This is a genomic window from Synechococcus sp. RedBA-s (assembly GCF_024345495.1).
Classification (GTDB): Bacteria; Cyanobacteriota; Cyanobacteriia; order PCC-6307; family Cyanobiaceae; genus Regnicoccus_A.
The window spans coordinates 53,076-106,630 of record NZ_JAGQBF010000004.1; the positions used below are offsets into that span (position 1 = coordinate 53,076).

General features: G+C 66.5%; 62 protein-coding genes, 1 tRNA gene and 3 pseudogenes (1 of these 66 only partly in view). 33 read left to right on the forward strand and 33 right to left on the reverse strand.

From position 1 onward, the window contains the following. The first annotated feature begins 60 nt into the window (after positions 1-60). Positions 61-822, forward strand: coding sequence for a calcium-binding protein (locus KBY67_RS02425; RefSeq protein WP_255108340.1), 762 nt, complete (start codon positions 61-63; stop codon positions 820-822). Between the two features lie 173 nt (positions 823-995). Here KBY67_RS02425 and KBY67_RS02430 read toward each other — a convergent pair whose 3' ends face one another. The 7 genes from KBY67_RS02430 to KBY67_RS02460 all read right to left on the reverse strand — a co-directional run bounded on the left by KBY67_RS02430 (position 996) and on the right by KBY67_RS02460 (position 7,790). Then, positions 996-3,125, reverse strand: a complete 2,130-nt coding sequence (locus KBY67_RS02430) for a polyribonucleotide nucleotidyltransferase (protein WP_255108341.1) — start codon at positions 3,123-3,125, stop codon at positions 996-998. Positions 3,126-3,271: 146 nt separating this feature from the next. Further along, positions 3,272-3,574, reverse strand: a complete 303-nt coding sequence (rpsN, locus tag KBY67_RS02435) for a 30S ribosomal protein S14 (RefSeq protein ID WP_255108342.1) — start codon at positions 3,572-3,574, stop codon at positions 3,272-3,274. Between the two features lie 34 nt (positions 3,575-3,608). After that, entirely contained in the window at positions 3,609-4,295 is a 687-nt protein-coding gene (gene nth, locus KBY67_RS02440; protein ID WP_255108345.1) for an endonuclease III, read from the reverse strand. Between the two features lies 1 nt (position 4,296). Further along, positions 4,297-5,385: an RIP metalloprotease RseP gene (gene rseP, locus KBY67_RS02445; RefSeq protein WP_255108348.1), complete on the reverse strand. Its 1,089-nt coding sequence runs from the start codon at positions 5,383-5,385 to the stop codon at positions 4,297-4,299. A gap of 57 nt (positions 5,386-5,442) precedes the next feature. Continuing rightward, a complete protein-coding gene (gene serS, locus KBY67_RS02450; RefSeq protein ID WP_255108350.1) occupies positions 5,443-6,735 on the reverse strand; it encodes a serine--tRNA ligase in 1,293 nt (430 codons plus the stop codon). Between the two features lie 65 nt (positions 6,736-6,800). Continuing rightward, positions 6,801-7,094 carry a NifU family protein gene (locus KBY67_RS02455; protein ID WP_255108352.1) on the reverse strand — a complete coding sequence of 98 codons (294 nt, stop codon included), beginning with the start codon at positions 7,092-7,094 and terminating at the stop codon, positions 6,801-6,803. A gap of 51 nt (positions 7,095-7,145) precedes the next feature. After that, entirely contained in the window at positions 7,146-7,790 is a 645-nt protein-coding gene (locus KBY67_RS02460) for a hypothetical protein (protein WP_255108355.1), read from the reverse strand. Between the two features lie 240 nt (positions 7,791-8,030). Here KBY67_RS02460 and lepA point away from each other — a divergent pair, with 240 nt between their 5' ends. After that, the gene (lepA, locus tag KBY67_RS02465) at positions 8,031-9,839 is read left to right on the forward strand and encodes a translation elongation factor 4 (RefSeq protein ID WP_255108363.1); all 1,809 of its coding nucleotides are present in this window, start codon (positions 8,031-8,033) and stop codon (positions 9,837-9,839) included. Here lepA and KBY67_RS02470 read toward each other — a convergent pair. Beyond that, positions 9,833-10,042, reverse strand: a complete 210-nt coding sequence (locus KBY67_RS02470; RefSeq protein ID WP_255108366.1) for a type II toxin-antitoxin system VapB family antitoxin — start codon at positions 10,040-10,042, stop codon at positions 9,833-9,835. The genes lepA and KBY67_RS02470 overlap by 7 nt on opposite strands. A gap of 171 nt (positions 10,043-10,213) precedes the next feature. Between KBY67_RS02470 and KBY67_RS02475 the strand changes: the two genes are divergently transcribed. Genes KBY67_RS02475 through KBY67_RS02490 form a run of 4 tightly spaced genes read left to right on the forward strand, consistent with a single transcriptional unit; the run spans position 10,214 to position 12,354 of the window. Next, positions 10,214-10,717, forward strand: a complete 504-nt coding sequence (locus KBY67_RS02475) for a hypothetical protein (RefSeq protein WP_255108369.1) — start codon at positions 10,214-10,216, stop codon at positions 10,715-10,717. A gap of 14 nt (positions 10,718-10,731) precedes the next feature. After that, the gene (locus KBY67_RS02480) at positions 10,732-11,139 is read left to right on the forward strand and encodes a hypothetical protein (protein WP_255108371.1); all 408 of its coding nucleotides are present in this window, start codon (positions 10,732-10,734) and stop codon (positions 11,137-11,139) included. Beyond that, positions 11,136-11,672, forward strand: a complete 537-nt coding sequence (locus KBY67_RS02485) for a Tfp pilus assembly protein FimT/FimU (RefSeq protein ID WP_255108374.1) — start codon at positions 11,136-11,138, stop codon at positions 11,670-11,672. Before KBY67_RS02480 ends, KBY67_RS02485 begins: the two co-directional genes overlap by 4 nt. Positions 11,673-11,694: 22 nt before the next feature. Then, the gene (locus KBY67_RS02490; protein ID WP_255108376.1) at positions 11,695-12,354 is read left to right on the forward strand and encodes a type II secretion system protein J; all 660 of its coding nucleotides are present in this window, start codon (positions 11,695-11,697) and stop codon (positions 12,352-12,354) included. Between the two features lie 276 nt (positions 12,355-12,630). Here KBY67_RS02490 and tnpC read toward each other — a convergent pair whose 3' ends face one another. Both tnpC and KBY67_RS14810 read right to left on the reverse strand, forming a co-directional pair. After that, complete coding sequence (gene tnpC / locus KBY67_RS02495) at positions 12,631-13,815, reverse strand: IS66 family transposase (RefSeq protein WP_255108378.1); 1,185 nt, start codon at positions 13,813-13,815, stop codon at positions 12,631-12,633. Positions 13,816-13,818: 3 nt separating this feature from the next. Further along, positions 13,819-14,046, reverse strand: coding sequence for a DUF6444 domain-containing protein (locus KBY67_RS14810; RefSeq protein ID WP_399213759.1), 228 nt, complete (start codon positions 14,044-14,046; stop codon positions 13,819-13,821). A 505-nt stretch (positions 14,047-14,551) separates the two neighbouring features. Here KBY67_RS14810 and KBY67_RS02500 point away from each other — a divergent pair. Both KBY67_RS02500 and KBY67_RS14815 read left to right on the forward strand, forming a co-directional pair. Further along, entirely contained in the window at positions 14,552-14,947 is a 396-nt protein-coding gene (locus tag KBY67_RS02500) for a sensor histidine kinase KdpD (RefSeq protein WP_255108380.1), read from the forward strand. A 97-nt stretch (positions 14,948-15,044) separates the two neighbouring features. Beyond that, entirely contained in the window at positions 15,045-15,236 is a 192-nt protein-coding gene (locus tag KBY67_RS14815; protein ID WP_399213782.1) for an ATP-binding protein, read from the forward strand. On the opposite strand, the gene KBY67_RS02505 is transcribed toward KBY67_RS14815, so the two are convergent. Continuing rightward, the gene (locus tag KBY67_RS02505; RefSeq protein ID WP_255108382.1) at positions 15,211-15,912 is read right to left on the reverse strand and encodes a response regulator transcription factor; all 702 of its coding nucleotides are present in this window, start codon (positions 15,910-15,912) and stop codon (positions 15,211-15,213) included. The two genes, KBY67_RS14815 and KBY67_RS02505, sit on opposite strands and share 26 nt — an antisense overlap. A gap of 364 nt (positions 15,913-16,276) precedes the next feature. Here KBY67_RS02505 and KBY67_RS02510 point away from each other — a divergent pair, with 364 nt between their 5' ends. After that, positions 16,277-17,095, forward strand: a complete 819-nt coding sequence (locus tag KBY67_RS02510; protein WP_399213784.1) for an ABC transporter permease — start codon at positions 16,277-16,279, stop codon at positions 17,093-17,095. A gap of 69 nt (positions 17,096-17,164) precedes the next feature. On the opposite strand, the gene KBY67_RS14730 is transcribed toward KBY67_RS02510, so the two are convergent. Beyond that, entirely contained in the window at positions 17,165-17,608 is a 444-nt protein-coding gene (locus tag KBY67_RS14730; protein WP_315855541.1) for a prepilin-type N-terminal cleavage/methylation domain-containing protein, read from the reverse strand. Between the two features lie 437 nt (positions 17,609-18,045). Between KBY67_RS14730 and KBY67_RS02520 the strand changes: the two genes are divergently transcribed. Next, positions 18,046-18,306 carry a hypothetical protein gene (locus KBY67_RS02520; RefSeq protein WP_255108386.1) on the forward strand — a complete coding sequence of 87 codons (261 nt, stop codon included), beginning with the start codon at positions 18,046-18,048 and terminating at the stop codon, positions 18,304-18,306. A 42-nt stretch (positions 18,307-18,348) separates the two neighbouring features. Here KBY67_RS02520 and trmH read toward each other — a convergent pair whose 3' ends face one another. Next, the gene (gene trmH / locus KBY67_RS02525) at positions 18,349-19,038 is read right to left on the reverse strand and encodes a tRNA (guanosine(18)-2'-O)-methyltransferase TrmH (RefSeq protein WP_255108388.1); all 690 of its coding nucleotides are present in this window, start codon (positions 19,036-19,038) and stop codon (positions 18,349-18,351) included. Between the two features lie 43 nt (positions 19,039-19,081). After that, a complete protein-coding gene (locus KBY67_RS02530) occupies positions 19,082-20,188 on the reverse strand; it encodes a S1C family serine protease (RefSeq protein WP_255108390.1) in 1,107 nt (368 codons plus the stop codon). 129 nt (positions 20,189-20,317) lie between these two features. Here KBY67_RS02530 and KBY67_RS02535 point away from each other — a divergent pair, with 129 nt between their 5' ends. Further along, entirely contained in the window at positions 20,318-20,656 is a 339-nt protein-coding gene (locus KBY67_RS02535) for an MGMT family protein (RefSeq protein ID WP_255108392.1), read from the forward strand. Continuing rightward, entirely contained in the window at positions 20,653-22,035 is a 1,383-nt protein-coding gene (locus KBY67_RS02540) for a 16S rRNA (cytosine(967)-C(5))-methyltransferase (RefSeq protein ID WP_255108394.1), read from the forward strand. Before KBY67_RS02535 ends, KBY67_RS02540 begins: the two co-directional genes overlap by 4 nt. A 19-nt stretch (positions 22,036-22,054) precedes the next feature. Here KBY67_RS02540 and KBY67_RS02545 read toward each other — a convergent pair whose 3' ends face one another. From KBY67_RS02545 to KBY67_RS02555, 3 genes are read right to left on the reverse strand one after another with little or no spacing between them, the layout of a single operon-like run. After that, a complete protein-coding gene (locus KBY67_RS02545) occupies positions 22,055-24,190 on the reverse strand; it encodes a transglycosylase domain-containing protein (RefSeq protein WP_399213763.1) in 2,136 nt (711 codons plus the stop codon). A 7-nt stretch (positions 24,191-24,197) separates the two neighbouring features. Beyond that, positions 24,198-25,184, reverse strand: a complete 987-nt coding sequence (chlG, locus tag KBY67_RS02550) for a chlorophyll synthase ChlG (RefSeq protein ID WP_255108396.1) — start codon at positions 25,182-25,184, stop codon at positions 24,198-24,200. Positions 25,185-25,186: 2 nt separating this feature from the next. Further along, positions 25,187-25,420 (reverse strand): DUF2862 domain-containing protein, encoded by a 234-nt coding sequence (locus KBY67_RS02555; protein WP_255108398.1) that lies wholly within the window; start codon positions 25,418-25,420, stop codon positions 25,187-25,189. A gap of 45 nt (positions 25,421-25,465) precedes the next feature. Between KBY67_RS02555 and hisF the strand changes: the two genes are divergently transcribed. From hisF to KBY67_RS02590, 7 genes are all read left to right on the forward strand, one after another. Then, complete coding sequence (hisF, locus tag KBY67_RS02560) at positions 25,466-26,254, forward strand: imidazole glycerol phosphate synthase subunit HisF (RefSeq protein WP_255108400.1); 789 nt, start codon at positions 25,466-25,468, stop codon at positions 26,252-26,254. 98 nt (positions 26,255-26,352) lie between these two features. Then, complete coding sequence (locus KBY67_RS02565) at positions 26,353-26,697, forward strand: hypothetical protein (protein WP_255108402.1); 345 nt, start codon at positions 26,353-26,355, stop codon at positions 26,695-26,697. A 24-nt stretch (positions 26,698-26,721) separates the two neighbouring features. Then, complete coding sequence (gene ubiE / locus KBY67_RS02570; protein ID WP_255108404.1) at positions 26,722-27,435, forward strand: bifunctional demethylmenaquinone methyltransferase/2-methoxy-6-polyprenyl-1,4-benzoquinol methylase UbiE; 714 nt, start codon at positions 26,722-26,724, stop codon at positions 27,433-27,435. A gap of 79 nt (positions 27,436-27,514) precedes the next feature. Further along, positions 27,515-28,393 (forward strand): glycine--tRNA ligase subunit alpha, encoded by an 879-nt coding sequence (gene glyQ / locus KBY67_RS02575; protein ID WP_255108406.1) that lies wholly within the window; start codon positions 27,515-27,517, stop codon positions 28,391-28,393. After that, positions 28,390-28,569: a hypothetical protein gene (locus tag KBY67_RS02580; RefSeq protein WP_255108408.1), complete on the forward strand. Its 180-nt coding sequence runs from the start codon at positions 28,390-28,392 to the stop codon at positions 28,567-28,569. Before glyQ ends, KBY67_RS02580 begins: the two co-directional genes overlap by 4 nt. A 50-nt stretch (positions 28,570-28,619) precedes the next feature. Next, positions 28,620-30,689, forward strand: coding sequence for a ComEC/Rec2 family competence protein (locus KBY67_RS02585; protein WP_255108411.1), 2,070 nt, complete (start codon positions 28,620-28,622; stop codon positions 30,687-30,689). Positions 30,690-30,765: 76 nt separating this feature from the next. After that, positions 30,766-30,850, forward strand: a tRNA-Ser gene (locus KBY67_RS02590). A gap of 420 nt (positions 30,851-31,270) precedes the next feature. On the opposite strand, the gene KBY67_RS02595 is transcribed toward KBY67_RS02590, so the two are convergent. The 3 genes from KBY67_RS02595 to KBY67_RS02605 all read right to left on the reverse strand — a co-directional run bounded on the left by KBY67_RS02595 (position 31,271) and on the right by KBY67_RS02605 (position 32,919). Further along, positions 31,271-31,735, reverse strand: a complete 465-nt coding sequence (locus tag KBY67_RS02595; RefSeq protein WP_255108413.1) for a nuclear transport factor 2 family protein — start codon at positions 31,733-31,735, stop codon at positions 31,271-31,273. 282 nt (positions 31,736-32,017) lie between these two features. Then, a complete protein-coding gene (locus KBY67_RS02600; protein ID WP_255108415.1) occupies positions 32,018-32,539 on the reverse strand; it encodes a hypothetical protein in 522 nt (173 codons plus the stop codon). 107 nt (positions 32,540-32,646) lie between these two features. Beyond that, positions 32,647-32,919 (reverse strand): hypothetical protein, encoded by a 273-nt coding sequence (locus KBY67_RS02605; RefSeq protein WP_255108417.1) that lies wholly within the window; start codon positions 32,917-32,919, stop codon positions 32,647-32,649. Between KBY67_RS02605 and KBY67_RS02610 the strand changes: the two genes are divergently transcribed. From KBY67_RS02610 to KBY67_RS02625, 4 genes are all read left to right on the forward strand, one after another. Beyond that, entirely contained in the window at positions 32,918-33,133 is a 216-nt protein-coding gene (locus KBY67_RS02610; RefSeq protein ID WP_255108419.1) for a Nif11-like leader peptide family natural product precursor, read from the forward strand. The two genes, KBY67_RS02605 and KBY67_RS02610, sit on opposite strands and share 2 nt — an antisense overlap. Positions 33,134-33,160: 27 nt before the next feature. Beyond that, positions 33,161-33,451: a hypothetical protein gene (locus KBY67_RS02615; RefSeq protein WP_255108421.1), complete on the forward strand. Its 291-nt coding sequence runs from the start codon at positions 33,161-33,163 to the stop codon at positions 33,449-33,451. Positions 33,452-33,593: 142 nt separating this feature from the next. Further along, positions 33,594-33,938, forward strand: coding sequence for a metalloregulator ArsR/SmtB family transcription factor (locus KBY67_RS02620; protein ID WP_255108423.1), 345 nt, complete (start codon positions 33,594-33,596; stop codon positions 33,936-33,938). Positions 33,939-33,996: 58 nt separating this feature from the next. After that, positions 33,997-34,560: an isoprenylcysteine carboxylmethyltransferase family protein gene (locus tag KBY67_RS02625; protein WP_255108426.1), complete on the forward strand. Its 564-nt coding sequence runs from the start codon at positions 33,997-33,999 to the stop codon at positions 34,558-34,560. Here the strand turns inward: KBY67_RS02625 and KBY67_RS02630 are convergent. From KBY67_RS02630 to KBY67_RS02655, 6 genes are all read right to left on the reverse strand, one after another. Next, a complete protein-coding gene (locus KBY67_RS02630) occupies positions 34,506-35,369 on the reverse strand; it encodes a sulfite exporter TauE/SafE family protein (protein WP_255108483.1) in 864 nt (287 codons plus the stop codon). The two genes, KBY67_RS02625 and KBY67_RS02630, sit on opposite strands and share 55 nt — an antisense overlap. A gap of 23 nt (positions 35,370-35,392) precedes the next feature. Beyond that, a complete protein-coding gene (locus tag KBY67_RS02635) occupies positions 35,393-35,935 on the reverse strand; it encodes a rhodanese-like domain-containing protein (protein WP_255108428.1) in 543 nt (180 codons plus the stop codon). Positions 35,936-35,944: 9 nt separating this feature from the next. Beyond that, positions 35,945-37,075: an MBL fold metallo-hydrolase gene (locus tag KBY67_RS02640; RefSeq protein ID WP_255108430.1), complete on the reverse strand. Its 1,131-nt coding sequence runs from the start codon at positions 37,073-37,075 to the stop codon at positions 35,945-35,947. A gap of 241 nt (positions 37,076-37,316) precedes the next feature. Beyond that, complete coding sequence (locus KBY67_RS02645; protein WP_255108432.1) at positions 37,317-37,535, reverse strand: hypothetical protein; 219 nt, start codon at positions 37,533-37,535, stop codon at positions 37,317-37,319. A 114-nt stretch (positions 37,536-37,649) separates the two neighbouring features. Next, positions 37,650-38,315: a pyridoxamine 5'-phosphate oxidase gene (gene pdxH / locus KBY67_RS02650; RefSeq protein ID WP_255108434.1), complete on the reverse strand. Its 666-nt coding sequence runs from the start codon at positions 38,313-38,315 to the stop codon at positions 37,650-37,652. A gap of 29 nt (positions 38,316-38,344) precedes the next feature. Beyond that, complete coding sequence (locus KBY67_RS02655; RefSeq protein WP_255108435.1) at positions 38,345-39,199, reverse strand: DUF6629 family protein; 855 nt, start codon at positions 39,197-39,199, stop codon at positions 38,345-38,347. Between KBY67_RS02655 and KBY67_RS14820 the strand changes: the two genes are divergently transcribed. Then, a complete protein-coding gene (locus KBY67_RS14820; protein WP_399213772.1) occupies positions 39,198-39,299 on the forward strand; it encodes a FitA-like ribbon-helix-helix domain-containing protein in 102 nt (33 codons plus the stop codon). The two genes, KBY67_RS02655 and KBY67_RS14820, sit on opposite strands and share 2 nt — an antisense overlap. A gap of 52 nt (positions 39,300-39,351) precedes the next feature. On the opposite strand, the pseudogene KBY67_RS14825 reads toward KBY67_RS14820, so the two are convergent. Beyond that, positions 39,352-39,936: pseudogene (locus tag KBY67_RS14825) on the reverse strand (DUF3365 domain-containing protein); the annotation flags it as partial. Next, positions 39,933-40,640 (reverse strand): annotated as a pseudogene (locus KBY67_RS02670) (Photosystem Q(B) protein 1); the annotation flags it as partial. The pseudogenes KBY67_RS14825 and KBY67_RS02670, both read right to left, overlap by 4 nt. Positions 40,641-40,942: 302 nt before the next feature. Here KBY67_RS02670 and KBY67_RS02675 point away from each other — a divergent pair. From KBY67_RS02675 to KBY67_RS02700, 6 genes are all read left to right on the forward strand, one after another. Then, positions 40,943-41,869 carry an SHOCT domain-containing protein gene (locus tag KBY67_RS02675; protein ID WP_255108442.1) on the forward strand — a complete coding sequence of 309 codons (927 nt, stop codon included), beginning with the start codon at positions 40,943-40,945 and terminating at the stop codon, positions 41,867-41,869. 626 nt (positions 41,870-42,495) lie between these two features. Then, positions 42,496-42,918 carry a YciI family protein gene (locus KBY67_RS02680; RefSeq protein WP_255108444.1) on the forward strand — a complete coding sequence of 141 codons (423 nt, stop codon included), beginning with the start codon at positions 42,496-42,498 and terminating at the stop codon, positions 42,916-42,918. After that, positions 42,912-44,021 carry a CARDB domain-containing protein gene (locus tag KBY67_RS02685; RefSeq protein WP_255108446.1) on the forward strand — a complete coding sequence of 370 codons (1,110 nt, stop codon included), beginning with the start codon at positions 42,912-42,914 and terminating at the stop codon, positions 44,019-44,021. The genes KBY67_RS02680 and KBY67_RS02685 overlap by 7 nt, the downstream gene beginning before the upstream one ends. Before the next feature lie 46 nt (positions 44,022-44,067). Beyond that, positions 44,068-45,321: an APC family permease gene (locus tag KBY67_RS02690; protein ID WP_255108448.1), complete on the forward strand. Its 1,254-nt coding sequence runs from the start codon at positions 44,068-44,070 to the stop codon at positions 45,319-45,321. A 9-nt stretch (positions 45,322-45,330) separates the two neighbouring features. Then, positions 45,331-45,960 carry a hypothetical protein gene (locus KBY67_RS02695; RefSeq protein WP_255108449.1) on the forward strand — a complete coding sequence of 210 codons (630 nt, stop codon included), beginning with the start codon at positions 45,331-45,333 and terminating at the stop codon, positions 45,958-45,960. A 60-nt stretch (positions 45,961-46,020) separates the two neighbouring features. Next, positions 46,021-46,233 (forward strand): hypothetical protein, encoded by a 213-nt coding sequence (locus KBY67_RS02700; protein ID WP_255108451.1) that lies wholly within the window; start codon positions 46,021-46,023, stop codon positions 46,231-46,233. A gap of 6 nt (positions 46,234-46,239) precedes the next feature. Here the strand turns inward: KBY67_RS02700 and KBY67_RS02705 are convergent, their stop codons facing one another. Together KBY67_RS02705 and glgX are read right to left on the reverse strand one after the other, a co-directional pair. Further along, on the reverse strand, positions 46,240-46,539 hold the full coding sequence (locus KBY67_RS02705; RefSeq protein WP_255108453.1) for a hypothetical protein: 300 nt from the start codon (positions 46,537-46,539) through the stop codon (positions 46,240-46,242). A gap of 333 nt (positions 46,540-46,872) precedes the next feature. Further along, a complete protein-coding gene (glgX, locus tag KBY67_RS02710; protein WP_255108455.1) occupies positions 46,873-48,954 on the reverse strand; it encodes a glycogen debranching protein GlgX in 2,082 nt (693 codons plus the stop codon). Positions 48,955-49,115: 161 nt separating this feature from the next. On the opposite strand from glgX, the gene KBY67_RS02715 reads away from it, so the two are divergent. After that, on the forward strand, positions 49,116-51,032 hold the full coding sequence (locus tag KBY67_RS02715) for a transketolase C-terminal domain-containing protein (protein WP_255108457.1): 1,917 nt from the start codon (positions 49,116-49,118) through the stop codon (positions 51,030-51,032). Here the strand turns inward: KBY67_RS02715 and KBY67_RS02720 are convergent. The 3 genes and pseudogenes from KBY67_RS02720 to KBY67_RS02730 form a co-directional block, all read right to left on the reverse strand. Next, positions 51,004-51,423 carry a hypothetical protein gene (locus tag KBY67_RS02720; protein ID WP_255108459.1) on the reverse strand — a complete coding sequence of 140 codons (420 nt, stop codon included), beginning with the start codon at positions 51,421-51,423 and terminating at the stop codon, positions 51,004-51,006. The genes KBY67_RS02715 and KBY67_RS02720 overlap by 29 nt on opposite strands. 50 nt (positions 51,424-51,473) lie before the next feature. Continuing rightward, positions 51,474-52,361 carry a fatty acid desaturase gene (locus tag KBY67_RS02725; RefSeq protein WP_255108461.1) on the reverse strand — a complete coding sequence of 296 codons (888 nt, stop codon included), beginning with the start codon at positions 52,359-52,361 and terminating at the stop codon, positions 51,474-51,476. Positions 52,362-52,387: 26 nt separating this feature from the next. Continuing rightward, positions 52,388-52,894 (reverse strand): annotated as a pseudogene (locus tag KBY67_RS02730) (ferritin family protein); the annotation flags it as partial. 132 nt (positions 52,895-53,026) lie between these two features. Here KBY67_RS02730 and KBY67_RS02735 point away from each other — a divergent pair. Together KBY67_RS02735 and KBY67_RS02740 are read left to right on the forward strand one after the other, a co-directional pair. Then, positions 53,027-53,332, forward strand: a complete 306-nt coding sequence (locus tag KBY67_RS02735; RefSeq protein WP_185466874.1) for a helix-turn-helix transcriptional regulator — start codon at positions 53,027-53,029, stop codon at positions 53,330-53,332. Next, positions 53,332-53,555: the 5' portion of an ABC transporter permease gene (locus tag KBY67_RS02740; RefSeq protein WP_255108465.1), read on the forward strand. Its footprint extends 841 nt past the window's final position; the window shows 224 of its 1,065 coding nt (coding positions 1-224); it begins with the start codon at positions 53,332-53,334; the stop codon falls past the right edge of the window. The genes KBY67_RS02735 and KBY67_RS02740 overlap by 1 nt, the downstream gene beginning before the upstream one ends.

Below are 53,555 nucleotides of genomic sequence, written 5' to 3' on the forward strand. Positions count from 1 at the left end.
GCGGCCCGGCTTGAACCCTGCCTGGCCGCTCGCTAGCTTTGGGTTTGTGTCACCAAGCCGATGGTCGACCCTGCCCTCGAGGTTCTCCAGGCCCAGCAGATCCTCAATCAGTTTCTGGCTGAGCAGGGGCAGCCGGCCTTTGTGGATCCGGCCCTGTCCGAGAATTTCCTGGTGGGTCAGGAGATCACCGGCACTGAGGGCAACGACACCCTCACCGGCACCGAGGGCATGGACACGATCCGTGGCCTGGGCGGCGACGACCTGCTGCTGGGCCGTCAGCTCGATGACGTGCTGCGGGGCAACCTTGGCAACGACACCCTGCGCGGGGGTGGCGGTTTCGATTCCCTCTCCGGAGGCCAGGGCAACGACTGGCTCTACGGCGGCGAAGGTGATGATTTCCTCAATGGCAACCGCGGCGATGATCGGCTCTTCGGTGACATTGGAGCTGATCGCTTCGCCCTCTCGCGCGGCAACGATCGCATCGAGGATTTCAACGCCGCCGAAGGCGACAAGGTTCTGATCTTCGGCTTCGGCAGCTTTCTCGATTACGGCAATCTGATCGAGTACGACGAAGTGGCTGATGGGGTGGCGATCACCCGCTATGAGCCTTCCATTGACAGCAATGGACGCTTCATCAGGGACATTGACGGACTGATCGTGCAGGGCGACGTCCTTGGTGTGACCACCGTGGTCGGTGCTGATATCTACTTATGGGATCCTTTCATCGAGCGCACCCTGCAGGATCCACGCTTTGACCCCAGCTTGCAGATCTTCAGCGCCTCGGCCGACCTCGCCAGCGTTGGCGGTGGCTTACTGATCTGAACAGCTGATGCCGTTGAGATGCCGCTGAGCTGCCGTTGCGCTGATTGCAGTTCGAGCGGCGGTTCTGCCCATAAAAAAACCGCCTTCATCTGAGCTGAAAGCGGTTGAAGGGCTTTGAATTGATCCGATGGGCAGGAGCACGGCTTCTGCCTGACTCCCACCACCAGTTCTGATCAGTCCACCGGCACCGGCACCTGCTCCTGAGCTACGCCCCGCAGAGTGAGGTTGATGCGGCCACGGTTGTCGATTTCGCGCACCCGCACGGTGACGGCATCGCCCACCTTGATCACATCTTCCACTTTCTCCACCCGTGCTTCGGAGAGTTGGGAGATGTGGATCATGCCCTCCTTGCCGGGGAGGATCTCCACGAAGGCGCCGATCGGGATGATCCTGGTGACGGAGCCGTTGAACATCTCCCCTTCGCTGATGCGGCGGGTGAGACCTTCGATGATCCGCTGGGCTTCCTCAGCGGCGGCGCCGTCGTGGCTGGCGATCGTGACGATGCCACCGTCTTCGATGTCGATCTTGGTGTTGGTGCGCTCGGTGATGCCCTTGATCGTGCGGCCACCGGGGCCAATCACGGTGCCGATCAGTTCCGGGTCGATGCGGAAGCTGAGCAGTCGCGGGGCATGGGGGGAGAGCACATCGCGGGGCTTGGCGATCGCTTCGAGCATCTTCTCGAGGATGTGCAGCCGGGCCGGGCGGGCCTGGTTGACGGCTTCAGCGATGGTGCTCACCGCCAGACCGCTGATCTTCATGTCCATCTGCAGGGCGGTGATGCCCTTCTCGGTGCCGGCCACCTTGAAGTCCATGTCGCCGAGGAAATCCTCGATGCCCTGGATGTCGGTGAGGATGCGCACCTCATCGCCCTCCTTGATCAGGCCCATGGCGGCGCCGCTCACGGGCGCCTTGAGGGGCACGCCGGCATCCATCAGGGCGAGGGTGCTGCCGCAGACCGAGCCCATGGAGGTGGAGCCGTTGGAGCTGAGGCACTCCGAGACCACCCGCAGCACGTAGGGGAAGCTCTCCTTGGGGGGAAGCACGGGAATGATTGCCCGCTCGGCCAGGGCGCCATGGCCCACCTCGCGGCGGCCGGGGGAGCGCATCGGCCGGGTTTCGCCCACCGAATAGGGGGGGAAGTTGTAGTGGTGCAGGTAGGTCTTCTCACCCATGGGGTTGAGGTCGTCCATCTCCTGGGCATCACTGGGGGTGCCCAGGGTGGCGGTGGAGAGCACCTGGGTGAGCCCGCGCTGGAACAGGCCCGAGCCGTGAACCCGCTTGGGCAGCACGCCCACGGCGGCGCTGATCGGGCGCACCTCATCGAGGTTGCGGCCATCGACCCGCTTGCCCTCGCTGAGGATCTGGGCGCGCATCAGCTTCTTGGTGATGCCCTTGTAGGTGTTGCCGAGGGCCTTGCCCGCAGCGGCCACACGGATCGGATCGTCGTCGGAGAGGCCGGCGATCTTCTGGGCCACGCCCGCCTTGATGCCATCAAGCTGGGCGTCGCGCTCGGCCTTGGTGAGGCTGAACTGCTTGAGCACTTCACCGATGCCGGCGCCGCATTCCTGCTCCAGGAAAGCCGGCAGGGCGGGGTCCTGAACCTGGGGTTCGGGGAACACCTGCTCGATGCCGAGTTCGCTGAGCAGGGTCTGCTGGGCCTTGATCAGTTCGCCCACGGCTTCGTAGCCGAAGTCGATCGCCTCGATCACGTCTTGTTCGGGCAGCTGGTTGGCGCCCGCTTCCACCATCACCACACCGGAGGGGGTGCCGGCCACGATCAGATCCAGCTCGCTGCGCTCAATCTCGCGGTAGCTGGGGTTGAGCACGAAGTCGTCGCCCAGCAGGCCGACGCGCACGGCCGCCATCGGGCCGCTGAAGGGGATTTTCGCCAGCAGGGTGGCGATCGAGGCGCCGGTGACCGCCAGCACATCGGGCGGCACCCGCTCATCCAGTGACAGGCAGGTGGCCACCACCTGCAGGTCGTCGCGCAGCCAGGAGGGGAACAGGGGCCGCAGGGGCCGATCGATCAGGCGGGTGGTGAGAATCGCGCGCTCGGGGGGGCGGCCTTCACGGCGGAAGAAGCTGCCGGGGATGCGCCCGGCGGCGTAGAGGCGCTCCTCGTAATCACAGGTGAGCGGCAGAAAATCGATCCCTTCGCGGCCCTTGGCGCGGGTGGCCGTGACCAGCACGGCGGTGTCCCCGCATTCGATCAACACTGAACCCCCGGCCTGGGGCGCATACAAGCCCGTGGTCAGCCGGATCTCCCGACCATCGAAGGAGACCGTCTGAATCTTTGCTGGCACGTCGTCTTATGTCCGTTTTTATTCACGCACCATTCTCGCATTCGGACCTGCGAGGGCTTGACGACGCAAAAAAGGGTGGCACCTGGCCACCCTCACGCTCTTGATTGGCGCCCTGCCGCCGATGAACAGCCAGAGCCTGAAGCCGCTTACCAGCTCGACTTGACGACGCCGGGCAGCAGACCCTTGTGGGCACGCTCGCGCAGCTGGTTGCGGCAGAGACCGAAATCGCGGTAGTAGCCGCGGGGCTTGCCGGTGGCCCAGCAGCGGTTGCGCACCCGGTTGGGGGCGCTGTTGCGGGGGAGGTTCTGGATCTTGCGGTGGATCTCCAGGCGCTGCATCGGATCAGCGGCCGCCTCAAACGAAGCCTTCAGCTCGGCGCGCTTGACGGCGAAGCGTTCCACAATTTTCTTGCGCTTGACATCGCGCGCAATCATCGACTTCTTCGCCATGCGGCTGCTGCAATTCGTTCAGTGGAGGCCGAGCCTAGCGCGTGGCCTGCTGCTGAACCCGGCGGCCGCTGGGGCCGTGGTCGGGGTGGCTGGGGCAGAGATCGGCGAGGGGGCAGCCGGCGCAGAGGGGCTTGCGGGCGTTGCAGACGGCGCGGCCATGGAAGATCAGCCGGATCGAGAGGTTCTCCCATTCCGGCTGAGGGAAGAGCTTCATCAGATCGGGCTCGATCCGTGGCGGATCGCTCTGGCGGGTGAGCCCGAGCCGGTTGCTCAGCCGCCGCACGTGGGTGTCGACGGTGAAACCGGCATTGATGCCGAAGGCATGGGCTAGCACCACGTTGGCGGTCTTGCGCGCCACCCCCGGCAGCTCCAGCAACTCCTCCATCGAGGCCGGCACCGCACCGCCGTGGCGCTCCATCAGCAGCTGGGAGGCGGCCACGATGTGCTTGGCCTTGTTGCGGTAAAAGCCGGTGGACTTCACATAGGGCTCCACCTCGCTGGAGTTCACCGCAGCAGCGGCGGCCGCATCGGCGAAGCGCTCGAACAGGGCCGGGGTGACGAGGTTCACCCGCTCGTCGGTGCACTGGGCCGAGAGCATGGTGGCCACCAGCAACTCCCAGGGCGTGCGCCAATCGAGGGAGCAGGTGGCATGGGGGTAGTGGAGCGCCAGGCGCTCCTGGATCAGCGGCGCCCGCTGCCGGGCCGTGGCAAAGCGGGGCACCTCAGCGGCCGAGGAGTTGCTGCACCACCGAAAGCTGGCTGGTGTCCTTGACGATCAGCACCACGCTCAGCCCCACCAGCAGCAGGAAGCCCGACTGCATGAAGGCCATCTGCAGCCGATCGGGCAGGGGCTTGCCGCGCAGGCCCTCCAGCAGCAGCAGGGCGAACTGGCCACCATCGAGCAGGGGCAGGGGCAGGGCGTTGAGCACCGCCAGGTTGATGGAGATCAGCGCGGCGAACACGAACAGGCTGCCGCCGCCCTGGCGGGCCAGGCTGGCGCCCATCTCGACGATCTTCACCGGCCCCGACACCTGGGGAGCGGTTTCGCCGAAGTGGGTGACCAGGGCCACGAAGCCATCGACGGTGCGGCGGATCAGCTGAACGAAGACGCGGTTGGTCTGGCCGAGCAGCTCCAGCGGCCCCTTGGCGGGACGGAACACCTCACTGCCGTTGGGCTGGAGCTGGGCGCCGATGCGGCCGAGGCCATCGCGATCGCTGGGGGTGAGCCGCAGGCTGAGGGTTTCACCGTTGCGCTCGGCCTGGATCTGCAGGCTGCGCTCGGGCGCCCCCTGGATGTCGGCCACCAGATCCACCACGGCCTTGGAGCCACCACCCACGGCCACCCCTCCGAGGCTGAGGATGCGATCCCCGGCCATCAGGCCCGAGGCGGCGGCGGGCTGGCCCGGCTGCACCGCCGCCACCAGCACGCCAGGGGTGGCGCTGAAGCCGGCGGGCACACCCACCAGCAGCCCCTGACCGAGGAGCACGGCCCAGGCCAGCAGCAGGTTGGCGATCACGCCGGCGGCGATCACCAGGGCCCGCTGGGGCAGGGGGCGGTTGCGCAGCAGGTCGGGGTCATCGCTGGGGATCTCGCTGTCCTCCTCGTCGTCGGGGAAGGCGACATAGCCACCCAGGGGTATGGCCCGCAGGGCGAACTGCACGCCGCGGCGCTGCCGCTGCAGCAGGGCCGGACCGAAGCCGATTGAGAAGCCGCTGACGCGGATGCCCTGCCAGGTGGCGGCAAAGAAATGGCCGGCTTCATGCACCACGATCAGGCCCGCCAGGATCGCCAGTGCCGTGAGAACGCCCATTCAGGCAATGTTGCGCAAGACACTCATTCTGGGGGTTTCAGCCGTGGTTTGTTCCCTTCAGGCTTCGGGCACGAGGCGATCGCAGCCCATGTAGGGCACGAGGGCCCGCGGCAGGCGCACGCTGCCGTCGGCGTGCTGGCCGGTTTCGAGCAGGGCGGCCATGGTGCGACCCACTGCCAGACCGCTGCCGTTGAGGGTGTGCAGCAGACGGGTTCTCTTGCCGTCCTTGAAGCGGATCGAGGCGCGCCGTGCCTGGAAGTCAGCGCAGGTACTGCAACTGGAGATCTCGCGGTACGCCCCGGCGCCGGGCAGCCACACCTCCAGATCAAAGGTGCGGGCGGCGGAGAAGCCGAGGTCACCGGTGCAGAGATCCAGCACCCGGTAGGGCAGGTCGAGGGCCTGCAGCACCGCTTCGGCGTCGGCGGTGAGCTGGGCGTGGGCTGCTTCTGATTCCTCCGGGTGGCAGAACCAGTACAACTCGACTTTGTTGAACTGGTGCAGGCGGATCAAGCCGCGGGTGTCGCGGCCGTAGGAGCCGGCCTCGCGGCGGAAGCAGGGGGTGTAGGCGGCATAGCGCAGGGGCAGGCGCTCGGCGGGAATCAGCTCGTCGCGGTGGAACGAGGTGATCGGCACCTCGGCGGTGGGGGTGAGCCAGAGGTCGTCGTCGGCGCAGCGAAAGCTCTCCTCGGCGAACTTGGGCAGCTGGCCGGAGGCGGTGAGGCTGGCGCTGTTCACCAGGATCGGCGGCAGCACCTCGCGGTAGCCACGGCTGGCGTGCTGATCGAGCATGAAGCTGATCAGGGCGCGCTCCAGCCGGGCGCCCGCTCCGAGCAGGGTCACGAAGCGGCTCTGGGCGATGCGCACCGAGCGCTCGCTATCGATCAGGCCGAGGCGTTCGGCGATCTGCCAGTGCTCTTCGAGGGCGGGTTCACCCTCCATCGGCTCTCGGGGCGTGCCCCAGCGCCGCCGCTCCACGTTCTCGGCTTCGCCGGCCCCATCGGGGCAGAGTGAGGAGGGCAGGTTGGGGAAGGCGAGCAGCTGCTCGCGCAGGCGGGTTTCGAGGGCTTTCTCCTCCTCCTCCAGCACCGCCACCTGCTGCTTGATGGTGTTACCCCGGTTGCGCAGGGCCTGGACCTCGGGGCTGTGGGGTGCTTCGCCGCCGCGGATCAGCTCGCCCACCTGGCGGCCGATGCGGTTGCCCTCGGCCTGCAGATCACTGCGTTGCTGCTCAAGATCACGCTCTTGGCGGGCGATCAGCTGCAGGGCCGTGAGATCGAGCGTCATGCCCCGCCGCCCGAGCTGCTCGACGATCAGCTCGGGGTTGTCGCGCAGCAGGCGCTGATCCAGCACGGCTCCAGGTGCAAAGGCGCGTGCAGCCTACGGACTGGTGCTGGAGCAGGCCGCGTGGAAGGGCCTCAGAGCACCTGCACCACTTCGCTCACTTCGGGGATGGCTTCGCGCATCTTGCGCTCGATGCCCATCTTCAGGGTCATGGTGCTGCTGGGGCAGCTGCCGCAGGCGCCCTGCAGGCGCACCTTGACGACCGGGCCGTCGATCTCAACGATCTCGACGTTGCCGCCGTCTGCCATCAGGTAGGGCCGCAGTTCATCGAGCACCCGCTCGACGTTCTCGATCGTGAGGGCGCGGGGGTCGCTGATCGGGGCCTCGCCGCTGGCGCTGGTGTCTGGGGTGGCGGTGTCGGTGGTCATGCGGAGGGATGAAGGGAGTTTGAGCCTACGAAGCCTGCGGCAATTCCGTCTTCATCCGGCGATGACGGCTGGTGAAGGATGCTTCGGGGCAGCGGAGGTGCGCTTGTAACGCCTTCGCAGGCGGACCATGGTGAGGGCCAGGGGTGCCAGGGCTCCGGCAGACAGGGGGAGGGGCACGGCGACGAGGGAGCCACTGGTGAACGTGATATTTGACAATGTTGTCTGGGAGCTTGGACAGCCGTTGTTGTCACAGAATCTGATCTGCCCATCGATCCCGCTGTTCAAGGCAGTGAGACTGATGGATTCGGGAGAGTTGGCAAGCTTGATGTTCTGGATACTTAGGGATTCGGGAGGGGATTGGCCACTGGAGCCAGTAATTCCTGTGAAGCTGAGAATGCCTGCTGTTGATGTCGTCCCGGTGTAGCCGGCAGATACAGGCGTTGCTGCAGAGTTAAATAGCCATCTTGAGATTTGAATGTTGGCGAAATTAGTGATCGCTGAGCCGTTGTAAGCAAAGCTGCCGGTGATGGTTCCGGTTCCGCCACCAGGACTAGCCACGCTGAATGCGGCATTCTGGAAGGTGTAGGTGAGCGCCTGAGCTTCCAGTGGCAGCAAGGCAATGCCCCCGACCGCGAGCCCCGTCACCGTGAACTGTGCGACTGGGAGGAAGTAGGCGCGTTGCAGTTTGCCGAGCACCTTTTGTAAGGCTGCTTTGTGACTAGCCACAAATGTCACAATAACTTAACTAGGTGTTAATGCCTAATCTTAACAGGACCGGCAAGGCTGCGTTTGGGACGTTGTTGGCCCGGTGATGCCACTGGTCCTGGCTGGGGTGGCTGGAGCGGCTCCCGGAGGGCCTTGATCGGCCTGCCCGCCTAGGATCACGGCCAATGGGCTTGCAGCCCTCCGCCCCGCATGAGTCCCAGCAGAGCCGCGATGACCGACGTTCCCGCCTCGCGGATCCGCAACTTCTGCATCATTGCCCACATCGACCACGGCAAATCGACCCTGGCCGATCGGTTGCTGCAGGACACCGGAACCGTGGCGGCCCGCGACATGCAGGCCCAGTTCCTCGACAACATGGAGCTGGAGCGGGAGCGGGGGATCACGATCAAGCTCCAGGCCGCGCGGATGGAGTACACGGCCGCCGACGGCGAGACCTACATCCTCAACCTGATCGACACACCGGGCCATGTGGATTTCTCCTATGAGGTGAGCCGCAGCCTGCAGGCCTGTGAGGGCGCGCTGCTGGTGGTGGATGCCAGCCAGGGGGTGGAGGCGCAGACGCTGGCAAATGTGTACCTGGCGCTGGGCAATGATCTGGAGATCATTCCGGTGCTGAACAAGATCGATCTGCCCGGGGCCGACCCCGAGCGCATCAAGGAGGAGATCGAAGCGATCATCGGCCTCGACACCACCAAGGCGATCGCCTGCTCCGCCAAGACCGGCCTGGGCATTCCCGAGATCCTCGAAGCGGTGGTGGAGCGGGTGCCGCCGCCGGCGGATCGGGTCGACGAGCCCCTGCGGGCGCTGATCTTCGACTCCTATTACGACCCCTATCGGGGCGTGATCGTCTACTTCCGGGTGATCAGCGGCGTGATCGCCCGCAAGGACAAGGTGCTGCTGATGGCCAGTGGCAAGGTGGTGGAGCTTGATGAGGTGGGCGTGATGGCGCCCGACCAGCGCCAGGTGGACAGCCTGCATGCCGGTGAGGTGGGCTACATGGCGGCCTCGATCAAGGCGGTGGCTGATGCACGGGTGGGCGACACGATCACCCTGGCCGCCAATCCGGCGGCGGAGCCGCTGCCGGGTTACGCCGAAGCCAAGCCGATGGTGTTCTGCGGCCTGTTTCCCACCGACGCCGATCAGTATCCCGATCTGCGCGACGCGCTCGACAAGCTGCAGCTCTCTGATGCGGCGCTGAAGTATGAGCCGGAAACCAGCAGCGCCATGGGCTTCGGCTTCCGCTGCGGCTTCCTGGGCCTGCTGCACATGGAGATCGTGCAGGAACGGCTGGAGCGCGAATACGACCTTGACCTGATCGTGACGGCGCCGTCAGTCATCTATCAGGTGAACATGATCGACGGCAGCACCATGATGGTGGACAATCCCGCCACCCTGCCCGATCCACAGAAGCGGGAATCGATTGAGGAGCCCTATGTGAAGCTGGAGATCTACACCCCCAACACCTACAACGGCGCCCTGATGGAGCTCTGCCAGGAGCGGCGCGGTGAATTCATCGACATGAAGTTCATCACCACCGACCGGGTGACGCTGCACTACGAGATGCCGCTGGCGGAAGTGGTGACGGATTTCTTCGATCAGATGAAGAGCCGCACCAAGGGCTACGCCTCGATGGAATACAGCCTGATCGGCTATCGCAAGAACGAACTGGTGCGCCTCGATGTGCTGATCAACAGCGAGAAGGCCGACCCGCTCACCACGATCGTGCACCGCGACAAGGCCTACAACGTGGGCAAGGGGCTGGTGGAGAAGCTGAAGGAGCTGATCCCGAGGCAGCAGTTCAAGATTCCGATCCAGGCCTCGATCGGCAGCCGCATCATCGCCAGCGAAAGCATCAGCGCCATCCGCAAGGATGTGCTGGCCAAGTGCTACGGCGGCGATATCTCCCGCAAGAAAAAGCTGCTGAAGAAACAGGCGAAGGGCAAGAAGCGCATGAAGGCGATGGGCAAGGTGGACGTGCCCCAGGAAGCCTTCATGGCGGTGCTGAAGCTGAATCAGTAGGGCTGGCGGTGGCGCGGGGGTGGTCCGATCTGGGTCTCGGAGCCGCCCATGACGACCACCCGGCGTGAGTGTTCCCGCTCGATCAGGGCCTTGAGGGCCTCGCGGATCAGCTGGGTGCGCTCCTTGATGCCGCTGAGTTTTCCGGCCTGAGCGAGCAGATCGTCGTCGAGGGTGAGGGTGGTGCGCATGCCCGATTCAGCCACGGTGTTTCACAAGAGTCAGTCTGTCAGCCGCTGGGAAGCGACGACGTTGACTGGCTCCTGAGGGCGCATCTGCAACGGTTGTTGAAGATTGTGGCCAGCTTCAACTCGATACAGGGCTACATCTCGCCTTTTCTGGGAACGCTGAGGGCGTGATGTCCCAGATAGCCGCCGATGGCACTGCCACGTGTTCTGCCTGTATCCAGCCGAGGGGCTGAAGCGGGTTTTCTGCTGCCACTCTCGTTTGGTGTGTCGCTGGTGCTGCTGTTGAGTGCGCTCTCGATGCAGACGATGGCGCTCCAGGGAAGTCGGCTGGCGGCGGCGGAGCTGGAGCAGCGCAGGCTCGACGACTCCCTGGTTTCGGCGGCGGAGCAGGTGGCTGCAAGACTCAGCGGCTCCCATGCCTGCCTGTTGCCACTGGCTTCGGGGTCTTGGCAGTCGCCCATCAAGGGTTGCGCGGCAGGACTGAGCGCGGCACCTGTCCTGAGCGGTCAGGTGGAAGCGGTCGCCTATCGGCTGGTCTCATGGACGCCAGGGGTGCCCGGCTCTGCAGGCCATCCGGGTGAGCTGCGTCTGGAACTGAGCCAAGGGAAAGTGCAGCGGTTGTTTGCCCTTGAAGTGGCCGGTGCAGCCCCAATGCCCCTGCATGTGGTGGCTTTGCGCGGGATTGGGCGATGACACTGATTGAAGTGTTGGTGTCAACTTTGGTGTTCGCCCTGGCGGCAAATTCCTCAGCGCAATTGTGGGGATCTGCCCTGACCTGGAACCACCGCGCCGTGGAGCGCCAGGAGGTGTTGAACCGCATCGACATGGAGTTGCTGAAGCGGGAGCGGGCACTGCGGGTGGCGGCCGCGGCACAGGTGAAGTCGGCGCGGGAAGTGGGGGTGGAGGTGCCGATGAGCTGTGTCGACGCAATGGCTTGGATGGAGGGACAGTTGGCCCTCGTCAGCTCCCAGCTGCCGGAACAAATCACCCTGGCCAGTGACTCGGCTCTGACCACTGCGGAAGAGCCCGTCGCCCTCTGGCTGAGAGCCTCAGGGGAGGGAATCGAGCGCCGGCGGCTGTTTGCTCCGGCGGCCCATGGGGTCTGCCGACTATGACCAGAGCACGCACGATTTCCCGGGATTTCTCCCAGGGCTATTCGCTCACTGAGATGCTGGCGGGGGTGTCGGTGCTCTTGCTGCTCGCAGGGCTGGCGATCTATGTGGGTGCCGAATCGATAGCCAGACAGCGGTTGGAGGTGGCCACCCGGCGGCTGGTGCTGGGCCTTGAGCGGGGTCGTGCCGCGGCAGAGCGGCTGGGGCGGCCCTGTGGCCTGAGCTTGACGCCGGAGGGATGGCAGGAGCCGTTGAAGGGCTCGCTGGCCGGCTGCGAGCGGGCGGCGATGCCCTTGGCTGAGGGGGTGGAAAACGGCTCCATTCAGCTGAGCCACAACCTGCCCGACACTCTGCGCTTCAGCAGCATTGGTTTGGTGCTGGATGGCGGCACGGTGGTGCTCACCAGCGCAGGCACCGAGCTGCGCCGCTGCCTGGTGATGGCCCCGCCGCTGGGGGTGGTGCGCCTTGGCCGCTATGGCGGCGCGCCCGGGGGCCGCCCCGACAGCGACTCCTGCCGCCCTGATCCGACCCTCTGAGCCGGAGCAAGCCACCAGCGTGATGAAGACAGCGCCGATCCTCAGATCCCAGACCAGGGGCAGCCCGGCCAGTGCCGGCTTTGGCCTGGTGGAGCTGCTGGTGGCCATGGGCCTGGGCCTGATGGTGTGCGGCGTGGTGGTGCAGGTGCTGCTGGGGGAGGGGCGCTCGGCACAGAACTTCTCCCGGCTGGTGCGGGAGCGCGCCTACCAGCGGCGGGCCCTTGCGCTGATCCGGGCTGATCTGGAGGGGGGCAGCGAGGTGGTGGATGCCGCCACTCCCCTCTCCGTCGACTGTGGAGTGGCCAGCCGCAAGGTGGTTCTGCAGATCAAGAGGGGCGACGGGGTGATCACCTATTCCGTTGGGGCAGCCCCGAGCGGGATCTGGCGCGGCCAGGTGCTGGCGCGCTGCGGACCTGCCTATGGACTGGAAGGACGCGTCAACCCCGGCACCACAGCCCAAAGCCATGTGGTGCTGGATGGCCTGGCGGCGAAGCCCCCCACCTGGGCCACCTGCGGCGGTTTGAGCGATGCCAGGGTATTGAATAAGTCTGAAAACGTAGCGTTCTCTGCATGCCTGGATCCGGCGACCCAGTTGGTGAGTATGCGATTAGTTCAGAGCTTCAGCGATGGCGGCGGCCCGCTTCAGTGGGTGCGCAGTGAAGGAGTCGCTGGGGCAGGGTAAGGATCCAGGTCACTCAGTATGAGGTCACGCGGACGATGGCAAACTATTCTGAATACATTTTCACGATCAAGATCGACTCGTGCAATTTTGATGTATTGAGGGCTATTCCATTCATTTTGCAGGGCTTTCCTTGGCCCATCGTCCTACGTCGATCTTGTTAACAGCTTGGGTTTCCCTGATTGTATCCGTTCAGAGGGCGGGATGCCCACCGCGCCAATCCACCCCTGATCGCTCAGTGCTGAGGGTCCAAGGAAGAGACAACGTGTGTTGAGAAGTTCATGAATTCGGGAGCAGCGATGGCATCACGCCAACGCGATGATGGGCAATCCAGGCCTGCTCCAGGAACTGCCAGACATCGCGGTCCTGTTGCCTGAGGGTGGTGGTGGCAGTGAGCAGACGACTGCGGCAGATTACACCGCTGGTTGATTGGACGCAGTAACTGATCTTGCGCTGAATCACCGGCTGGCGCAGCGCTCGCTCAGCGGCGTTGTTGGTGGGATCGACGCCTTGGATCTCCAGAAACGTCCAGAGGGCATCGCTGCGTTGCAGTACCTGCTGACAAGTGCGTACCGTCTTGGCCCAGGGTGTTCGCTCACCGCGCTGGTAACCCAGCTCCACCACCTGCTGCAGTGTGGCCTCAAAGGAGCGGCGGATTGGCCGGCAGCCCTGCTGCAACGTGGGCCAGTCGTTCGCTCCCTCCTTCCATCTGTACCACTGGGCAAACAGTTGCTGCTGCAGGTCCAGCAGCTCTGCTCCGAACTTGGCGCTGGCACCAGGGCGCTGGGCGATGGCAGTGAGATCGCGGATCAGGTGCGCCCAGCACAGCTGGCGCTGCTCAATTGGCAGGTGGTTGTAAGCGGAGAAGCGATCGCTCACCACGATCCCGCCAAAGGCGTTCCCCAGCAGCTCCTTGGCCGCTGCAGTTGAGCGGCTGAGGCCCTGCAGGAACACCGTCGCCACTGGGGTGACCATGACCCACTGCCAGCCGCGGCGGCCAGCCGGATTGTTGCCGTCGACATTGCCGGTGGGGGCGCCGGTTTCATCGACGTAGGCCACCGGCTGCTGCCGAGCGGCATCCAACGCTTCTGCCATCGGTTGGGCCAGTGTGGCGCTCAGCCGCTGGCGGATCCCAGCAATCCCTGCGCGGCTGATCACCACCCCCAGGTGATGGAGCAGTTCCTGGGTCTTGCTGATGCTCAACGGGAAGGCACTGCCCAGCAGACCCACAAGGGTGCTGAGCCGGGGTCCGTAACGGGCCGCTCCCACATCTGCCGGCAGGGTGGCGCAGGTGCTGGTGGAGCAGCAGGGACAGACCAAGCGGTGCAGCCGGTGTGCAATCACCAGCGGTGTGATCGGCGGAATCTCGATCACCTGATGGCGCAACGGCTCTGGATCAACACCGTCCAGCAGCTGACCGCAGCGGTGGCAGGCTTGGGGGTGGTGCTCCACCACCTCATCCACCCGCTAGATCGGCAGCAATTCCGGACCGGATCCTGGATGGCCCGGCTGGCCGCCCCGCTTGCGGTCACTGCCCTTGCGCCGCTCAGGCGGCTTAAACCCAGGGCCATCGCTGGAGGGTGGTTTGGAGGAGTTGCGAGAGCTGCGGCCGGATCCGCTCACGCAATTGGGCCAGTTCGGTGGCCAGTGTGGTGAGTTGCGTTCGGAGCTGTTCGTTCTCCTGGTGCAGCACATGAATCTCCTGCTGTTGATGCAGGATTAGAGAACGGGCACTGGTCGGCCATGCCAACCAGTCCGCATCTGAAATCCCGTCAGGAGGAGTAGTCATCTCAGGCAGTCTCTGCCTGAGATGCAATCGGGAATCACGCCGCCGTCAAGGGCTTAGCCGTAGCGATGTTCGCTCCGAGCTGTCCCGACCCCTGAATGGGTACTGAAGTGGAGGGAGTCTTTGGCTCTGGCAAGCGAAAGTATTCACTGAGGCTGATCATGGCGAGGCTCGCCCACGGCGCTGCAACCTCAATCTTCATGAGTTTCCTGGTGATGTGTGCCGAGAAGATCCTGAGGTTTCTCTGCCTCTTTTTTGTGTTCATTTTTGCCTGTCTCTGCAGCCTTCTCCGGCTTCATGTCTCACCAGGGAAGGCCTGGACAATTACTGACAAAAGATGGAACGATTGGCCTGTCATCGCATAGACGTGACCATGGCCTGCGTAAGCCCTCCGCAGATGCCCGTTGCGGCGCGATGTGGCGTCGGCTGGTTTTCAGGAGTCCCGAATTACATACCCCGATCACCTTGATTAGTGTCTATTCCCAGAGTTTGCAGCGCCGGTCCGGTGGATGGTCTTCCAGCGCAGAGCTGCAGTGCATCGCCAGGGAGGCTGAACAGATGGGCCTGATGGTCAGCGAACTGCTCGACATCGCCAGGGAGGAGGCGGGCCGCTTAGAACTGGGCCGTGACTCACTGGATTTTGATGATGTTCTGCTCGTGGCCTTTGAAAGGCTCGAGCCCATCGCCGCCTCTCGCCTGCGGCTGCGCTTGCCCCAGGACGGTGCTCAGCCCGTGGGTCTGGGAGATGGCGAGAGTCTTCAGCAGTGCCTGACAAACCTGGTGGACAACGCCCTAAAATACAAACCGTAGGACTCCACTATCGAACTGCTCAGTTCGGTTGGCGCCACTGAGGTGGGTCCACGTGGACGACCATGGGCCGGGGGTACCTCTGGCGGAATAGGAGCGCATCTTTGAGCTCTTTGTTCTTGGTACATCTCAGTCCGACACCAGTGGGAGTGACATCGGACTGGCGATGGTGCGCTTGCTGATGCGGCGGATGGGCGGTGATGTGCGCGTGGCCCCAACCCCCGGCGGCGGTGCCGACTTTCAGCTGGTGCTCGAGCGGATGACGCTCAGATCTTCGGATCCCCCTCCCTGAGAATGAAGCCCACGCCGCGTACGGTCTGGATCAAGGTAGGAAAACCACTACGTTCGATCTTCTTACGCAAATAGCGGATATATACATCGAGCAGGTTGGCGTCGCCTACAAAGTGCTCACCCCACACGTTGTGAAGAAGTGCTTGACGTTCCTGTACCCTACTGGGGTCTTTGAGCAAGGCCAACAGCAGGTTGTACTCCCGCACTGTGAGCTGGATTTCTTCTCCGCCACGGCTCACTTCGTGGCTGGCGGTGTTCACCCGCAGGTCAGCGAAGCTCAGCACAGTCTCGTTGTTGTTGCTGGACCCACTGCGCCGCAGCCTGGCCCGTATCCGCGCCAGCAGTTCCTCGATCGAGAAGGGCTTGATAAGATAGTCATCGGCACCGGCGTCCAAGGCTTGCACTCGCTCGGCCACCGCATCTCTTGACGTGAGCATCAGCACTGGGATAGTGAGCTCACTGGCTCTCAATCGTCTGCACACCTCCACACCGCTGAAATCAGGCAGGGTCCAGTCGAGCAGCACCAGGTCCCAGGGAGCATCGCGCAGCCTGATCAGTGCCTGCTGGCCTGTGCCCACTGCTCCCACCACATAGTTCTCCACCGCCAATTCACCGGCGAGAAACCGGCGCAGCTCGGGGTCGTCGTCAACGACCAGCACCCTGTATTGGTGGGTCATGGAGCTTCTTTAGGTTGTTTCCAGAATGCCTGGATACGGCACAGGTTGAGGCTTTACCCGTAGCCTGGCTGTCCTTTGTCCTTTTTCGATCGAGAGAGGCAGTGGCTCGCTGCACTCAGACTAGAGGCAGGTAGGCCAAGAACCACGTCTGAAATAGGGGCTTGCAAGGCGATGCGGTTGAAGCTCCTGAGCTGAGGCCATGGCATGTCTCGGTTCTTTTCAGCGGCTGCTCGGCCGAGAGGAATCAGGGTTCAGCTCCCTGCCCCTGCTCCAGACTGGGCTTGCCCCAGACCGCCGCCCGATGACCACCCCGCTGAGCACCGGGCTGCTGCGCCGCTGGCGTCCCCGCGACCTCTCCGGCCGCATGGCCCGCTGGGGCCTGGTGATCGTGCTGGTGTACGGGTTAATCGCGCTGCTGACGCCGCTGCTGATCCACCTGGGGCTGCTGGCGGATCCCAATGCCGGCCTCGACAATTCCGTCTACTCCACGCCATCGCTGCAGCACTGGTGCGGCACCGACAGGCTCGGGCGCGACGTCTGCGTGCGGACCCTCTCCGGCGCCGCCGTGGCGCTGCAGGTGGTGCTACTGGCGCTGGTGGTGGCCCTGGTGATCGGTGTGCCCCTTGGGATGCTCAGCGGTTACCTGGGCGGCTGGTTCGACCGGGTGCTGGTGCTGCTGATGGACACGCTCTACACCCTGCCGGTGCTGCTGCTCTCGGTGGTGCTGGCCTTCCTGCTGGGCCGTGGCCTGCCCAATGCGACCGCTGCCCTGTGCGTGGTCTACATCCCGCAGTACTTCCGTGTGGTGCGCAACCAGACGGCCCAGGTGAAGGCCGAGCTCTACGTGGAGGCCGCCCGCACCCTGGGGGCCGGTCCGGTCTGGATCCTGCGCCGCTATCTGTTCCGCAACGTCATCACCTCGGTGCCGGTGCTGCTCACCCTCAACGCCGCCGATGCGGTGCTGGTGCTGGGCGGCCTGGGTTTCCTCGGCCTCGGCCTGCCGGAAACCATTCCCGAGTGGGGCGGCGACCTCCAGCAGGCCCTCACCGCCCTGCCCACCGGCATCTGGTGGACCGCGCTCTACCCCGGCCTGGCCATGTTCGTGCTGGTGCTGGGGCTCTCCTTCCTGGGGGAAGGTCTGGAGGCCTGGGTGAGCGGGGGGGATGGGGGACGTGGAAGTTGATGAAGTCCCCCACCGCCTCTCGGCAATTAAGCCAGTCCGTCAAGTGATGCCGCGACGGCTTGCTGGCTGTCAGGTGAGGGCACAGGCGATAGTCCCATTCCCATCGATCGTGATTGTGGCTGTGCTGTTTGCTGCTGTTGAAGTTCCAGCGAGACAGCGAAGTCCCACCGGCCCCGCTGTCCACTGTGCTGTGTAGGTGCCACCGGTAGACGCATCACAGGGTTTTGGATTGGCAACCCCAGCAGCAGCTGGTGGAGTGGGTACACCGCCAATGTCTGAAGCGGCGAAGGTCGCACATTCCTTGGCCAGGCCTAGGGCTTCGCCAATGGCCGCTCCCGCTTGGGCTGCATTGCGGGCTTGCAGGTACTGCGGGAGCGCCACAGCGGAGAGAATGCCGATAACTGCAACAACAATCATCAGCTCCACCAAGGTGAATCCCTTGGTGAGCGGGTTGGAACTGGCCCGGCGTTGCTTGAGTTGACGAAGGATGGCGAGGCTCGTGTGGGTACGCATGGCGAGAGGTCTCAAGTTGACGTCCATCAGCGTTCCCCTCTTGGCCGGGTATGGACGGTTGGGCTGCGCCTGATCAATTGAGGGATTACATCCCACGGGCACATGGCAAACTCCGCTCACAGCAGCCTGATTGGCCGCGGGCCCCTTGGATGGGCCGTGACCGTCTACCGGAAACCCATAGAAAAAAAGTAAAATAATCAGGCATTCTTAAGTAAACTCTTGGCTATTTATTAGCACTTTATCAGGAAAGTGATTCTCTTTTCGACGTCTGGCCGTCCCCTGGCTGCGCTCCGGTGTTGTGAGCTGCCTCAGCTCAGGCCTGGCACTGGCTATGGCGCCTGAAGCTGCACGGTTGATGGATTTGCGCCGCTTCGCTCAAATCCCACAGACACGAACTGCTGCAGCGGAGTAAGACGGTGTGTGTGCTCTGTGACGTGATGCCCGTCTGGGTCATTCTTCTGCTGCTCCCCGCCTCGGCGCTGCTGTGGTTGCTGGGAACGTCCAATGGCGACGACGTGATCGGGCTGCTGGAGCGGCTGATTGCCCTCTGCGGCCTGGCGGTGGTGGTGTTCGTGGCGCGGCCCCTGCTGCTGGAGATCATCGGGGTGAGCGTTGCGCTGTGGTTGCCCCGGGCCCACAGCGGCCAGGCGGCGCCGCCACTGCCCAATCGCGACGACGTACTCATCCCCTTCCTCTGATCCCCATCGGCCGGGCGGGTGGCTGCAGGGCGCAGCCTGGCTTCAGTAGCGCAGCTTCAGCGTGCGGGGCAGCTCCTCGCTGATCTCACCGTCTGCCGTAAGCGGGGGGTAGGGGCGCCCCTGGCGGCGGCACCACTCCGCCACCTGGGGGTAGGCCCACTCGAACAGCAGCCCCTGGCGTGCTCCTGCCGGCAGTCCTTCGCCCGCCTCGGGCACCAGGCCCGCTGCCTGCCGCTGCCGCAGCGCTTCAAACAGCAGCACCGCCGCCGCCACTGACACATTCAGCGACTGCACCATGCCGCCGGTGGGGATGAACAGCGGCTGATCCACCATCGCCGCCGCCGCCTCGCTCAGACCCCACTTCTCCGCCCCCAGCAGGAAGGCCGTGGGGCCACGGAAGTCGCACTGGCGGTAGTCCACGGCGTTGGTGCCCAGCTGGGTGCCGTAGAGCCGGAAGCCCTGCTGCTTGAGCTGCCCCAGCACCTCCTCCACCCGGCCGTGCGGCCTCAGCGGCACCCACTTCTGGCTGCCCTGGGCGGTGCTGTTGAACGTGCGCGGCCTCCCCTTCAGGCTCACCACATGGGCCTCCAGCACCCCCACGGCATCGCAGCTGCGCAGGATCGCCGAGAGGTTGTGGGGCTTGTCCACCGCCTCCAGCACCACGGTGAGATCGGCCATGCGCCGGTCGAGCACGGCGCGGATCCGCTCGAAGCGGCGGGGCAGCAGGGGCATGGGCGCAGCGCGGCAGGGGCGACCGTAGGCCGCCTGCTGCGCCTCAGTTCAGCACCGGATCAAGATCGGGGATGAAGGCCAGGCTGTCACCGCTGCTGCGCACCGCCACGCCCCCCTTGAAGCGGCGGAAACTGCCCTCGTCCTCCTGGGCCTGCCCGCTGTCATCTTCGGCGCGGATTGCCACGCGCCCATCGCTGAAGAAGGCATAGGCGTTGCGGGAGCCATCGGCCCAGGCCAGGTCGTAAAGGGTGCCGCCGCTGCGGCCGCTCACCTGGCTGATGCGGCAGGGGATCTGCTCCTCCACGCTGCCGGAGGCGCGGAACAGGCACACCTTGTCGTCGGTGGGGTCGGTCTCAGGCCGGCGCGCTTGAGCGCCTGTGGCGCCAGTCGGCAGCTGCGCCAGGAACGCGCGCACCACCGTCGACGACACCGCGAAGTTCAAGCCCTCGCTGTCGCCGTATTTGAAGGTGGCGATGCCCGCCACGCAGTTGCCCGCATCCAGCACCGGGCCGCCGGAATTGCCCGGGTTCACCGCCGCATCGATCTGCAGGATCTGCTCATTGCCGCGCAGGCTGCTCACCACCCCACGGCTGAGGCTGAACTCCAGGCCCTTCGGGGCGCCGATTACGAACACCTCCTGGCCCACCGCCGAGGTCTGATCGCGCATGCGCAGCACCTTGCCGCGGGTGCCCTCCACCGCCAGCAGCGCCAGGTCGCTGGTGGGCGCCTCGCCCGATCCGCGCGCCACCACCCGCGCCCGGTCGCTGCTGCCATCCACCCACTTCAGCCGCACCACCTCGCTGCCATCCACCACATGGGAATTGGTGGCCAGGTAGGTCATGCCGTCCTGCTGGGCCACCACGAAGGCACTGCCCATGCCGCTGCCCGTGGACACCACCGCCACCCCTTCCCGGGCCGAGCGGAACACCTCCTCGGCGCTCTGACGGCCGCTGGCGCAGGAGCTGGGTTCAATCGCCGCCCCAGTCGCGGTTTTCGCTGCGGGCGCCGGCAGCGTGGCGGCCGCGGCCCGGTTGGCCGGCACTTCGGCGGTGGCGCGCATCAGGCCGCAGCCCGAGAGCGCGAAGGCCAGACCGGCGGCCCCCAACTTCAGCCCCCAGGCACTGCGGCGGATCCTGCTGTTGCTCTGCATCGTGGTGGCCCGTGGGGGCTGAAGAACGCTTGAACTCCGTTCTATGGCCGCCAGCCGTGCGCACCAACCGTCCGCCCGCAGCCGCTGATGACAGGATCTTCCCGTCGCTCACCCCGGTCAGCCCTTGTCATGGTTGATGGCTCCCCGGGCTTTGATCAGCGGGTGTGGGCAGCCGTGGCCCTGGTGCCCGCCGGCCGGCTCGCCACCTACGGCCAGATCGCCGAGCTGATCGGTGCCTATGGCTGCGCCCGTCAGGTGGGCTGGGCCCTGCGCCGCCTCTCCCTGCCCTCGGAGGTGCCCTGGCACCGGATCGTCAATGCCCGCGGCTGCATCAGCCTCAGCCTCTCCCGGGAAGGCAGCGACTGGATGCAGCGGGAGCTGCTGATCAGTGAAGGCATTCCCGTCGATGAACAGGGGCGCCTGCCCCTGCGGCGCTATCTCTGGAGGCCGCCGCCCCTCGCCGTTTGAGCGCCACCTCAGCTGTCCCCGCCCCGCCCTCTCCAGACCCCGCCGCTATCGGGCTCGATGCCCGGCGCGTGGCCTGGCGGGTGCTGCAGGCCGTGGCCGCCGGCGCCTACACCGACCTGGCCCTGGAGCGGGAGCTGCGCCGCTCCCCCCTGGCCCCCGCCGATCGCGGCCTGGCCACGGAGCTGGCCTGCGGCGCCATCCGCCAGCGGGCCCTGCTGGATGGCTGGATCGATGCCCTCGGCAAGGTGAGCGCCGAGCGCCAGCCGCCGCCGCTGCGCTGGCTGCTGCACCTCGGCCTCTACCAGCTGCTGTTCACCGCCCGGGTGCCGCCCTCGGCGGCGGTGAGCACCACCGTTGAAATCGCCAAGCGCGATGGCCTCGCCCGCCTGGCGCCGGTGGTCAATGGCCTGCTGAGGGCCTGCTTGCGCCGCCGCCAACCCCTGGCGGCAGGCGCCGCCCCCTGGGAGCCACTGCCGCTGCCGGCTGATCCCATCGCCTCGCTGGCCCTGCGTGGCTCCCTGCCCGCCTGGCTGGCCGCCGGCCTGCTGGAGTGGTTGCCCCAGGAGGGGGCCGAGGCCTTCGCTGTGGCGGCCAACCAGCCCCCCTCCCTCGATCTGCGCGTCAACCGCCTGCGCGCCAGCCGCGAGGGGGTGATCGAGGCCCTCGCCGCCGCTGGCGTCAGCGCCACACCGCTGCCAGAGCTGCCCTGGGGCCTCAGCCTCGCCGGCCGCAGCGGTGATCTGCGCACCCTGCCCGGCTACGCCGAAGGCCACTGGAGCGTGCAGGACCGCACTGCCCAATCGATCGCCCCCCTGCTCGATCCCCAGCCCGGCGAGCGCCTGCTCGATGCCTGTGCCGCCCCCGGTGGTAAGAGCACCCATCTGGCGGAGCTGATCGGTGATGCCGGCAGCGTGCTGGCGGTGGATCGCTCCGAAGGCCGTCTGCGCCGCCTGCGCGACAACGCCCAGCGCCTGGGGCTGCAGGCCATTGAGCCCCTCACCGCCGATGCCGCCCTCCCTGGTGCCCTCGCCGGCGCCAGCGCTGGCCCGCCCTTTGATCGCATCCTGCTGGATGCCCCCTGCTCGGGACTGGGCACCCTGGCCCGCCACCCCGATGCCCGCTGGCGCATCACCCCCGCCAGCATCACGGAGCTGGTGGCCCTGCAGCGCTCCCTGCTGGAGGCGATGCTGCCGCTGTTGGTGCCCGGCGGCCGGCTGGTGTACGCCACCTGCACCGTGCACCCCAGCGAAAACAGTGACCTGATCGCCGGCTTCCTGGCGCAGCATCCCGGCTGGCTGCTGCTGTCGCAGAAGCAGCACTGGCCGGCGGCCCCCAGTGGCGATGGCTTCTACGCCGCGGTGCTGCAGGCTCCCGCCTGAAGGGGCGAGCGGGGCGGTTTCAGGGAACCGGCGGCGGCGCCACCGGTGGTGGGGGAGCCATCGGCGGAGGGGCCACGGGCGGTGGCGCCACCGGGAAGGAGGGGTTCCCCTGCGGCGGTGGCGTCACCGGTGCCGGTGCCGCCTGGGGCTCACCGCCACGGGGCGCCTGGCTCGGGGCTGGCAGTTTCGGCAGGTCCGGCAGCGGCGGCAGATCCTGCCCGCGCTCGCTTGGCGGCGCCACCTGAGAGGGCTCCGGCGAGTTGCGGTCTTCCCCAGGGGTGGGCAGGTCGCTGGGGCGCCCCGGCTGGAAGGTGGATTTGGCCTGCTTGGTGGGTTTGAACGTGCCCGTGAGCACCGGCTTGGGCGGGAACTGGAGCACCGGCAGGTCCTTCACCACCACCGCCATGTAGCGGCCCCAGGCCGCGGCGGCAGCGCCGCTGTCACTGCCGGTCTCGCGGTTGTTGTCGTAGCCCAGCCAGATGCCGGTGGTGAGTTGGGGAATGCCGCCAATGAACCAGAGGTCACGGGCCCCCTCCGAGGTGCCCGTTTTCCCCGCCACCGGCCGATCGCCCAGGGAGGCCGCCCCGCCGGTGCCGCCACTCACCACCCGCTGCAGCATCCACACCATGGCGTCGGCGATGGGGCTGTCCACCGCCCGCCGCCCCTTGTCGCCATCCACCCGCCGGCTCCAGAGCAGCTCGCCATTGGGGCCGTTGATCTCCTCGAACGGCGTGGCTGGCACATACACCCCGCGGTTGATCACCGCCGCGTAGGCCGTGGTCATGTCCAGCACCGTCTGCTCGTAGGCGCCGAGGGCCATCGGGTAGAAGCGCCCCAGCTCCCGCGTGATTCCCAGACTCTGGGCCGTGGCGATCACCTTGTCGAAGCCCACCTGCTGCAGCAGGCTCACTGCCACGGTGTTGAGCGAGTTCTGCAGGGCTGTGGCCAGCGACACCTGCCCCAGATAGCGGTCGCCGAAGTTCTTGGGGCAGTAGCCCGCGAAGCAGCGCTTGGCATCTAGCACCGTGTCCTCCGGCTTCATGCCGGCCTTCAGGGCGGAGAGGTACACAAAAAGTTTGAAGGTGGAGCCCGGTGAACGCAGGGCCTGGGTGGCGCGGTTGAACTGGCTCTTGCTGTAATCCTTGCCGCCCACCATTGCCCGCACCAGGCCCGTGCCCGGCTCCACCGTCACCAGGGCACCCTCCAGGCCGCCGTACGCGCTGCCATCGATCACCTTCTGGCCTTCCTCCTGCCAGGCCATGTTCAGGCTGCTGCGGATCGTCAGGCCGCCCACTTCCAGCTGCTCGGCGCTCAGCACCTTCGGCAGCTCCTGCGCCACCCAGCCGGTGAAGAAGGGGGCGCGGCTGTTCCAGTATTTGGGCAGGGCGGGCTTGAGCTGCAGCGCTGAGCCCTTGGCCTCGGCCAGTTCCCCCGCATCGATGAAACCGGCCTCCTTCATCCGCTCCAGCACCAGGCTGCGGCGCTGCAGGGCCAGCTCCGGATTCACCAGCGGTGAATACACCGAGGGGGCCGGCGGCAGCCCCGCGATCAGGGCCGCTTCAGGCAGTGTCAGCTGGTCGGGGGTCTTGGAGAAGTAGATCCAGGCGGCATCGGCCACGCCGTAGGCGCTGGAGCCCAGATACACATAGTTGAGGTATTGCTCGAGGATCTGCTGCTTGGTCAGCTGGCGCTCAAGCTTTCCGGCCAGGGCCGCTTCCTTCAGCTTGCGGATCAGCGTGCGGTCCTGGCTGAGGAACACCGTGCGCGCCAGCTGTTGGGTGATCGTGCTCGCCCCCTCCTCCACCGAGCCCCGGCTGAGGTTGCGCATCATCGCCCGGGCGATGCCGGTGGGGTCCACGCCGCCGTGCTGATAGAAGCGGCGGTCTTCGGCGGCCACGAAGGCCTCCTTCACCAGCTCCGGCATCTGGCCGCTGGGCACTTTCTCGCGGGTGGCCGGTCCCAGCTTCTGCAGCACCTCGCCGTCGGCCGAGAGGATCGTCACCGTGCCCGGACGGTTGAAGGTGCTGATCCGGCGCGCGTCCGGCAGCAGGCTGTCCACCCCCTTCACCAGGGCATTGACCCCCAGGGCCATGACCCCCCCAGCCGTCAGGGTGACGCCCACCAGCACCAGCAAGCGCAGCCGGCGTTTGTTCACGGCTTCTTCACATCCCCACGGTCAGGCTGCTGTGGCCGATCGCCAGCGCCGTGACCAACATCCCCAGCACCAAAAAGGGCTGGGCGCTCGCCTGATACTTGACATCAAAGGCCACCGGATCGCGCAGCAGCCAGATGTCCTGGAAGGTGATCTGGGGAATGATCAGCAGCACCAGCAGCACCGCCGCGAAGTTCTGGCCGATGGCGATCAGCACCGCCACCATCGCCAGCTGAAACAGGTCGATCATGGCGGCACTGATCCAGCTGGCTCTCTGGATCCCGAACACCACCGGCAGGCTCTGCAGCCCCAGGGCCCGGTCGCCCTCCACGCTCTTGAAATCATTGACCACGGCGATACCCAGGCCCGCCAGGCTGTAGGCGAGGGTGAGCAGGGCCGTGGCCCAGGTGAGCTGGCCGAACAGCGCCTGACCGGCCCACCAGGGCAGGGCGATGTAGCTGGCGCCGAGGGCGTAGTTGCCCAGCCAGCCGTTCTGCTTCAGCTTCAGCGGCGGTGCTGAATAGATGAAGCTCACGAATGAACCCCCCAGGGCCAGCAGCAGCACCACCGGCGTGCTGTGGCCGGCCCAGAGGTCGAGCCCCCAGGCCACCGCCAGCCCCGCGATCAGCAGCACCCAGATCTGCAGCTTCACCTGCGGCAGGGAGATGGCACCGGAGGGGATCGGCCGATAGGGCTCGTTGATCGCGTCGATTTCGCGGTCGTAGTAGTCGTTGATCGTCTGGGTGTAGCCAGCCAGCAGCGGGCCACTCATCACCATGCAGGCCAGCGAGGCGCCCACCTGGGGCACGGTCCAGTGGAAGTTTCCGGATGCCGCCGCGCCGCAGATCACACCCCAGATCAGGGGGATCCAGGTGACCGGCTTCATCAGCTGCAGGCGCAGCTTCCACATCGAACTGGTGCCGCTGGCACCTTTCATGCCGAGCAGCTGACGGGCGCCGCCGCCGCCGCTGGTGCTGGGGTCGGGAGCGTCGCTCAAATTCAGACCGCGGCGATTTCGTCGTCGAAGAACCAGCCGGTGCTGCCGTTGGCCAGTTCCACCACCACGCCGATGCCGCTGCCGTCGGTCATCTTGAAATCACGGACGGTGCCGGTGGCATCGCTCTGCAGGGTTTCCACCAGCTCGGCGGGGATCTGGTCACGCACTCGCGTGATCCGCACCTTCGAACCGATCGTTACGGCGCTCGAGGGGCCTGAGGTGGCAGCCTGGGACATGACCGGCGCGACTGGATCGGGTGGCGCAACCTTAACAGCGAGACCATGGTGGCCCGGCGCATCATTCCCTGCCTCGATGTGGCCGACGGCCGTGTGGTCAAGGGGGTTAATTTCGTCGGCCTGCGCGATGCCGGTGATCCCGTGGAGCTCGCCTGCCGCTACGACGCCGCCGGCGCCGATGAGTTGGTCTTTCTCGACATCGCCGCCAGCCACCAGGGCCGCGGCACCCTGGTGGATCTGGTGCGCCGCACCGCCGAGGCCGTCACCATCCCCTTCACCGTCGGCGGCGGCATCAGTGCTGTGGAGGGTGTCACCGAGCTGCTGCGGGCCGGTGCCGACAAGGTGAGCCTCAACTCCTCGGCGGTGGCGCGGCCGGAGCTGATCAGCGAGGGTGCCCGCCGCTTCGGCTGCCAGTGCATCGTCGTGGCCATCGATGCTCGCCGCCGCAGCGATGGCTTCGGCTGGGACGTGTTTGTCAAAGGCGGCCGCCAGAACACCGGCCTCGATGCCGTGGCCTGGGCCAAGCGGGCGGTGGCCCTCGGTTCCGGCGAGATCCTGCTCACCTCCATGGATGGCGACGGCACCCAGGCCGGCTACGACCTGGAGCTCACCCGCGCCGTGGCCGAGGCGGTGGAGGTGCCCGTGATCGCCTCCGGCGGTGCCGGCAGCATCGATCACATCGCCGCCGCCCTCGGCCAGGGCAAGGCTTCAGCGGCGCTGCTGGCCTCCCTGCTCCACGACGGCGTGCTGACGGTGCAGGCGATCAAGGCGGATCTGCTGGCGCGGGGCCTGGAGCTGCGGCCCCTGGAGGCTGAATCGTTGCTCGCGGCCTGATCGCTGTTGGCGGGCTGATCCCTGATCGCGACCGCTCGCAACGGCTCGTTACATTGATCACCAGGCCTTCGTCAGGCTTTCCACCGCTTCCCCCCGCCGTGCCGGCCCTGCAGCCGCCTCTCTCCACCGCCCTCGGCCTGCTGATGGTGGCTTTCGTTGTGGCGCTGGTGGCCTGGGCCCTGCAGCTGATGCAGGCCGCCAGCGATCGCCGCGAGTTCTCGTTGATGCTGGCCGGCTGCATGGTCTGCTCCGCCGCCGTGGGCCTGGCCACCGTGATGGTGCTCACCCTCACCGGCCCCAACCGCATCTCCAGCCGCGCCCTCTGGTTGCCCCAGCCCGTCGAGGGACCGGGCGTCAGCCTCGATGCGATCAACCTGCCCTGGGAGGGCTCCCTCGATTGCCTGGTGGATCCCGCTCGCTGCCCCGACCTGCGATTGTCCTGAGCGTTCCCCGCTCCCTTTCCATCGTTGAAGCCCGGTGATCCCCAGGCGGTGCGCGAGCTGTTCGAGGCCATCGCCCCTCGCTATGACCAGCTCAACGACTGGCTCTCCTTCGGTCTGCACCGCCTCTGGAAGCGCCAGGCGGCCCTGTGGTTGCGCCCCCGGCCTGGCCAGTGCCTGATCGATCTCTGCTGCGGCACCGGTGATCTCGCCCTTGTTCTGGCCGGGAAGGTGCGACCCAGCGGTCAGGTGCTCGGCCTCGATGCCGCTGCTGCTCCCCTGCAGGTGGCGGCGGCCCGCGCCGCCCGCCAGCCCTGGCTGCCGCTGCAGTGGCGCCAGGGGGATGCCCTGGCCAGCGGGCTGCCGTCCCAGTCGTTCGATGGGGCAGTGATGGCCTACGGGCTGCGCAACCTGGCCGATCCGGCTGAGGGGCTGAGGGAGTTGCGTCGCCTGCTGCGCCCCGGCGGCCGGGCGGCGGTGCTGGATTTCAACCGCCCCGACCCCAGCGCCCCGGCCGGTGCGCTGGCTGCGGCCTTCCAGCGCCTCTACCTGCGCCGGCTGGTGGTGCCCACCGCCCGCCTGTTCGATCTGCCCGAGCAGTACGCCTACCTGGAAGCCAGCCTGGAGCGCTTTCCCAGCGGCGCCGAGCAGGAGCGGCTGGCGCGCCGGGCGGGCTTCAGCTGGGTGCGCCACCGGCCCCTGGCCGCCGGCCAGATGGGCCTGCTGCAGCTGCTGGCCTGAGGGCAGCGGCCCGCCGCGCCGCCAGCTGGAACTGCCACACGGGAGAATGCCCGCCGTCGGTGGCGACCCCTCCTCCCCCATGCATTTCCAGGACATCATCGCCACCTTGAACAGCTTCTGGGCCCACCAGGGCTGCTTGCTGCTGCAGCCCTACGACACCGAAAAGGGCGCCGGCACGATGAGTCCGCACACAGTGCTGCGGGCGATCGGCCCCGAGCCCTGGGCCGTGGCCTACCCCGAACCCTGCCGCCGCCCCACCGATGGCCGCTACGGCGACAACCCCAACCGCGCCCAGCACTATTTCCAGTACCAGGTACTGATCAAGCCCTCCCCCAACGGCATCCAGGAGACCTACCTGGCTTCGCTCGAAGCCCTCGGCATCCGCCAGCGCGACCACGATATCCGTTTCGTCGAAGACAACTGGGAGTCGCCCACCCTCGGCGCCTGGGGGGTGGGCTGGGAGGTGTGGCTCGATGGCATGGAGGTCACCCAGTTCACCTATTTCCAGCAGTGCGGCGGGCTTGACTGCCGGCCGGTGTCGATCGAGATCACCTATGGCCTCGAGCGACTGGCCATGTACCTCCAGGACGTGGAGAGCATCTGGGACCTGAGCTGGAATGGCCAGCGCAGCTACGGCGACCTCTGGCTGGCCTCCGAGAAGGGCCAGTGCACCTACAACTTCGAGGCCTCCAACCCGGATCGCCTGCAGCAGCTCTTCGCCCTCTACGAAGCGGAAGCCGCTGATCTGGTGGTGGCGGGCCTGCCGGCGCCGGCCCTCGACTACGTGCTCAAGTGCAGCCACACCTTCAACCTGCTGGAGGCCCGCGGCGTGATCTCCGTGACCGAGCGCACCGCCACCATCGGCCGCATCCGTCATCTGGCGCGGCAGGTGGCCGAGGCCTGGCTGGAGGAGCGCCGCGCCCTGGGCTTTCCCCTGCTGGCGGCGCCCCTCAGGTGAAACGCACCCTGCTGGCGGTGGTGCTGATCGCCGGCAGCTTCCAGGCGGGCCGGCTCACGGAGCGGGCGATCTGGCCCTGCCGGCTGCGGCCGCTGGCCGCACTTGTGGCTCCGCTGCTGGGTCAGGAGTTGCCCAGCCCCCAGCTCTGTGAATTGATGCTCAACCTGCCCGGCTGACGACCATGGCCCCCTGAGTGGGGAACCCTTGCGGGGCTGGTGTTGGTCCCATGCCCTTTCTGGTGGTGTCGCTGGCCCTGGCGGGGCTGGCCCTGGGCACCGTGCCCCTGGCCGCCGCGCCCCGGTTGGCTCTCCTGCTGCTGCTGGGCGCCGCAGGCTGGTGGCGGGCACGGCGGCTGGGGGCACGGCCGCTGCCGGCGCTGGCGCTCGTGCTGATCGCCCCGTCGCTGCTGCTCTGGGCGCTCTGGCGCCAGCCCCAGCCTGGCCCGAACGATCCGATGCAGCTGCTGCAGGGCCAGGGCGGCCGTGAGCTGGTGCTGCGTGGTGAGCTCAGCAGCGATCCCCGCCAACGCGGCGATTCGGGGGGCTGCTCGGTGCCCTTGCGCATGGCGGGTGGCCGCACGGAGCTGCTGCTGGAGCCCTGCTTGCCCCTGCGCCAGGGCTGGCTGGTGGAGGCCGGCGGCACCCTGCGGCTACCGGCCACAGGCCCTCATCCGCTGCTGAGTGGTCCGGCGGAGCGCCTGGCCCGCCATGGCATCTGGAGCCAGCTGCGCCTGGGGGCCAGCACGGATCTGAAGGTGCTGGCGCGCCCAGCCACCCCCATCGCCGACCTGCGCCGACGCATGGCCGCCGCACTGATCGAGCAGGGCGGGGAGCGCCGGGGTGGCGTGCTGGCGGCCCTCGTGCTCGGCAGCGCCGTGGTGCCCCTGCCGGCGGATGTGGGCGCCAGCTTCCGGGCCGCCGGGCTCTCCCACGCCCTCGCCGCCTCCGGCTTCCACCTCTCGGTGCTGCTCGGGGCGGTGATGGCCTTGGGCCGGAGGCTGCCGCGGCCGCCCCGCTGCGCCCTGGCCGTGGGGGCGATGCTGCTGTTCCTGCTGCTGGCGGGCCCCCAGCCCTCGGTGGTGCGGGCGGTGCTGATGGGCGGGGTGGCCTTCGTGGTGCTGGAGAGCGGCGGACGGAGTCGTCCCCTGGGGGTGCTGCTGCTGAGCGTGTTGCTGATGCTGCTGGTGCAGCCCTGGTGGCTGCAGGACGTGGGCTTCCAGCTGTCGGTGGCGGCCACCGCCGGGCTGATCCTCACCGCCCGCCCCCTGGAGACGGCCCTGGCCGAGCGCCTGCCGGCCTGGGCGGCGGCCGGGCTGGCGGTGCCCGTGGCCGCCTCGCTCTGGACCCTGCCGCTGCAGGTGCATCACTTCGGCATCGTGCCCCTTTATGCGGTGCCCGCCAACCTGGTGGTGGCGCCCTTGCTCACTCCGCTCACGCTGGGTGCCATGGCGATGGCCCTGGTGGCGGTGCTGCTGCCGCCCCTGCTACCGCTGCTGGCCTGGCCGCTGCTGCCGCTGTGCGGCTTGTTGGTGGCGATCACCCGTGGCTTCGCGGCCCTGCCGATGGCCCAGTGGCAGCTGGGGCGGCCCGTCCCTCTGCTGGTGCTGCTCTTCGGCCTCTCCCTGCTTCCCTGGCTGTTGCCGGGCGCGGGGGCCTGGCCGCGGCGGCTGGGGGCGGCGGGGCTGGCGCTGGTGCTGGCACTGCACCTGGCCCTGCTCGGCGGCGATGCGCTGCTACTGGTGCACCGCTGGAGCGGGGATCTGCTGCTGGCTCGTCACAGGGGGCGTGGCGCCCTGGTCAGTGGCCGCGCCGATGGCCCCAGCTGTGCCGATGCCCGCAAGCTCGCCAGTGGCCTGGGTCTGGCCCGCTACGACTGGATCACCCTGCTCGACCCTGTCGCCTCGGATGATCCAGCCTGCTGGAGCGCTCAGACCTCCCTGCTGGTCTCCAGCAGCGCTGGCTCCAGCAGCCTGCAGCCAGGACAACGCCTGGAGAGCCCCGGTCTCAGCCTCGCTCCCCTCAGCGGCGACAGCCAGGCCCTGGCCCTCGGCATCGGCCGCCATCGCTGGTGGCTGCTGCCCGACCCCCAGTCGCTTGAGGCCTGGAGCCACCAAGGCCCAGCCGGCGGCGAACCGGTGGCGGGGGTGTGGCTGGGCTTCCGCCCCAGCCGGCGCCAACAGCAGCAGCTCAGTGCGGCCGCCCCGCGGCGGGTGTGGCTCAGCGGCGCAGCCCCCGGGTTGCCCCAGGGTTGGAGCGCCAGCGGGGCGAATGGCTCGCTGCAGGGAGCCGCCGGCTGATGACCCCGTGCAGATGAATCCGTAGAGTGGGTCCCGGCTCATCCACCGGTGTCTGCGGACACGGGAGGTTGGTCCTGGAGAGGTGGCTGAGTGGTCGAAAGCGAACGACTCGAAATCGTTTGAAGGGAAACCTTCCGTGGGTTCGAATCCCACCCTCTCCGCTTCTTGCCCAAAACGAGGATTTCCGGCTGATCAGCGAATTTGCCTGAGGCACCTGGATCCGCAGGCAAACTCGCTTTCCGCTCCCGATCGAGCTCGAACGGCTGGAAGCCCAGTACCGCTGGCCTGCTCACCGTGAGGGCGCTGAAGACCAGCAAGGTCGCCACCCTGACCTTGATGGTGGAACGTTGAGGCCGGATCGCTTCAGGGCCTGAACGGCGCCCATCCGAACTCCTGATCCTGGCTTTGGCCAAGGGGGTTGAAACAGGCATAAAGCCCTATTGCCACTGGAACCCTGGCCCCAGGTGCCAGCGTCAGCCACTCCGCCCCATCAACCCGAATCCTTCAAAACCCGGTGACGAGGCACCGGGTTTTGTTATGTGAGCCGCTCACGCATCGCTTCGCTCCCGGGGCGCGATTGATCAGCTGAGCTCGCGAACCCTGAGGGTGTCGACGTGCTGCTGGAAGGCCACGGCTTGGCCATCCTTCAACGTCCACACGTGGGCCATCTTCACAACCGCCGGCGCTCCGGAGATCTTGTGCTTCCACCTGTAGATCCCGAGCGCCACGACGGTGTCATCGGCGGCGACGAACTGCTCTGGCACCACGGCGAAGTCATCGCCAATCTCTCCGAGTCGCATGAAGACCCCTTCGAGCACGGCCTGTGGACCGATGTACGTGCCAGCCAGTGGAAATCTGTCGGCCTCGGCCCACTGAATGCCCTCAGCCATAACGGCGAGGGCGGCGGGTACGTCGCCCGCTGCGAAGCTCGCGTAGGCGTTTTCGATGATGTCTTTGTTGGTGGCCATCTCGTATGTCCTTAGGCCTTTCGGCGCCCTTGCTCCATTGTGGCAGTCCCGGCCGAGCAGCGGTTCTGCCTTGAGCACGACGATCTGGGTTTACTCGATCAGACGGCAGGCCTGCTGGGCTATCGCAGCCGCATGCAGCACTGGAGAGCGGCGCCAATCACCGAAGGCCACCGCTTCGCGAGCGAGAACCTCCAGGTGGGGCTTGGCGACATCGCCGAAGGCGGGATCGTCGGTTCGGTTGCACCAGCAGGCTGGGTTCCTAAAAGCAGCTGGAGCAGACCTGAAATCAGCAGCAGGGTCAACAATCCTGCTTTCGGCAGCCCTGGACGCAGTCTTCCGTTCCTTCCCCGGGAGCCCCCCTCAGCCCACGGCGGAGCTGCCCAGGCCCTCGCCGTCGTTGCGAAAGAAGCCGCTGAGGTTGACGCCGGCCTCGTGGGCCGCCACCGAGACCTGCAGTTTCTGCTCGTCGTCGAGGCCATCCCAGAAGGCGTGGAAGAGATCGAGGGAAGCCTTGGCGGTGCCCACCACCCCCATCAGCGAAAGAGGGACCGTGAGCCAGGGGAACACCAGCAGCACCACCGAGAGCACAGCTCCAACGGCCACACCGGCCTTGGCCGATTCCAGGCTGGTGCTCAGCACCAGGCGCAGCTGGGTGAGCCGGTCGAGTTCGCCCCGCTTGCGCAGGGCTTCGGTGCGTAGGGCCGTGAGCAACGCCTGGTAGGCGGCGTAGCAGACGATTCCGCCCACGGTGGATTCGGAGAAGAACTCCCTGCCGCTGAAGGCCCCGCCGTTCTGGTTGAGGTCGATCGAGGCCAGCCCCGCCAGGGGAGCGGCTTCCCAGCCAGCGCGGGGAATGCGGAAGGGGTCGCGTTCACGGGTCATCGCTGAGGCCTGATCCAGTGAATCCCAGCTTGCTCCACTCCGGGAGCTGCTGCCAGAGGGGGCGTGACTCCGGGGCTTGGCAGGCGCCGGGCGCCCGAGGTCAAGAATCACCCGATCAGCGGGATGATCAAAGCCGCTTCGATTAACATTTGAACATAGAACATGACATTCGTTTTACTGACAATCTTGCCTGGAACAGCGAAGTCATGCCTTGGCTCCTGAGCTGGTTTTGATTCTGGCTGGGTTGAGATGATCTGCTCCAAAAATAAGCATGAATGCTGGTCTGAGTACGCCTTTTTGTGATTAGCATGAATCCATCTCCCACCAGAGGCCACCATGACGAATGCGATCCCTATGGCTTCCCTACCGGCCGTCGACATGGTGGCCGCATCAGGTCAGGTGCATGAGGCGATGGAAGCGCTCCACGCCCTGCAGGAGTTGGCCAGTCGTGATCCGGCCTTCGCCCGGGCCCTGAAGCGCACCGGCTCCACCCATGCAGCCGCCAGCTTGGCCCGCGAGCACGGTCTGAACGTGAGCGCAGAGGCTCTCTGGCGCAATCGCGGTCGCCATGGCCTGCCAACCTGGCGTGGTTGATGAGCCGTGTCCCGTCGCTGCAGTTCCATGGCCAGCTCATCCCCACGACTGTTGTCTTCAGATAGTGAAGAGGTCGCGGTGGACTGCCCGGTGTATGTCGGAAGCGCCGCTGATCGCCTTGCCGATTGGTGTGCTCACGATGTGCTCCAGCAGGAGGATTCCGTGCTCGCGGCTCTGGCCCATATTTGCGAACGCCTGCATGCCCTTCCGGAGTCAACGCGCCGGGAGCAGGTCGTGGGCTTTGAGGCGGGAGCGGTGGCCACGCTGGTCTGCGCGGTCCAGTCCCAGATGAATCTGTCGGGCTGTTGCGGTCGTTGAGGCCTGGTCTCAGGGGGTCGGCTGCGTTTGCCTCCTGCTAGGTGCCCCTAGGCTCCAACGCCCAGCTGGTGGGGCGGCAGGCCATGGGCGCACCCATGTCATGCGTGATGCGGCATAATCAGTGGATTGTCCCCCTGCCGTTATGGCCGCCTTTGTGGATGGAGCCAGGCCCAGTCCGGAGCTGATGGAGGAAATCAGCCGGTTCTTCCGGCTCCTGAGCGAGCCGGCACGTCTGCAGCTGCTCTGTCTGCTGCGCTCCGAGCCGCTGGATGTCTCCAGCCTGATCCAGGCCACCGGATTCAGTCAGTCGCACATCAGCCGCCAGTTGGGACAGTTGCAGCGGGCGGGCCTGGTGAGCTGCGAACGCGAGGGCTCCCGGCTGATCTACTCAGCTGATGACGAGCTGGTGGAAGAGCTCTGCGTCCTGGTGCAGGGACGGCTCCGGCAGCGGCTCGAGGCCCAGCTTCTGCAGCTGCAAGCGGCCTGATCCGACGTTCTCCTGCGCCTTCCGTGGCCAGACTGATTCCATCCTCAGCACCGGACCAATGGAGAGGTCACTGCCGCAACGCCTCCAGGCCTGGGGGTTCAGCTGGGGCGGTTTGCTCGACAACCGCCACGGCGAATGGTGGGTGATGGCCCAGATGGCACTGATCACGGCCCATCTGCTGCCGGCGTACCCCAGCCCTGCCTCCCTCGGCCTCAACTGGCCGGCCTTGTTGCGGGTGCTGGGTCTGGTCCTGTTCATCGCCGGTCTGCTGCTGGCCGGCCAGGGAGCGCTCAACCTGGGTGACAGCCTCAGCCCCCTGCCTGAGCCCATGCCCGGCGCGCCTCTGGTGATGGCCGGGGCCTATGGCCGTTGCCGCCATCCCCTTTACCAGTCACTGCTGGTCTGCTCCCTGGGCGTGACGCTGGCGCGGGGAAGCCTGCTGCACCTGGCTCTGTTGCTGGCCCTGGCCCTGGTGCTGGGCAGCAAGGCTCGCCGAGAGGAGGCGGGCCTCTGCGCCGTCCATGGGGATTACACCGCCTACCGAACCGCAACCCCGGCGATCGTGCCTCACCTGCCCTGGCTCGACTGGCGCACCGGCCCCACCGCCCCGTCAGTGGGCTGAGCTGAGCGGTGGATGGTTGAGCTGTGCCCCAACGGCCCATGGGTCTGGCGCCGCAGGGCCTCGAAGCCGGTGAGCAGGGCCGAGCCGATCAACAGGCCGGCGAAGCCGAGCCGCAGTCTGCGCTCACTGAGGTGGGGGGCCAGTCGCTGGCCCAGCACGGCACCCACGGCGCCGCCGGCCAGCAGGGGCAGCATCAGAGCCAGGCTGGCGGAGGGCCAGTGGCCCAGCGCCAGCAGGGCCACCAGGCTGTTGGTGCTGATCAAAAGCAGGCTGGTGCCGCTGGCCAGGTGCATCGGCAGACCGGCCAGCAGCACCAGGGCGGGCACGATCGCAAAGCCGCCGCCCACGCCGGCAATGCCGGTGAGCAGACCCACCAGTACCCCCTGGGCCGCGAGGGCCTGGGGTGATCCGCCCGGCCTCTGGTTGTCAGGTCTTTCGCAGCCCTGGGCCGACCTGGGCGGCCGCGTTAGCAGCCAGGAGGCCACCAGGGCCGCTACGGAGAACACCCCCAGTTCAACCACCTCGGGGATCAGCTCGGCCTTCACCAGGCTGCCGCCGATCCAGGCACCTGCCAGGGCCGGCACCCCCAGGATCAGCGCCGGCCGCAGAGCCACCTGGCCGCGGCGGATGTAGGGCCCCACATTGCCCAGGGCCAGCAGGGTCACCACCAGGAGCGAGAGCGGAACGGCCTCCCGAGTGGGCAGGCCGGCTCCGCTCACCAGCAGGGGCAGCAGCAGGATCGAGCCACCGGCCCCCAGCACGGCGAGCAGAACGCCGATCAGCAGTCCGCCGCTGAGCAGCAGCAGCATCGTGCTGATGCCGATGCCGAGAATCACGCCCGCACCCGGTTCCAGGGCATGGCCGCCAGCAGGCGGGCCATGCCGCAGAAGCCGCTGATGCCGGCAAAGGTCAGGCCAGCCCCCACGAAGCCCGCCAGCCAGATCCAGCCCGGGGCCACGGTCTGGCTGAGGATCACCCCGAGCAGCACCAGGCCGCCGGCGGCGATTTGCACCTGGCGCATCAGCGGCAGGGGGGCGCCTGGGCGGCGCTCCATCGGCAGGCCTGCCTGCTGCCAGGCGCCCATGCCGCCATCGAGGCTGGAGAGGGGATAGGGATGGCCCGCGCGCAACAGGCTGGTGAGGCCCTTCTCGCTGCGGTTGCCGCCCTGGCAGACCAGCACCAGCGGCCCCTCGGGAAGGGTGCTGCTGGCGAGGCGGGAGAGGGGGATGTTGTGGCTGCCGGGAATGTGGCCGCCTACGTATTCCATCGGCTCGCGCACGTCGATCACCGTGAGCCTGTGTTCGCCGTGCTGGCGGCTGAGGTCGAGGGGGCTCAACCGAAAGGGGCTGAGCTGAGCTGAGGTCGGGGAGGTCATGGTGATGGCTCAGGAAGGGTTGGGACTGTTGTGCTCCAGGGGAAGGCCTTCTCGCTGCCAGGCACGCAGGCCACCGCGCAGGTTGGCCACCTGTGGTCGGCCGGCCTTGATCAGCTCCTGGGTGGCCAGGGCCGAGCGGCTGCCGGAATGGCAGAGCACCACCACCGGGCGCTCGGCTGGGATCTCGCCCAGACGCCGCTCCAGCTCCGGCAACGGAATCAACAAACTGCCTGAGATCCGACCATCGGGGCCGTTGAATTCCTCGGCCGAGCGCACGTCCACGAGGCAGAGGACGTTGTGGTGCTCCTGCACCCATCGGGGTCCCAGCTGGGGCAGGCCGGCATAGCTGCGCTGGATCGGAGCCCAGTCATCGGGATCGGGAGTGCTGGTCAGGGGGCGGCCGCTGCGCAGATTGGCGGGCAGGGCTTCCGCAAGCCGCCGCGGATGGGGCAGCTCCAGGTTCTCCATGTAGCCGACGAAGTCGCGCTCATCGGCCTCTCCGCCGAGGCGGGCGTTGTAGGCCTTCTCCTCGGTCACGGAGGTGACGCTGCGGCCGGTGTAGTCGTGGCCGGGGTAAAGTAGGCAGGACTCGGGCAGCGAGAGGATCTGCCCGGTGATCGAGCGGAACAGGGTGTGGGCATTGCCCTGCTGGAAATCGCAGCGGCCGCAGCCCCGCACCAGCAGGGCATCACCGGTGAAGGCCAGGCTGTGGTCGTCGAGCACGAAGGTGAGGCAGCCGTTGGTGTGGCCGGGGGTGGCGCGCACCTCCAGCGCACGGCCGCCGAAGGCCACCCGATCGCCTTGCCGCAGGGGCAGGGTCACGTTCTCGGCGCCGACGCCGGCGGCCAGGGCGATCGAGCTGCCGGTGGCGGCGTGCATCAGCCAGCTGCCCGTCACGTGGTCGGCGTGGGCGTGGGTGTCGAGGCAGGCCACCAGTTGGAGGCCCAGCTCCTGGACCAGGGCGAGATCACGGTCGTGCTGCTCGAAGACCGAATCGACCAGCAGGGCCTGGCCGCTGGTCACCTCGGCGATCAGGTAGGTGAAGGTGCCGGTGTCGGCATCGAAGAGCTGGCGGAAGAGCAGGGTGTTGCCGCCGGCAGCGGCAGCGAGGGAGAAGGAACTGGCGGGAGCGACGGCCATGGGGCCTTGATCGACAACTACTATGAGCATAGCCGCATAAGTATGGTCAGGCGCAGATTTCAGGACAGAACGCGCACTTCAATCGGGTTGCCGAGCAGGCGGGTTGTCGAGCAGACGGGCTGCGATCCCGCAGCGGGCCTCCGGTGGCGGTCCCCAGCAGCAAAGGTGTCCTGGATTTCAACCTCAGGCCCGAGCAGGTGATGGAGCTCCACGCCATGGGATCCGTGCAGCGTCGCAGCGATCAGACCTGAGCGGATGGCGCTGGATTGACGTGCCGCGTCTGCCGATCCACCGCTGCTCCGGCCGCTTTCCAGGCCGCGAAGCCAGGCGGAAACCCCTTGACCCGATCAAAACCCTGAACCTGAAGGGCCATCACTCCCATCGCTGATCGATAGCCGCTCGAGAGGCTGGGGTGATTGTTGGGAAACCGTCCCATGATTCCGTTCAGCGCGACTGGCATGGCGCCTCGGCAAGGGATGAGGTTCGCGACGGCGGCATCGACTCAAGCCTGGCCAGGAGATCCACTGGCGAATCGGGAGCGATCCTGGAGATCCCGTCCTGCAGGGCCAGGAGGTCAGGGCGCCAGCCGCTCGAGGCTCCAGAGGCCTGCCTCGCCATCAGCGCTGGGCCGATAGCGGAAGCGATCGTGCAGACGGTTCTCGCGGCCCTGCCAGAACTCGAATTCGAAGGGCACCACCCGCAGGCCACCCCAGGCCGGCGGCAGCGGCACCTCACCGCCGGCGAAGCGGCGCTGCATCGCCTGCCACTGGGCCTCCAGGATCGAGCGGGAGCCGATCACGGCGCTCTGCTGCGACACCCAGGCCCCCAGCCGGCTGCCGATCGGGCGCGAGAGGAAGTAGGCGAGCGATTCGGCGGCGCTGATGCGCTCGGCACGGCCCAGGATCGCCACCTGCCGCTCGAGCCCATACCAGGGAAACAGCAGGCTCACCTGGGGATGGGCGGCGATCTCGCTGGCCTTGCGGCTCTCGTAGTGGGTGAAGAACACGAAGCCCCTCGCGTCGAAGGCCTTGAGCAGCACAGTGCGGGCGCTGGGGCGGGAGCCATCGCTGGTGCCCAGCACCATGGCGTTGGGCTCGCTCAGCTCCGCCGCCACGGCCTGATCGAACCAGCGGCGGAACTGCGCCACCGGATCGGCCGCCAAATCGGTCCGCCGCAGGGCGGCAAGGCGGTAGTTGCGGCGCAGCTGGGCGGGATTGGTGGGGGCGGGGGACTCGCTCATGGCAGCTCATCGCAGAGGCTGGTCGCGCGTTAGATGGGTAACGGGGCGCCGTCAGGCATCCAAGGCACCAGGGGTTCCGGTTCCCTGAGGATCCAGTACAGAGAACCCGACAACAGCGCACTGAACAAACACCACACCGAGGTGAAGGCGTAGCCGTAGGCCAGGTGGGTGATCAGGAAGGCGCCGAGAATGCATCCGCCGAACCAGCGCAGCCTCCCCGAGCCACTGAGCAGCAAAGGCGCGGTGATGAGCAGCCCATACACCGTGCTGCCGACACCCAGGTTGATCCAACCATTCGCCAGCAAGCTGGTGGTGTAGTTGAGCGATCCGTTTACCACGGCGGGTTGGAGCACGGAACCATCCAGCAGCAGCGGCAACCAGAGCCCTGCGCCCACGAGCAGGCCCAGCACCAGCAAGATCTGCAGGAGGCGTCGCCGCAGACCAGGCGGCGCCTGCCGGTTCAGACGCAACACGCACCAGGGAAACCAGGCCAGCCAGAAGGCATAGGCGAAGAACAGATAACTGAGCGCGGCAGGGTGCACCAGCCAGCCGGAGCCGCCGGGGGCCAGGCCAAGCCAGACCACACCCTCCAGGGCCTGTTGCGTCGAGAAGAACAACGGCGAGAGGGCCAGGGGCAGCAGGTCGCTGCGCTGCTGAGCCTGGCTATAGCGCACGGCGCCGATTCCCAGGGGCAACAGAGCGGCCGCCACCACGAAGCTGGCACTGCTGGAGAAGCACATCGACGTGAGGCCGTCTCCGGCAGCGTTGGGTTCGGCACCAGCTTGGCTGGAGCAGGGGGTTGGCTGGAGCAGCCGGGGTGAAACCGATGGATCAGCCGCTAGCGCTGCTGTCATCGATCGCACTGCCAGCAGGGTTGGGGCCATGGCTAGTCTCACGATCCGAAACCTCGATGACGCCACCAAGGCCCGACTGCGGCTTCAGGCGGCGCTGCCACCGCCAGCGCCTGCTCCAGTTCGGGGATGAACACGGCGTCCATGCCGCGCAGATCGCCCACCTTGAAGTCGAAGACCTTGTCGTCTGGGTAGTTCTCCATCACGAAGGCCGGACGGTTGGCCTTGGTGCCGTGGCAGGCCAGACAGCTGGGTTCCACGTTGATGCGGCGCTAATCGTTCACGCCGGCGCTCTGCCCGGCGCCAGCCGGCTCCCACAGGCCGGTGATCTCGGGATGGAGCTCCAGCAGATCGATCACCTGCTTCTCCTGAGGTCCAGCGGGAGCGTGGTTGGGGTTGCGGTACTTGCTGGCCATCTGGCGCACCTGCCAGCCGTTCTCCTTGCCGATGGCTCTCGCCCGCATCGCCACCGGCTTGCAGACCTCCTTCATCGTTTCCATGGTGGGATCCTCGCTTCGGTCCTCGAGCGTGGAGGCCAGCGACACCCGCTTCTGATCAAGGGCCTCCATCTCGATCACGGCCCTGGCGAGGCCGGCTTGTGCGCTCTGCTCGGCCAGGGCCGTTTGGGCTGCGGCGCTGAGTAGCACAGAGCACCGAGCATCACGATCGCCGCAGTGGCGGCGGCGATCGTGAGCAGCCGTCTGAGCAGACGGATCAGGGCCCGCCGCGGGGCCGCAACAATCTGAAAGGGGAGTGGGGCCTGACTTCATGGTGATCTCCGCGCTGTCGGTGTGCTGGTGGGAAGGAAGCGTCGATGCAGAACAAGGGGGACGTTGTGCACATTGCGCTCGTGCATCGCCTCGATGCCCAGACCACCGCGGTTGAGCACATCAGCCCAGGTGTTGATCACGCGGCCTTGGCCATCGATGATCGACTGGTTGAAGTTGAGGGCGTTGAGGTTGAAGGAGAAGCTGGCCACCGCCAGGGCCGCGAACCAGAGGCCCACCACCGGCCAGGCGGCCAGGAAGAAGTGCAGGCTGCGGCTGTTGTTGAAGGAGGCGTACTGGAAGGTCAGGCGACCGAAGTAACGGTGGGCGGCCACGATGTTGTAGGTCTCTTCCTCCTGGCCGAACTTGTAGCCACGGTTCTGGCTTTCGGTTTCGGTGGTCGTCCGCACCAGTGAACTGGTGACCAGAGAACCATGCATGGCGGCGAACAGGGCTCCGCCAAACACATCCGTCACACCGAGCATGTGGAAGCGGCGCATCAGCACGTTGTGCTCAGCCTGCAGCACCAGCATGAAGTTGAAGGTACCCGAAATCCCGAGCGGCATGGCATCGGAGAAGGAGCCCTGGCCGATGGCATAGATCAGCAGCACAGCGGTGGCGGCCGCCACAGGAGCGGAGCAAGCCACGGTGATCTGGGGGCGCATCCCCAGCCGGGTGCTGAGCTCCCACTCACGTCCCATGAAGGACTCCCAGGGCTGGCCGCGCCTGCGGCTGAGGGTGGAGGTGGGCCTGGGATCACAACGACTGGACAGGGATGGGGCGATGACGGCCGGGCCCGTTGGTCCGATGCTTTCCCTTCATCCTTTTACAGCATTAACGTTGAAGCGGCTTAGGCGTGTGGGCTCATGAGGCCCGTGCGGCTCGTCCAATCCCGCCAGCCGTTGATGCATCCCTGCAGCTCTAGCCAGGAGATAGTGGTAGCTTGATAGATCGCTCCAGTTTTTCAGTCCGGCTTCGCACCGGCATCGGCTCAGCCAGGACATCAGCAATGGAACAACTCACGGCCGAAGGGCTTGAGGTCGTCAACGACCTAGCCCAGCGGTATGGCTTCAGTCAGGACGCCGTGCTGCACATGACCTTCGCCATGCTCAAAGGACGTGGCGGCATGGCTCAGTTCAACCATCCGGAATTCGCCGGCTCCGGCCAGTGGATGAACGGCGGCATGATGATGCTCGGCGACATGTTCAACCAGGGACTCAAGGCCCGCGTTGATGGGCTCTGCCAGGGGCTCGCCGTGGCAATCTCCAGCCAGCCCAATCTCTTTCCCCGCGGCAGCTTTCAGTCGCAGAGCCAGAGCGGCGGCGGGCAGCAGATGCACGTCGGCGGCGGCGGTCTCCAGCAGTCCAGTGGTGGCGGCCAGCAGATGCAGAGCTCCGTCGGCATGGCGCCGATGACACCGATGGCGCCAATGACGTCGATGGCACCGATGAACTTCGGATCAGGGGCCCTGTTCACCCCTGATCCCCAGGACAACTGGTGGCCCGCGGAACTCGGCAGCCCCAGCTCCAGCGGTTCCCAGAATGAGGTGCGCTACGCCTATTTCCCGGCCGCCGGTCGTCTGGCGGTGAATGTCAACGGCAAGGTCAGCCTTTACGACACCAGCGGCCACCAGATCGCCGGATTCTCCTCTCAGCAGCAGTCTTCAGGCGGCGGGCTGACGTTCAGCACCGGCGCCGGCAGCATCAGCCTCACCCACCTGCCATCGGTAAACGCCGCTCCAGCGCCAGCTGCCGCCACTCCGGTGGCTCCGGCCAGTGCAGAGCAACCCCCTGCTGCTCCGGCCAGAGCTGAACCGGCCGTTGCTGCCACCGATGTCTTCGCCACCCTCGAGCGTCTCGGTGACCTCATGCAGAAGGGCATCCTCACAGAAGAGGAATTTGCCGCTAAAAAAGCCGAGCTGCTGAGCCGCCTTTAGGACCACTGGCCCACATCGTTATCCCAGGGGATCTGGATGATCGGCTTCTCTGCAGCCATGTTCTGCGTTGACATCGTGCCCAGCAATCTTTGTTTTGAGACGGGTTCGCTCATTGTCTGATCCTGCTTAGCGTGCGAGGTTGCGGAGCAAGGCAATGGCACTGCTGCGGATGGACCCGGGATCTGCTCTAGGGCATTTCCTCAGTGCAGATTGCGCTTTAATCCCTTTATGACGCTCTCGTTGTAAGAACTTATCCATTAGAGCTTGCATTGCGCTTCGATCTCCGGGCTTCCCGGCCCCGGCCACAGCAGGTGCACTCTGGGGATGCGGCCGGTGAGGTGCCGGTGCCAGCTAGCTGGGTCGGCCCAGTTCGATGTCGCCGGCCTTGATCCCAGGCCCAGCGCGGTGGCTCCATTGCGGCTGGAGTTGCCCCTGGCGGATGGAGAGAGCATCGGGCTGACCCTTGGGGGAGACGTGGTCCCCGCCCTGAGAGACCAGCCGTGAGCCAAAAAAAAGAGGAGGGCCTACCACAGCCCGCCCCTCGGAACGTCTTACAAAATGTAACATCTCCAGCGGGTGAAGCGTGGATTTCCCTAGTGGGATTTCTACCCCCCTTTTTGGCCCCCATGGCGCTCGCTGCCGATCAGGGCCTGGCTGCGGCCTTCAGGTCTAGGTTGGGTCCGTTGCTTCGGGGGCTCGCCTTGCCCTGGTTCGTGAAGCTGGAGCAGGGTCAGGTGGACCGTGCCCATTTCGATGCCCACCTGCGCGACCACCTTGATTGGGTGGCTGATCTGCAGCGGCGCGGCCACCAGGCCAGCAGCGGCTACTGGCGCGAGCGCAAGGGCATGAACGGCGACGGTGCCGGTGGCATGTTGCTGTTCCAGGCCCGCGACTGGCAGGAGGCCGAGGCGATCGTCCTGAGCGATCCCCTGGTCCGCTCCGGTTGCGTCAGCTGGGTTATGCACGAGTGGCGGGTGGTGGCTGGTGTGATGCAGGAGGTTGCTCCGTCTCAGACTCCCAGCCCATCACAGCCTCCTGTCCCATGGTGAGGCTCTCGATCGCCAACACCGTCAGCGACCTGATCCAGGGAGATGTGAACGAGCATCTGCCCCTAGAGCGGATTCCCCTCGAGGGCGATGTGCTCGGTCTTGGCACCACCACCAGCCTCGACAACGGCGAGCTCACCTTCCTGCATCAGCCCGGTGCCGCCCGCACCCACATCTATAAATGCCAGGCCCTCGATGGCGGCATCCGGCGGCTGCGCCCCGGAGACGGGGCCTCCCACTTTCCCTATGTGTGCTTCAGCGGCGATGCCAGTGCCCTTCGCCAGCCGGTGGATCTCGCCGGCCTGGGCCCCAGTGCCGGGGTGCCGCTGCAGGAGCTGGTGGGGCAGGCGATCGCCGGCTCGATTGCGGCTGACCGGATGGAGCCAGCGCCGATCGTGGGGGTCCGGCTTCGGGCCACGTGGAGCTGCCTGGTGATCACGGTGGCGTCCAAGCTCTGCATGGGCCAGCGACGCCGCAACACGGACACCGTGGATCCAGACGCGGCCGCGAGCCTCTACTCCAACCTTCAGCACTACCGCCTGGCAGCGCAGGATCCCGGCGATCCGGCCGATCCGATCCACTACCTCGGCCGGAGCCTGGAGTGGGATTGCTGCGGCTTCTGGGACACCCGGCCCGAGAGCGGACGCGTCACCGTGCCGGCGGTGGATGCCCATCTGCACCTGCACGGCTGTAGCAGCGACCTGCGCCACGGCGGCCACCTGCACCATGAGCATGCGGGCACCCGGCTCTTGCGGCTCGACACTTTGGCCCTCTACCCCTTCATGGAGTTGTGTAGCCTCGGGTCAGATCTGGCGGTGGAGCGGGCGAGCTACGGCGCTGGCGTGCTGCGGTTCACCATCACGAACCGTGGCTCGCTCGATGTGAGCGATGTGGGCGTGGCGGTGGTGATCGACGACCGCTATTCCGACCACCATTACCTGCGCCTGCCCTGGCTGGCCGCCGGCGCCGAGGAATCCTTCACCCTGGCGCTCGAACTGGCGCCCGGAGCCCATGAACTGCTGGTGCTGGCGGATCCGCAGCACCAGGTGCTCGAGCCCCAGGCCCTGCGGGAGAACAACCGGGCCCGGTTGCAGGTGGTGGTCTGAGCGGAAGCGCTGCCTAAGTTGATGCCATCCAATGGCCTCTCCATCTGTGACCCCTGGCTCCGCGGGCAGCACGGGCCGTTCAGGCCTGCGCCGCTGGTTGATTGGTGAGCCCCTGCCCACCAGCGCCCATGCCGAGGAGCGACTCAGCAACGGCGAAGCCCTGGCGATCCTTAGCTCCGATGCCCTCTCCTCGGTGGCCTACGCCACCCAGGAGATCGTGCTGGTGCTCAGCCTGGCCGGTGCAGCCGCCCTCGGTGCCACCGTGCCGATCACCGGGCTGATCGTGGCGCTGATGCTGGTGGTGGCGATCAGCTACCGCCAGACGATCAAGGCCTATCCCCATGGGGGCGGCTCCTACCGAGTGTCCCACGACAACCTGGGGGTGGTGCCGGGCCTCGTCGCTGGGGCCTCCCTGGCGATCGACTATGTGCTCACCGTGTCGGTGAGCGTGGCGGCTGGCATCGCCGCCATCACCTCGTACATGCCGGCCCTGGCCACCGAGCGGATTCCCCTCTGCCTGCTGGCGGTTGGGGTGTTGATGCTGGTGAATCTGCGCGGCGTGCGCTCCAGCGCGGGCCTGCTCAGCCTGCCCACCTTCCTGTTCATGGGCACCGTGGTCACGCTGGTGGTGATGGGCCTGGTGAAGCTCAGGCTTGGTCTGCTGCCACCGCTCGACGCCGCTGCCCAGGCCCGCCAGCTGGCAGAGGCTCAGGGCGGGGAGTTGGCGGCTCTTGGTCCGGTGCTGCTGATGCGTGCCTTCAGCTCCGGTTGCGCGGCCCTCACGGGCATCGAGGCCATCAGCGACAGCGTGATGGTGTTCCGGCCCGTGGAGTGGCGCAATGCCCGCCGGGTACTCACCGGGATGGTGATCGTGCTGGCAGTGATGTTCAGTGGCATCAGCGTGCTTGCCAGCCAAATGGGCCTGGTGTATGTGGAGAACGGCCCCACGCTGCTGTATCAGCTGGGGGAGCGCATCTTCGCGAACGGCCTGCTGCTCTCGGTGCTGCAGCTCAGCACCCTCTTGATCCTGCTGCTGGCGGCCAACACCGCCTATGCGGATTTTCCCCGCCTGGCGGCGTTCCTGGCCCAGGACGGTTACATGCCCCGTCAGCTCGCCTCCCTTGGCGACCGGTTGGTGTTCAGCAATGGCATCGCCCTGCTGAGCGGATTCGCCACGGTGCTGCTGGTGCTGTTCGACGGCAGCGTGACCCGCCTGATCCCTCTCTACGCCGTGGGGGTGTTCACCAGCTTCACCCTTTCCCAGGCGGGCATGGTGGTGCACTGGTGGAAGCAGCAGTAGGCGGGTTGGTTGGGCAAGGCCCTGATCAATGCCCTGGGTTGTCTGGTCACGGCGGTGGTTTGCGCGGTGTTGCTCTTCAGCAAATTCAGCCATGGTGCCTGGGTGATCGTGGTGGCGGTGCCCCTGCTGGTGGCCTTCCTGCTCACCATCAAGAGCCACTACCGCCTGGTGGCACGTCGGTTGCGGTTGACATCCGAGGTGAAGCTTCGCTTACCCAAACCGCTGCACGAGGGCGGCTCGCCCGTGGTGGTGCTGGTGGGACACCTGCACCGGGGCAGCTTCGAGGCCCTGCGCTATGCCCGCACCATCGCCGACAAGCTGGTGGCGGTGCACGTCGATCTAGGCGACGGACGGGCCGAGGCTTTTGGGGAGCAATGGCAGCGCCAGCTCCCGGAGGTGGAGCTGGTGATCCTGCCTTCGCCCTATCGCTCGTTGATCGATCCCGTCAAAGACTTCATTCACCAGTTCGAAGTCGATCACTGCAGGGATGGGGACCACTTCTGCACCGTGGTGCTGCCGGTGTTCGTGACCCGGCACCGCTGGCAGAACCTGCTGCACAACCAGTCCACCTACTTCCTGCGCAATGCCCTGCGCCGGGGGGGAACACGTGTTGTGACCACGGTGGGTTTCTATCTATGAGTTGACGTGGTGCCATAATTTAACTACAGTTAATCAGTCCATCCATAGCTTTGTTGCTTCGTGAAATATACTCACAAAATTTCTTGCTCGATTGAGTTCGAATTCGAGTCAGATCTGCAAGACTGGCGATCCGCTCTTGATGAGGTCATCGTTGAGGAAATTCCCTTGAAGGATCTCACCGCTGCCGAAAAGTGGGAGTGGTTCGAAGAGCAGGCACCTGGCAGTCTTGACGATTATCTTGTGTTGGTTGAGACCAAACAGTTGCCTGACTGATCGCGCTCAGATCAGTCGCGACCCGCTGGACTGGCGGCGCTGGCTGGGGTCGAACACCGTCGCGATCGTGCGGATCAACCAGCGGCCCACGTCCGTCACCTCCAGGCTGTTGGCCGCCAGGCGCACCAGTCCGTCGGCTTCGAGGATCTGCAGATCGGCCCACTCGCTGGCGAACTGGCGCTTCGCCTCAAGGGGTTGCTCCAGGGCGATGGTGTAAAAATCCACCGCGAAGTGGCACATCAGGCTCTGAATGAGTGAGCGTTGGTTCTGGCTGAACAGACTCTGGAACTGGCTGATCGTCGTCACGCCGATGCCGAACAGGTCGCGCTCGCCGCCACCGCCAGGCTGTCGCTGGAAAGGGCGAAGTGGTCCATGCCGATGGCGTCATAGCCATTTCCGGTGAAGGCCCGGACACTGCCGTTCCGCCGGGACGGTCGGGGGTGGCCGCTATGGGCCGCAGGCTCGAGAGGCTGAGCTGACCTTCCGGAGTGACGAACACGGGATCCCCCTTCGATGAGCCCTGGGCCAGAACGGTGATCGGTTGGTCCTGAATGTCATAGAGGTTGATCGTGCCACCCTGAACCTTTCACTGAAACCCATCATGGTTTTGATTGGGTGAACGATCCGAATGACGACACATCACGGTTTCGTCTGATCCAGGAGGGCGAAGACCGCCACCAGCGAGCGCGGTTCGACCCGTTGATGGGTCGCCGTCAGGACAGGCGCCGAGGCCCAGTCGTGAATGTCGTCAGGGCTGGATCGGGCCGTGTTGATCCAGCACCGCCAGGGAGTGGTGCTGCCAGCGGCGGGAGGCAGCTCGAAGCACAGAGCTTCCCAGAACGCATTCACCATCAGGTGTACCGAGAAGCGGTTGCCAATGCTGCGGATCGTCACGGCCAGGGACCGTGACGACTCACTCCAGTCGGGTTGGCCCACCGCCACCCCATGCCAGTCGATCCGGCTCTCGCGCAGCAGGTCGTTAAGGCTCATCCGCCGCTGATCGATCACCACCACCCGCTGCATCCTGGCGGTGATCAGCAGTTTCACGAAGCGATGGACGTCAGCGTGACGCTCCAGCAGCGACCAGTCGAACCAGCTGAGCGGGTTGTCCTGGCAGTAGGCGTTGTTGTTGCCCGACTGGCTCCGGCACACCTCATCACCCATCGCCAGCATCGGGGACCCGATCGCCAGCAGCAGCATCGCCAGAACGTTGCGGATCTGGCGCTGGCGCAGCGCCTGAACGGCGGGGTCGCTGGTGGGGCCCTCAGCACCGCAGTTCCAGCTGGAGTTGTCAGACGCGCCGTCGCGATTCCCCTCGCCGTTCACCTCGTTGTGCTTGTCGTTGTACGCCACCAGATCGGCCAGGGTGAAGCCGTCGTGGCAGGTGATGAAGTTGACGCTCTGCTCCGCTTCCCGCTCCTCGTGGCCGTAGAGGTCGGGGCTGCCCAGCAGCCGCAGGGCCGCCTTGGGCACCTGGCCCGGATCCCCCTTGAGGAAGCGGCGCAGATCATCGCGGAACTGGCCATTCCATTCCTGCCAGCTGTCGCCGATGAAGCTGCCCACCTGATAAAGGCCCGCCGCATCCCAGGCCTCGGCGATCAGCTTGGTGCCGGCGAGCACCGGATCGGTCTCGATGTCGAACAGCACCGGCGGCAGCCGCAGCGGCTGGCCCGTTTCATCGCGGGAGAGCACCGAAGCCAGATCGAAGCGGAACCCATCCACATGCATGCACTGCACCCAGTGGCGCAGGCTGTGGCGGATCAACCGGCGAACCACCGGGTGATTGGCGTTGAGCGTGTTGCCGCAGCCGCTGAAGTTGGCGTAGCGGCTGCGGTCGGCCTCCAGGTGGTAGTAGGCCTCGTTGGCCAGGCCCCGAAAGCAGAAGCTGGGCCCGCGCTCATCCCCTTCGGCAGTGTGGTTGTACACCACGTCGAGAATCACCTCGATGCCGGCACGGTGCAGGGCCTTCACCATGTCGCGGAATTCGTCCAGGGGTGCCAGCGGATCCCGGCGGGAGCAGTAGCCGCTGTGGGGAGCCAGCAGTGAAACGGGTGAATAGCCCCAGTAGTTGCTGAGCCCTTCGGGCGCATCAAGGGGATCGAACTGAAACACCGGCAGCAGTTCCACCGCCGTGATGCCCAGATCCAGCAGGTAGGGGATCTTCTCCACCAGACCGGCATAAGTGCCGGCCCGCTCCGGGGCCACACCGGAGCTGGGGTGACGGGTGAAGCCCCTCACATGCAGTTCATAGATCACCGTCTCGGCATGGGAGCGCTGCAGTGGCCGGTCCCCCTCCCAGTCGTAGAGGGTGGGGTCGGCCACCACGTTCTTCATGGCGGTGGCATGACCATCGGCGCTGGAGCGGCCCTGGGCGCGCCGGTAACCGGCGGGGGTGACGACCGCCAGCCCATAGGGATCGAGCAGAAGGTTGCGCTCATCGAAACGAAGACCCAGGTCCGGCCGCTGGGGCCCCGAGACCCGATAGCCATAGAGCTGGCCGGCGCCGATGCCATCGACCCGGCAATGCCAGTAGTGGTAGGTGCGGTGCCGAGTGGAATCGAGAGGCACCACCCGGGATGGTTCAGCCCCATCCTCCCGGTCGAACAGCAGCAGCTCGACGGCGGTGGCGTATTTGGAATAGAGGCTGAAGTTCACTCCACCTCCCCCGACCGTGGCGCCGAGGGGAGCACTGCGGCCGTTCCAGATGGTTGTCGATCCCATGCTCTGAAGCGCCGGCCGGTGCGTGAGGATTTCATCCTCTGACCTCAGCGGCGAGCGAGCCGGTGATTCGCAACACAGTCATTGGCCTGGATCGGGTTCGTCCATGACAGTGACCAGCCCGCCCAGAAGTGCTGGAATGCGCCCACTCCCTGAGCGCTGCCATGACCGCCACCATCACCAACTCATTCCCGATCGATCTGGATGCCTTCCAGCCGCTTGCCCTCGATCCGGATCAGCCCAGCCTGAGTGCCAGCCAGCGGGAGGCGCTGAACGCCAACATCCAGCTCTGCCGCGACGCGATCATTTTCTTCACGGCCACCGGTGCGGCCCGGGGCGTGGGTGGTCACAGCGGCGGGCCCTACGACACTGTGCCCGAGGTGATGATCCTCGATGCCTTCTTCCGCGGCGCACCCGATCGCTTCCTGCCGGTGTTCTTCGATGAGGCCGGCCACCGGGTGGCCACCCAGTACCTGATCAGTGTGCTGCGGGGCGAGCTGCCGGCCGAGGCGCTGCTTCAGTACCGCGCCGCCCACTCCAGGCTGCCGGGCCATCCGGAGCTGGGCCTCACCCCGGGCGTGCAGTTCAGCTCCGGCCGGCTGGGCCACCTCTGGCCGTTCGTGAACGGTGTCGCCCTGGCCCATCCCGGCAAAACCATGTTCTGCCTCGGCTCCGATGGTGCCCAGCAGGAGGGTGACGACGCCGAGGCGGCCCGCTTCGCGGTGGCCCATGGGCTGAACGTGAAGCTGGTGATCGACGACAACGACGTGACCATTGCCGGTCATCCCTCGCAGTACCAGCCCGGCTACGACCTGGAGCGCACCCTCGGCGGCCATGGTCTGGCCATCTTGTGCGGCGACGGCGAGGATCTCGATGATCTGCATGGCCGCCTCTGTCGCGCGGTGGCCAGCGACGGCCCGGTGGCGGTGATCAACAAGCGGCCGATGGCGGTGGGAATCCAGGGGCTGGAGGGCAGCACCCATGGCCACGATGTGATCCCGGTGGATCTGGCCATCAGCTACCTGGAGCAGCGCGGCCAGGACGCGGCCGCCAGCTACCTCAAGGGCATCGTCAAACCCACCAATCCAGCCACCTTCCTGGGCTCAGGCCAGAAGCTGGAGGCCAACCGCAACGTCTTCGGTGATGCGGTGGTGGAGATCCTCGGCGCGATGACGCCCGAGAACCGCAAGCAGAGCGTGCTGGTGGTGGACAGCGACCTGGAGGGCTCCTGCGGCCTGGCCCAGATCCGCAAGGCCCATCCGGAGATCTTCGTGAGCGGCGGCATCATGGAGCGGGCCAACTTCTCGGCGGCGGCTGGCTTCGGCATGGAGGCCGGCCGCCAGGGGATCTTCGCCACCTTCAGCGCCTTCCTGGAGATGATCATCTCCGAGGTCACCATGGCGCGGCTGAACGGGGCGAATGTGCTGAGTCACTTCTCCCATGCCGGCATCGACGACATGGCGGACAACACCTGCCACTTTGGCCTCAACAACTGCTTCGCCGACAACGGCCTCGAGGAGGAGAACAGCACCCGCCTCTATTTTCCGGCCGATGCGGCCCAGATGAAGGCCTGCGTGAAGGCCGTGTTCGCTGATCCCGGCCTGCGCTTCATCTTCTCCACCCGCTCGAAGGTGCCCAATCTTCTTGATGCCGCCGGCAACGAACTGCACGGCGAGGGCTACAGCTTTGAAAGCGGCAAAGATGAGCTGGTGCGGGAGGGCAGCGCCGGCTATGTCGTGAGCTTCGGTGAGTGCCTCTACCGCGCCCTTGATGCGGTGGAGCGGCTGCGGGCCGAGGGACTGGATGTGGGTCTGATCAACAAACCCACCCTCAATGTGGTGGATGAGGCAATGCTCGCCAGAGCGGGCGCCTCACCCTTCGTGCTGGTGGTGGAATCCTTCAACCGCCGCACCGGCCTCGGCAGCCGCTACGGCACCTGGCTGCTGGAACGGGGCTTCACCCCCCGCTACAGCCACCTGGGCACCTACCGGGAAGGCTGCGGCGGCCTCTGGGAGCAGTTCCCCCACCAAGGCCTCGATCCCGACGGCATCATCAGCCATGTGAAGGGGATGCTGGGCTGAGGGGCTGCTCCATCGGCAGGGGCAGGTTCATCGCCGCGCGGGCCTCGAGCCAGCGCCCGGATTCGGGCATGGTGCGGCAGTCGTCGAACCATGGGCCGCCCAGGGTGTAGTGCAGCACCCTGGGTTCGGATGGCAGCTCCTGTACCCCCACCAGCACGTTCCACTCCGGCGGCAGTTCGCCGATCTCCCCGTCCGCCAGCCAGCGGAACTGGTGCAGCTCCAGCCCCGTGGCCGTGTTCACGAACTCCGGCGTGAGCGCCGTGCAGTGCTCGCAGTTGAACAGCATCACCGGCGACCAAAACTTGCGGCCATAGGGCGTCTGCGGCATGCCCTGGAACTTCAACCCCGGCTCGCACTCGTGCCGGTTGGCAGCCGTGGGGTATGAGGGCATCGGTGGGTCCTGTCGGTCGAAAGGCGATGGGGGGAGGGGCGTCGCTGCGCTCAGAACCGGGCCAGACGGATTCGCTCGGCCAGTCCCAGCCGGTGCAGCAGCTGGATGTGCCACCAGGTGAGATCGAACTCCCACCACGCCCAGCCCATGCGGGCGCTGCTCGGCTGGGCGTGGTGGTTGTTGTGCCAGCCCTCACCGAAGGTGAGCAGGGCCACCCACCAGGTGTTGCGCGAGCAGTCGTCGCTCGGGTGGCTCACGTAGCCCCAGCGGTGGGTGGCGGAATTCACCAGCCAGGTGGCGTGATAAACGATCACCAGCCGCAGGGGGATGCCCCAGAGCACCAGGGCCCAGCCGCCTGCTCCGCTCCACTCGCCCAGCCCATACAGGAGCAGGCCCAAGGGCAGCTGCAGCAGCAGAAAGCGGCGGTTCAGCCACTGGTAGTAGGGGTTGCCCTGCAGGTCGGGTGTGAGCTGGTGGACGCTGCGGGCCGCCGGTACCTCCCGCAGCATCCAGCCCATGTGGCTCCACCAGAAGCCCAGATGGCTGTTGTGGTGATCGGCGGGATCGTCGGAATGGAGATGGTGATGGCGGTGCAGTCCCACCCAGTCGATCGGGCCCTGCTGGCAGCTCAGGGCACCGCAGGTGGTGATCACGGCCTCCAGCCAGCCGGGCACCCGGAACGCCCTGTGGCTCAGGAGGCGGTGGTACCCGAGGGTCACGCCCACACAGCCGGTGAGCCAGTAGAGCACCAGCAGTACGCCCACGGCGGTGGGGCTCCAGAAGCGCGGCAGCAGAGCCACCAGCGCCAGGGCATGGATCGCCGCCATGAACAGAACGATCGACCACTGCGGGCGCAGCGCCGCCGGCTGCACCGGGATGCCCTCACCCCTGGAAGGAACGCCTGACGTCATGCGTTGCACCGTTGCCGTGGCGCTCATCCTGCCGAGGCCGGAACCATCGGTTGCAGGAACTGCTCGAGCAGCAACCGGCCGAAACGCAGCCGTCCGCGCAGGCCCTGGCGCAGGCCGGGTCAGCGGCGGATCTGCCTGTTGAAGATGTCGCCGTGGCGGTTCTCGTGCTGGCACCAGGGCTCGAAGGAATCGAACAGCGGCGCAAAATTATGATCTGAGCTCGCCTTGAGATGGCGATCGATCAGGATGTAACGCCAGTAGCCTATTTTTTCTGAAAGAAACACGCTGTAGAGAACCCAGCCGAGCGGGAACCAGGTGATCGGCCGCCTGGTGCTGAGCTTGGGAAGATCGAGCGTGATGCCCTCGGCCGCCAGCGCCCTGCGATCGAAGTGGTCGCGGTTGTAGTCGGCTTCCATTTCGTTGGGCATCGCCTCAAAGGCCGGCCGCTGGCCGTCGAGGTCGGTGCGGGCCGCCTTCTCGATCTCGGTGGTGAAAAGCGGCGTGAGCAGGTCCTCGCGCAGGTGCGGGGTGGTGGCCGGGGCTGCAGTCGCGGTGGTCATCGGCGGAGGTGCGCTCTGAAGCGAAATGCATAACAACAGCATGATACTGCGAAAAGCTGTCTTTGCATTCTAGCGTTGCCGCGACAACGCGCTAAAGTTTCATTGCAGCCTCTGCTCCGTCCTGACGCCGCCATGGAAGCCCTTGCCGATTACTTCAAGGTGTTCTCCGAGCCCAACCGCCTCACGGTGCTGGAGGCCCTGCGCTCCGGAGCCCTCAATGTCACCGCGGTGGTGGAGAAGACCGGCCTCAGTCAGGCGCTGGTCTCGAAGCACCTCAAGCTGCTGATGATCGCCGGTGTGGTGCGCCGCCGCCCCGAGGGCAGCCTCGTGTTCTATGAAGTGATCGACAAGGGGGTGTTCCGGCTGATGGCCCAGGCCGAAAAGCTACTGATGGCCGCCCGCCGCCAGCAACTCGATGATCTGGCGGCCATCTTCTGATGACCCCGATCACCACACCGCCATCGGCCCAGCCGCAGCCACCGGCCTGGTCGCAGGAACCGCCGCTGCCCGCTTCGATCGAGGAGCTGCGCCAGGCCCTCGCCAGCGGCCGCCGCCGTTTCATCGGCCTGCGCCTGCCCGATGCCGATGGTCTTCAGCTCGATTTCTTCGGTTGCGACCTCAGCTCGGGCTGCTTCCGCGAGGCGCGCTTCGGCGATGCCTG

Bases quoted from the DNA above. Each gene is read 5' to 3' on its own strand.
- KBY67_RS02425 (WP_255108340.1), top strand. From the start codon at position 61: ATGGTCGACCCTGCCCTCGAGGTTCTCCAGGCCCAGCAGATCCTCAAT.
- KBY67_RS14810 (WP_399213759.1), bottom strand. From the start codon at position 14,046: ATGTGCTGCACCAGGAGAACGAACAGCTCCGAACGCAACTCACCACAC.
- KBY67_RS02555 (WP_255108398.1), bottom strand. From the start codon at position 25,420: ATGTCCCAGGCTGCCACCTCAGGCCCCTCGAGCGCCGTAACGATCGGT.
- KBY67_RS02720 (WP_255108459.1), bottom strand. From the start codon at position 51,423: ATGCCCTCATACCCCACGGCTGCCAACCGGCACGAGTGCGAGCCGGGG.
- KBY67_RS02735 (WP_185466874.1), top strand. From the start codon at position 53,027: ATGGAAGCCCTTGCCGATTACTTCAAGGTGTTCTCCGAGCCCAACCGC.
- trmH (WP_255108388.1), bottom strand. From the start codon at position 19,038: ATGCCCCTGCTGCCCCGCCGCTTCGAGCGGATCCGCGCCGTGCTCGAC.
- KBY67_RS02620 (WP_255108423.1), top strand. From the start codon at position 33,594: ATGGCCGCCTTTGTGGATGGAGCCAGGCCCAGTCCGGAGCTGATGGAG.
- KBY67_RS02520 (WP_255108386.1), top strand. From the start codon at position 18,046: ATGCCCGTCTGGGTCATTCTTCTGCTGCTCCCCGCCTCGGCGCTGCTG.
- KBY67_RS02455 (WP_255108352.1), bottom strand. From the start codon at position 7,094: ATGACCACCGACACCGCCACCCCAGACACCAGCGCCAGCGGCGAGGCC.
- KBY67_RS02630 (WP_255108483.1), bottom strand. From the start codon at position 35,369: ATGCTGCTGCTGCTCAGCGGCGGACTGCTGATCGGCGTTCTGCTCGCC.
- KBY67_RS02685 (WP_255108446.1), top strand. From the start codon at position 42,912: ATGGTGAGGCTCTCGATCGCCAACACCGTCAGCGACCTGATCCAGGGA.
- KBY67_RS02625 (WP_255108426.1), top strand. From the start codon at position 33,997: ATGGAGAGGTCACTGCCGCAACGCCTCCAGGCCTGGGGGTTCAGCTGG.
- KBY67_RS02530 (WP_255108390.1), bottom strand. From the start codon at position 20,188: ATGCAGAGCAACAGCAGGATCCGCCGCAGTGCCTGGGGGCTGAAGTTG.
- KBY67_RS02500 (WP_255108380.1), top strand. From the start codon at position 14,552: ATGTGGCGTCGGCTGGTTTTCAGGAGTCCCGAATTACATACCCCGATC.
- KBY67_RS02680 (WP_255108444.1), top strand. From the start codon at position 42,496: ATGGCGCTCGCTGCCGATCAGGGCCTGGCTGCGGCCTTCAGGTCTAGG.
- rseP (WP_255108348.1), bottom strand. From the start codon at position 5,385: ATGGGCGTTCTCACGGCACTGGCGATCCTGGCGGGCCTGATCGTGGTG.
- glgX (WP_255108455.1), bottom strand. From the start codon at position 48,954: ATGGGATCGACAACCATCTGGAACGGCCGCAGTGCTCCCCTCGGCGCC.
- KBY67_RS14730 (WP_315855541.1), bottom strand. From the start codon at position 17,608: ATGCGTACCCACACGAGCCTCGCCATCCTTCGTCAACTCAAGCAACGC.
- lepA (WP_255108363.1), top strand. From the start codon at position 8,031: ATGACCGACGTTCCCGCCTCGCGGATCCGCAACTTCTGCATCATTGCC.
- hisF (WP_255108400.1), top strand. From the start codon at position 25,466: ATGGTGGCCCGGCGCATCATTCCCTGCCTCGATGTGGCCGACGGCCGT.
- KBY67_RS02585 (WP_255108411.1), top strand. From the start codon at position 28,620: ATGCCCTTTCTGGTGGTGTCGCTGGCCCTGGCGGGGCTGGCCCTGGGC.
- KBY67_RS02535 (WP_255108392.1), top strand. From the start codon at position 20,318: ATGGTTGATGGCTCCCCGGGCTTTGATCAGCGGGTGTGGGCAGCCGTG.
- KBY67_RS02600 (WP_255108415.1), bottom strand. From the start codon at position 32,539: ATGACCCGTGAACGCGACCCCTTCCGCATTCCCCGCGCTGGCTGGGAA.
- KBY67_RS02610 (WP_255108419.1), top strand. From the start codon at position 32,918: ATGGTGGCCGCATCAGGTCAGGTGCATGAGGCGATGGAAGCGCTCCAC.
- KBY67_RS02485 (WP_255108374.1), top strand. From the start codon at position 11,136: ATGACCAGAGCACGCACGATTTCCCGGGATTTCTCCCAGGGCTATTCG.
- KBY67_RS02510 (WP_399213784.1), top strand. From the start codon at position 16,277: ATGGCCCGCTGGGGCCTGGTGATCGTGCTGGTGTACGGGTTAATCGCG.
- pdxH (WP_255108434.1), bottom strand. From the start codon at position 38,315: ATGAGCGAGTCCCCCGCCCCCACCAATCCCGCCCAGCTGCGCCGCAAC.
- KBY67_RS02640 (WP_255108430.1), bottom strand. From the start codon at position 37,075: ATGGCCGTCGCTCCCGCCAGTTCCTTCTCCCTCGCTGCCGCTGCCGGC.
- KBY67_RS02655 (WP_255108435.1), bottom strand. From the start codon at position 39,199: ATGGCCCCAACCCTGCTGGCAGTGCGATCGATGACAGCAGCGCTAGCG.
- KBY67_RS02505 (WP_255108382.1), bottom strand. From the start codon at position 15,912: ATGACCCACCAATACAGGGTGCTGGTCGTTGACGACGACCCCGAGCTG.
- KBY67_RS02490 (WP_255108376.1), top strand. From the start codon at position 11,695: ATGAAGACAGCGCCGATCCTCAGATCCCAGACCAGGGGCAGCCCGGCC.
- KBY67_RS02635 (WP_255108428.1), bottom strand. From the start codon at position 35,935: ATGACCTCCCCGACCTCAGCTCAGCTCAGCCCCTTTCGGTTGAGCCCC.
- KBY67_RS02615 (WP_255108421.1), top strand. From the start codon at position 33,161: ATGGCCAGCTCATCCCCACGACTGTTGTCTTCAGATAGTGAAGAGGTC.
- KBY67_RS14820 (WP_399213772.1), top strand. From the start codon at position 39,198: ATGGCTAGTCTCACGATCCGAAACCTCGATGACGCCACCAAGGCCCGA.
- KBY67_RS02645 (WP_255108432.1), bottom strand. From the start codon at position 37,535: ATGCCAGTCGCGCTGAACGGAATCATGGGACGGTTTCCCAACAATCAC.
- KBY67_RS02715 (WP_255108457.1), top strand. From the start codon at position 49,116: ATGACCGCCACCATCACCAACTCATTCCCGATCGATCTGGATGCCTTC.
- KBY67_RS02675 (WP_255108442.1), top strand. From the start codon at position 40,943: ATGGAACAACTCACGGCCGAAGGGCTTGAGGTCGTCAACGACCTAGCC.
- glyQ (WP_255108406.1), top strand. From the start codon at position 27,515: ATGCATTTCCAGGACATCATCGCCACCTTGAACAGCTTCTGGGCCCAC.
- rpsN (WP_255108342.1), bottom strand. From the start codon at position 3,574: ATGGCGAAGAAGTCGATGATTGCGCGCGATGTCAAGCGCAAGAAAATT.
- KBY67_RS02725 (WP_255108461.1), bottom strand. From the start codon at position 52,361: ATGAGCGCCACGGCAACGGTGCAACGCATGACGTCAGGCGTTCCTTCC.
- KBY67_RS02475 (WP_255108369.1), top strand. From the start codon at position 10,214: ATGGCACTGCCACGTGTTCTGCCTGTATCCAGCCGAGGGGCTGAAGCG.
- KBY67_RS02605 (WP_255108417.1), bottom strand. From the start codon at position 32,919: ATGTCGACGGCCGGTAGGGAAGCCATAGGGATCGCATTCGTCATGGTG.